Raw genomic sequence first — 56,827 nt, 5'->3', positions numbered from 1 at the left:
GGCGTTGACCAGCAGGGTGGAGCGGTTGAAGCCGGCGCACAGGGTGCGTGAGATCGGCCCGCGTATGCGGTCGTTCGGGGCGTCGAGGTTCCTGTGACAGCCGAAGACCGAGGAGGCGTCCGGCTTCTGGAAGCCGGTGACCACCGCCCCGGCGCTGTCGGTGAAGTTCATGACGCCGCCGGAGACCCGGCCGTAGTACTTGATGCCGGGCCGGTCGGCGAACGGGGTCACCGTCAGGGTGGAGGTGGAGTACTTCCGCCAGACGCGGTTGATGTAGTCGTCCATGACGGTGGCGGGCAGCGCGCCGGTCTCGAGCCCGTACAGGGGCGACAGGGCGCGCAGCACGGTCCCGTCGGGGCGGGTCTGGATCAGGTTGGCCCAGCCACCGGGCTGTCCCCTGAGGGCGTTGAAGAAGCCGTGGTATCCGCCGGGCTTGAGCCGCCCGGTGCTCACGGTGCTCCCGTCGGCTCGCTGCACTCCCACCGCGTAGGGGGCGGAGAACATGTCGACCTGGGTGCTGTTGATCCACAGGCCCGAGTCGTTGAGGGTGTACTCCGACCAGTTGAACAGGATGTTCCGGTTGGGGTCGGTCGGGTTCTGCACGGCGGGTTGGACCAGGCCCCCGGTGGTGAGCTTGAAGACCAGTTTCTGACCGTAGGAGAAGTACACGCGGCCGGAGAACTTCGGCATGCGGATGGTGGCCGACTGCCCTGCCGCCGGGCCCGGGATCGAGGCGTCGGGGGCGGGAGTCGGGGGGTTGCCGCCCACCGGCCAGGGGTGGAAGGTGCCGCCCGCGTCGGCCCAGCCCTGCCGTCCGGACGAGAGTTCGGTGCCGAGGTTGTAGATGTACAGCTGCTCGCCACGGGCCGAGTTGTTGGTGATCTTCAGAGGGATGGTCGCCGGGACGGCGGCGTGGGCCGGCGCACCCGCTCCGGTCGCCAGCAGTGAGCCGGCGAGGATCGTGGCGAGGGACAGCCCCGCAGCCGTGACCCGGCGTCTGAGAGTTCGGAACACGCTCTGCCTCCGTTCGACAGTTGGCCGATTCGGTGTTCTGAGAGCGCTCTCAGCGTTCCGCGTTGGTCCGTACCTGTCAATGCCTGCGGACGCACTCGGTCATGTCGGGGAGCCGTCACGCAGAGAGGCGCGCAGGCAGGAGAGGACGACGACGAAGGGCCAGAGCGACTGGATGGTCGTCACCGCGCGCTCGGCCACGCCGACCACGCCGTGGGAATGCAGCTCGACCAGGAACCAGGCCGCCCCGGCCGCCATCACTGCGGCCGCCCCCAAGGAGGAAAGCAGGGCCCACGGCACGGCGGCACCGGCCCTGGCGGCCAGGACGGGCCAGGCCGCGAGCACGGCGAAGCCCACGGCGGCCACGGAACCGTGACTCAGGGAGCCTCCGCTGCTCGGCGCCGGAACCACCGCCACCACCAGCGCCGACACTCCCCCGGCCGCCAGCGCCATCCGTCCCGGGGCCGCGGCCGGACGCAGCCCCCACGCCGTCAGCAGGTGGCAGAAGCCCAACGCGACGAACGCCGCCGCCATCACCCAGGAACCCGAGTCTCCGGGAGCCGCCAGGACGCTGATCGTCTGGGCGGCGGGGTCGTACGGGGATCCCTGCAGCGACGCCGCCACCAGCCAGCCCATGATCAGGACGACCGGCGCACACCCCGACGACACCAGTGCCCACGTTGGTACGGATCGCATCAGGGCACCGTAAAACGGTGCATCCGCGTCACCGAGTGCCTCCGTGGAGTGCGCCCCGCGTGGCGTAGCCACACCGTCCGCCGGGCCGGGAGAAGCGCAGGATGGAACCGTGCGGTCGGCGGTGAAAGGTGATCGGCATGGAGCTCACTCTCGTGGTGCTGATCATCATCGTGGGCCTGACGTTCGACTTCACCAACGGCTTCCACGACGCCGCGAACGCGATCGCCACCTCGATCTCCACCAGGGCCCTGACCCCGCGCGTGGCACTGGCCATGGCCGCGGTGATGAACTTCTGCGGCGCCTTCCTCGGGACCGAGGTCGCGCAGACCGTCGGCAGCGGCATCATCGGAGCGCCCCAGGCGATCTCGGGGCTGCTGCTGGTCCTGTGCGCGCTCCTCGGCGCCATCGGGTGGAACGTGTTCACGTGGTGGCGGGGGCTGCCCACCTCGTCCTCGCACGCCCTGATCGGCGGGCTGGTCGGCGCCGCGCTCGCCGCGTCCGCCACGGTGTACTGGTCGGGCATCGTGGACAAGGTCATCCTGCCGATGCTGCTGTCCCCGCTGGTCGGCGTGGTGCTCGGGTACCTGCTGCACATCGGCATCCTCTGGCTGTTCCGCCGATCGACACCACGGCGCCTCACACGGCGGTTCCGTCTCGCGCAGACCGTCTCCGCCGCCGCCATGGGGCTGGGGCACGGCTTGCAGGACGCACAGAAGACCATGGGGGTCATCGTGCTGGCGCTGGTCACGGCCGGCTGGCAGGACGACTTCTCCGTGCCGGTGTGGGTGATCGCGGTCGTGGCGGCCGCCATGGCGGCCGGGACGTACACGGGCGGGCGCCGCATCATCACCACCCTGGGGCGGCGCATCGTGCATCTCGATCCGCCGCGCGGGTTCGCCGCCGAGACCGCGGCCGCGGCCGTCCTCTACACGACCGCGTTCCTGTTGAAGGCGCCGATCTCGACCACCCAGACGATCACCGCGGCCATCCTGGGTGCCGGTGCCACCAAGCGCTTCTCCGCCGTACGCTGGCAGGTGGTCGGTTCGATCGGTACCGCCTGGGTCCTCACGTTTCCCGGTGCGGGGATCCCGGCCGCGGCGCTCTATCTCCTCCTGCACGCCGTCACCGGTCTGTGATCACAGCCGGAGGCCGTTCATGACCGCTCTTCCTGACCGTCGGGCGTCCGTGGAGTCGCCCGCCGGGGGTCCCGGACGGTCTTCCGATGCCCGGCTGCTTCGCCCATCCGCACCCCGCCGACGGGGCCTGCCTCTGTCATCGACCACCCGGGCCAGAGCCGCGAGCGCGGGATGCGTCCCGGCCGGACTCCCGGTGAGACGGCCCGAGGCCTGCGGGGCGGCGGCCTCCATCACGCGAGGCGGGGCGGGACGCGCGGTGAGGGCTGCCGGAGGTCGTGAAGTCGTCACATGGACCATTGCCTGAGTATCATCCTATGGACGTAAATCAGGTGATTCGCCTTCTCGGGTCGTCACCTACCGTGGCCATCCTCGCCGGAGTGATCAATGTCCCGCACCGGCACGACGGACGACGGCGACGAGCTGCTGACCCGGCTCGGGGCCCTGACGGCACAGGCGCGTGCGCAGGCCGAGATGCAGCGATCCCGGGTCGAACTGGCGATCGCCCTGCAGCGCGGCATGCTGCCGCGGGATCTGCCCCTCGCACGCGGGCTGCACCTGGCCGTGCGGTACACACCCGCCTGTCAGGGCCTCAACGTGGGCGGTGACTGGTACGACGCCTTCGCCTTGGGCGACGGCCGGGTCGGTCTGTCCATCGGCGACGTCCAGGGTCACAACATCGAGGCCGCGGCCTTCATGGGGCAGGTACGGGCCGGGCTGCGGGCGCTCGCCTCGGTCACCAGCGATCCGGGCGAGGTGCTGAAGCGGACCAACGATCTGCTGCTGTCCTTGGGCGCCGACCTGTTCGCCACCTGCACCTTCATGCGGCTCGACCCGTGTGCGGGGGTGCTGGAGAGCGCGCGGGCCGGGCATCTGCCCCGCGTCTGGGCCACGCCGGACGGGAAGTCCGGCATCACCGAGGACGAGGGCGGGCCGCCCCTGGGGGTACAGGTGGGGACCCCGTATCCGGTGACCCGGTACGAGCTCACGGCGGGCGGTGTGTTCGTGCTGCTCACGGACGGCGTCGTGGAGGGGCCGTCGATGCGGCTGGAGGAGGGACTCGACCAGGTGACGCGGCTCGCGGGCATCGCGGCGGTGGCGGGTATGGACGTCGACGCGCTCGCGGCAGCCGTGATCAAGGGTGCCGAGCGCGTGGGGCACGACGACGACGCAGCCGTCCTCGTGGTCGGACTCGACGGCCCGGACGCTCAGCCATAGGGCCGCACGACACCCGCTCCCGCCTCGCAGAGGCGGCGGCCCCGGTGTCTCATGGCTGCTGTGGTGGGTAGCCATGATCTGCGTACGCCGGTCGTCATCGCTCTGCAGACGCTGGCCGTCGCCGCCTGCTACTACGCCTCCGGGCGGCTGGGACTGCTGCGGGAACTGGTCGTCGAGGGGGCGGTCGTCACCCCCATCTGGCCCCCCACCGGCGTCTCGGTCGCCTGTCTGCTCCTCCTCGGGCTGCGCTGCTGGCCCGGAATCGCCCTGGGCGCCTTCCTCATCATCCTGTCCCTCACCTCCCCGACGCCCTCGGCTCTCGCCGTCCTGGCGGGCAACACGGCCGCCCCCGTCGTCGGGTACCTGCTGTTGCGCCGCGCCGGATTCCGCACCGACCTCGCGCGACTGCGGGACGGTCTCGCGCTGGTGTTCCTAGGTGCCTTCGCCGCCATGCTGATCAGTTCCACCACCGGCGCCGGGATCCTGATCGCCACGGGCAAGATCGAGTGGTCGGGCTTCTGGGCGGTATGGCTGGCCTGGTGGGTGGGTGACGCGATGGGCGTACTGATCGTCACACCCGTCCTGCTCCTGCTGTCCCGCGTGCGCCTGCCGCTTTCCCTGGCCCGCTGGAAGGAGGCCACGGGACTCGCGGTCATCGCCTGCTGCCTCGTGCCGCTGGCCGCGCAGAGCCCGGTCAGTCTGCTGTTCCTCGTCTACCCCCTGCTGATCTGGGCGGCGCTGCGGTTCCAACTGGCCGGCAGCTTGTTGTGCGCCCTGTTCGCCTCGGTCCTGACCACGGTGGCGGCGACCGACCGGGTCGGGCCGTTCGAACGGCTCAGCCGGGTCGAGGTGATGATGAAGCTGCAGGCCTTCAACGGGGCGATGGCGCTCACCGCCCTGATCCTGTCGGCCGTGATCACCGAGCAGATCTACACGCGGCGTTCCGTGGAGCGCGCCTGCCAGGAACTGGTCGAGGTCCTGGAGCACCTCACCGCGGGCGAGGTCGCGGACGGCCGGGCCTCTGCGGAGGACGGCGGGCACGGGCGACGGCAGGAGGAGTGACGGACCGGGCGTCGAGGGCGGTCACCCGAACGTAGGGTGGGCGCCATGGCCGAGGTGGAGGTGCTGCAACTGCTGGTGTCACCCGCGCACCGGCTGGCCGGGCGGCCGTCCGACGGGCCGTCCCCCGGTCCGTCCGACGAGCGCGTCACCCGGGTGGAGGTGCGCCGTGAGCTGGGACTGGTCGGCGACCGGTACTACGCACGACCCGCCCACCGGAACGCGGCGGTGACCATCATGGCCGCGGAGAACCTCCCCGCGGGCGCCGACCTGCGGCACACCCGCCGGAACATCCTGCTCAAGGGCGTCGACATCGACGCCTGCGTCGGTGCGACGATCTCGCTCGACTGCGGCAGAGGACCGGTGCTGTTCGCCGTGAAGCGTCCCGCCCGGCCCTGCGCGTGGATGGACGCGACCATCGGCCCCGGCGCACAGCGCGCCCTGCGCGGCCGGGGCGGTGTACGGTGCACGCCCCTGAGCGACGGAGTGCTCACGCTCGGCCCGGCCACGTTCCGGGTCGTGGCCGGGGCCGACGCCACACCGTGAGGGCGCCCCGGAGCGGTCAGCCGCCCGTCGGGGGTGTCCGGATGGCGGCGATGTCGAGTTGCAGACGCACCTTCTCGCTCACCATCGCACCACCCTCGGCCAGCCTGCTGTTGTACGTCAGGCCCCAGTCCGAGCGGTTGATGGTCGTGGTGCCGTCGAAGCCGACCCGGTCATAGCCGAAGGGGTCGGTGACACTTCCGATATAGGTCATGTCGAGTACGACGGGCCGCGTGACGCCTTTGATGGTCAGTTCGCCCGACATGCTGAACAGGTCGGCGTCCGTCTGCTCCACCGCCGTGCTGGTGAAGCGCATACGCGGATAGGTCACGGCGTCGAGGAAGTCACGGCCGACCAGGTGCGCGTCGCGTTGTTCCACCCCGGTGTCGACACTGGAGGTGAACAGCGTGATGTCGGCCCGTGACCGTGTGGGGTCGTACGCGTCGAAGTACAGCCGGCTCTCGTACTCCAGGAAACAACCGCGCACGGTGGTCACCATGGCATGCCGGACGGAGAAGCCGATCCTGCTGTGCGCGGGGTCGACGACCCATTCACCGGACAGATTCGTCAGGTTGGGGTCCGGCAGCACGGCGGTGGGGGATGCCGATGCGCCGACGGAGCGCTGTGGGGGGAGCGGTGCCTGCCGGCGGGACGGCACAACGCGGTTGAACAGGTTCATGATTCATCTAGGTACTTGACTTTGGTTATAGCCGCAAGTCCCCCTCCGATGTGCGGCAGTTGATAACGAGCCCCTGACCCCCTTTTGCCGCCGCTTTGCACAGAACCCACACATGACGGTCGCGGCGCATCACCGAAACGACCATCCGAAACTCCAGGAATTTTCATTTCGGGCATATCGGCGAATCGGTATTACGTCACCTCTATCGCGAGGTCGTTGTCGACGGTGTAGTAGGGGCGCAGGCTGGATCCGTCCGTCTCGAGCGCCGGATAGACATGTACGTGCTTGCGGTCCGCCACGTCGTCGAGCAACCGGCCGACCCTGATCGGCGCCGCCTCGGAGGTGGGCCGGACGAAGACGTCCCAGATCCGGGCCGCTCCCCCGCCGTCGTCCGTCAGCTCCCCGGGGTCGGCGGTGAAGGAGAAGCCCCGGCCATCGCCGTCGATCCGGGTGCGGAGGGTCCGTACGGTGTCGGTGCCCCGCAGACGCAGGCGCACGGTGGCGTCCTCGTGGAGATCGGCACCGTGCAGGCGGGCCGTGACCGTCACGGCCCGGTCCGTGACGTCGATCGTGCGGGTCTCCGCGTGGGTGGTGCGCCGCCACACCCTGAGCGCGAGGAAGCCGTCCTTCGTGGCGTACGGGATCCTCACCGCGACCGGCGAGGGGCGGTCGCGCAGGTGCCCGTCGACGAGGGCGCGCAGGTCCCGCAGGCCGGGACGCAGCCGTCGGCGTTCGGCTCCCGGTTCGGGCAGGAGGTACACGTCCCAGCGGCCTTCGTCGAGGGCCGGGTGCGGTTCCAGTACGGCGTGCGGACGGCCGTCGGCCCGGTCGGGTTCCAGGTCGAGGACGTGACGCGTCGTCTCGGGCCGCCCCTTCTTGGGCCGCAGCCGCAGAAGCAGCCGGGGGTGCGCGGCCGGGGTCGGCGGCAGACGGAAGGTGATCCGGCCGTCCGTGTCGATCGCGCAGTCGGCGCGCAGCTGCGCCTCGGGGGTGTCGGGCGCCGGGCTCTCCGGCGCACGCGAGGTCGCGCCCTGAGGTGGCACAGCGCCTTCGCTCGGCGTCTCCTGCATCGCACCCTCGCGCCGCGCGTCCGCTGTCACGCCATGCGAGCCCGTACGCGACGCAGTACCTGCGCTCGGCGATCCCGGCATGGCGCCCTCGCGCCGCGCGTCCGTCGTCGCGCCGTCGGGCGGCGTACGCGACGCAGCGCCCTCGCGCGGCGATGCCGACATCGCGCCCTCGCGCGGGGTGCCCGGCACGGTGTGCTCGTGCGGGCGGGTCGTCCCGTCTTCCGGTGTGTTCATCGGCGTCCCTTCCGTATCGAGCGCAGTACAGCGGCTGCAGTCGCGTGGGCGGCGTCACGGGCGGCATGGCCCCGGCCGGCCAGGGCGCTCTGGGTGCGGTGGCCCCGCGGGGCGGCCGTCCGGCCGGTGGTCCTGGCCACGGCGGCGGTCTCCAGCAGGTGTTCGGCCTGGGCGACGACGGGGCCCGGAGCGAAGCGGCGCGCGTTGTCCAGGGCGGCCCGGCTCATGCGGCGGCGGCGCTCATCATCGCCCACCAGTTCGAGCAGGGCCGCGGCGAGTGCGTCGCGGTCCCCGACCGGTACGAGCCGGCCGTCGGTTCCGTCCTGGATGATCTCGCCGGGGCCGTAGGGACAGTCGGTGCTGACGACGGGCAGTCCGCAGCGCATGGCCTCGACGATGGTCATGCCGAACGGCTCGAAGTTGGACGCGGCCGCGCCGATCGAGCCCTTGGCCCACTCGGCCTCCATGGGGGTGGCGGCGCCCATCAGGAACACGTTGTTCCACAGCCGGAGGCGCTCGATGAGCTCGCGGAGCCTCGGCTGCTCCTCGCCCTTGCCGTAGATGCGCAGCTGCCAGTCCGGGTGCGCGGCGGCGACCCGGGCGAACGCCTCGATGAGGAGGTCGTAGCGCTTGACGGGGACCAGGCGGCCCGCGGCGATCACCACCTTGGCGGTGCTGTCGGCGGGCGGCAGGACGGGGTCGGGGACGCTGTTCGGGAGGGCTTCCACATGGACGCCGGGCAGCCACATCGTGCGGCGGTAGGCGGCGGCGTCCGCTTCCGTGACGGTGGTGATCACGTCGAGGCGGCGGTAGGCGCGGCGCAGGGCGGTGCGCAGCCGCGGGGAGTGGTTGTCGAGCGTGAGGTGCTCCTGGCCGACGCGCAGGACGTGCGGTGGAGCCTGACGGGCGATGTGCACGTTGAGCCCCGGGCGGGTGCCGATGACGACGTCGGCGTCGAGGGCTTCGAGGCACTCGCCGATGCGCCGATCGGTCAGCTCGCTGTACTGGCGGTGGCGGTACTCGGCGGCCGGGAACACCTTGGCCGGTCTGTGGTGCCGCGGATCGTCCGCCTCCTTGCGCAGGTCGACCAGTGGCCGCAGCCGCACCCGGGGATCGAGGACGAGGTTCGGGTGTTCGCGGTGCCGTAGCGCGGAGACGATCTCCACGTCGTGCCGCTCGGCCAGGGCCCCGGCCAGGTTGAACGTGGTGGTGATCGTGCCTCCGATTCCATAGGCGTTGTGAATCAGGAAAGAGATCTTCATGGTGGCCTAGACCGTGTCAACGCCGGTTTCGTTGTTCGTCGTTACCACTCTGTGGCCGCGCCCGGCGACCGGGCCGGGGCGGTCAATTCCGGAATGATCTCGGACATAAGTGGTCTGGGCCATACCGCTTTGCCCTCGATGTGTGGATAGCTTGATGTGTTTGCCCGCGCATCGTCGCGTCTTCGGGTGCACCCTCATATCGATCCTCAGGAGACCCATGCGCCCCCGCACACCCTCCCTCCCGCGTTTCGCTTCCCTCCCGCCTGTCGCCCTCGTCGGCGGCGCGCTGGCCGTGGGGGCCGGTGGTCTGTATCTCGCCGGGCTGCTCCTCACGGGTGGGGAGATCGACGCGGGGACGACCGTGCGCGGTGTGGAGATCGGAGGGCTCAGCCGCCCGGAGGCGGTGCGGAAGCTGGAACGGGAGCTGGGCGCGGCCGGCGCGCAGGACCTCCCCGTGACGGTCGGCGACCGCGCGGGCACGGTCGACCCGCAGGACGCGGGCCTCTCCTACGACGTCCGGGAGACCGTCGACCGGGCGGCGCGCACCGGTGCCGATCCGGTCGACGTGTTCGGCGGTCTCTTCCGCTCGGGCGGCGACATCGAGCCGGTCGTCCGCTTCGACGAGGGCAAGGCCCGGGAGGCCCTCGGAGAGCTGGCGAAGGACCTCGACCAGACGGTCCGGGACGGCGGCGTCGCCTTCGACGACGGGCGCGTGAAGACCGTCGCGCCGCGGACGGGATACGCGCTGGACGTGAACGCCTCGGTCGAGCCGCTGCGCGACTCCTTCCTGGGGGGCACCCGAGCGCCCACTCCCCTGCCCACCCGTGAGACCCGGCCGAGGGTCACGGCCGACGAGGTGCGGCGGGCGGTGCGCACCTTCGCGGAGCCGGCCATGTCGGGCCCCGTGACGCTCACCGCGGCAGGCAGACGGTTCACGGTCGGCCAGGACGCACTGGGCGAGCATCTGACCATGCGGCCGGACGCGGGTGGTGAACTGATACCGGAGCTCGACGCGAAGGGGCTGCGCTCCGAGCCTTCCGTGGCGGGACCTCTGGACGAGATCACCACGACCGCCGAGAACGCGACACTGCGGCCGGAGGGCGACAAGGCCGTGGTGACCGAGGACGCCACGGTGGGCCGGTCGGTCACCGACAAGGCGCTGGGCAAGGCGGTGCTGCCGCTGCTCGGCAGGTCGGGCGCGACCCGCAGCGGCGAGGTGGAGGTGCGCCGGACTCAGCCGGAGGTGACCCGCGAGAACGCCGCGGAGCTGGGGCTGACGGAGAAGATGTCCTCGTTCACCGTCCGCTTCGAACCGGCCGAGTACCGCACGAAGAACATCGGCCGCGCCGTCGAGCTCATCGACGGCTCCGTCGTCGGGCCCGACGAGACCTGGAGTTTCAACCGGACCGTCGGGGAGCGCACCGAGGCCAACGGCTTCATGGACGGCATCATCATCCTCGACGACAAGTTCACCAAGGCGGCCGGCGGCGGCGTCTCCTCCGTGGCGACGACCGTGTACAACGCGCTGTTCTTCGCCGGCGTCAAGCCCGTGGAGCACGGAGCGCACTCCTTCTACATCGAGCGCTACCCGGAGGGCCGCGAGGCGACGGTCGCCTGGGGCAGCCTGGACCTGCGGTTCACCAACGACTCCGGCAAGGCCCTCTACATCCAGGCCGAGTCCACGGACACCTCCGTGACCGTCTCCTTCCTCGGCACCCGCACGTACGACGAGATCAAGTCGGAGACGGGCCCGCGGACCGAGGTGAAGAAGCCGCGGAAGAAGGTCGTCGACGACGAGGAATGCGTGCCCCAGACACCGCTGGAGGGGTTCGACGTCACCGTGGAGCGGGTCTTCTACAACGACGGCCGTGAAGTGAAGCGGGAGCCGTACCGCACGCACTACACACCGCGTGACGAGATCGTCTGCGAGTGATCCGCCCTTCGTCCGCCGCCCTCCGCAACTCTGCTTCGTGAAGCAGGCGTTGACCCGGACCGGGAGCGCCAGCACAATGAGCGCGCACCGCGTGAGAGCGCTCTCAAAGGAGATCCATGACTGGCAGACAAGGCCCGGCGCTCAGCCGGCGTTCGCTCATCGGTGCCGGACTCGGCATCAGTGCCGCGGGGCTCACCGCCGCCGGCCCGGGGCCGGCCTTCGCGGCCGGCTCTCCCCGCCCGCGCCCCGCATCGGGCCCGGCCCGGGGGCACGCCTTTCTCGCCGCCGCCATGGACGCCTACCCCGACCACGGGGGCATCCGCCTGACGCAGAGCTACGCCGACCAGGCCGGCCTGTTCAGCACCGCGTTCACCTACGACAACGCCCTCGCGATCCTGGCCCACCTCGCGGCCCGGGCCGCCGTCGGCCTGAACAGGGCCAAGGCGCTGGGCGACGCGCTGCTCTACGCCCAGGACCACGACCCGGCCCACGACGACGGCAGGCTCCGGCAGGCCTACAACGTCGGGCCGTACACCTTCTACGACGGCTCGCCGCAGCCCGACGGCTTCGTGCGGGCGGACGGCACCGTCAATGTCGGCACGCAGTTCGGCTTCACCGGCACGGCCGTCGGCGACATGGCCTGGGCGGGTATCGCGCTCAGCGCCCTGGCCCGTCGTACCGGAGCACGCCGCTTCCTCACCGGCGCCGTGCGGATCGGTGAGTGGATCGAGCGGACCGGCCGGACCGACGAGCCCCTCGGCGGCTACAAGTTCGGTGTCGACGGGGCGGATCAGAAGTTGCCGTTCACCTCGACGGAGCACAACACCGATCTGATCTGTCTCTTCGGCCGGCTCGCCAGGCTCACCGGCGAGCGGGTGTGGTGGGAGCGGCGTGCGCGGGCCGAGGCCTTCGTGCAGCGGATGTGGGAGCCGTCCGGGGGCTTCTTCTACACCGGCACCAACGACGGCGTGACGGTCAACAGGTCCCCGATCCCCGAGGACACCCAGACCTGGACGTACCTCGCACTGGGCTCGCGCGCCCGCGGCCATGCCCGCTCACTGGACTGGGCCGCGGCCGAGCTGGCCGTACGCGACCACTCCGGGCGCCCGAACAGCACGGTGCCCGTGGGGCAGTCGTACGAGGGGGTCACCTTCAGTTCGGCGAGTCTGCTCGCTGACGAGGACGCGCCGATCGCGTCCGGCCAGCCCAAGCCCGACCGCAACGGTGTCTGGTTCGAGGGGACGGCTCATCTCGCCCTCGCCCTGCGGGAGCGCGGGGCCCGAGGTGACGAGGCACGTGCCCGGTGTCTGCTCGCCTCGACCGAGCGGGCGCAGGAACTGCTGGGCGGCGGTCAGACCGTGGGGGGCAAGGCGCTTCCCGAGCAGTCCGGCGTGGTGTCGGCGAGCAGTCCGCTGGATACCGGTTTCGGTTTCGGCTACTACCCCTACCGGCACACCGGGGCGACCGCGTGGTACCTGATGGCGGCGGCTCGGTTCAATCCGCTGCGGGCGTGACGGACGGCCCGGTCCGCTGTCGCGTGCAGCGGACCGGGCGGGCTCTCAGGCCAGGCGGTGGACGGTCTGGGTCGTCAGTTCGTAGCGGGCGCCGACGATCGCCAGTCGGCCGGCGTCGGCCTTCGCGGCGAGTTCGGGCTCCGCGGCCAGCCGGGAGCGCACGAGCCGGACGTTGGCGCTCACGGTCGCGTCGATCCGGGCGTCGCCTTCCCGACGGTGGTCTATGGCCGGGCGTATCCGGTCGACGAGGTACTGCATGTGGGCGGGCAGACGCTGACCGGTCTGCTCCGCCTCGACAGCGGCTCGCACCGCGCCGCACGACTGGTGACCGAGGACGACGACCAGCGGGATGCCGAGTTCCAGGACGCCGTAGGCGACGCTGCCGAGCACGGCCTCGTCCAGGACCTCCCCTGCGGTGCGCACGGTCATCAGATCCCCCAGGCCCTGGTCGAAGACCAGCTCCGGGGGCACGCGTGAGTCGATACAGCCCAGCACGACCGCGAAGGGGTGCTGACCGGTGGCCAACTCCCGTCGTAGCGCGGGGTTCTCGTGTGGGTGACGTTCCCGGAAGGCGCGCCAGCGGCGGTTGCCCGCGGCCAGTTCGTTCCAGGCTTCGTCGGGAGTGCCGGGCCGTACGTGTGTTTCCCGGCCCGGGGCGGCGGCGGCCGGTCCGGCGGCGCCCAGGCCCGCACCGAGGGCCGCGACCCCGGTCAGGGCGGTGCGCAGAAGGGTGCGGCGGCCGGTGCCGCCGGTGGTGGGCCGTGGACCGGCGAAGGGGTGCGGTGCACGGCCGGCGCCTCTGGGGGCAGCGGAATCTGTGTTCACGGCACGAACGTATGCCCGGATCGCGGCACGCTCCGCGGTCCTTGCCGTTTCATGGTGAGAGTTGGGTGAGTGATGTTCTTACCTTGAACTGCTTTTGACGTCCCCTCAGGCAACCGGCGGAACGCCCGGGCCTCCCGGCCCGGGCGTTCTCCTCATGCGGAGGTGATCAGACCAGGTCGAACCGGTCCAGGTTCATGACCTTGACCCACGCTGCGACGAAGTCGTTCACGAACTTCTCCTTGGCGTCGTCGCTCGCGTAGACCTCGGCGAGCGCGCGCAGCTCGGAGTTCGAGCCGAAGACCAGGTCGGCGCGCGAGCCGGCCCACTTGACCTCGCCCGTGGCGGCGTCGCGGCCCTCGAACGTGGTCTGGTCCTCGGAGGTCGACTTCCAGGTGATGCCCAGGTCGAGCAGGTTGACGAAGAAGTCGTTCGTCAGCGAGCCGGGCGTCGTGGTGAGCGCACCGAGCTGGGTCTGCCGGTGGTTGGCGCCCAGCACCCGCAGGCCGCCGACCAGGACGGTCATCTCGGGGGCGCTCAGGGTGAGCAGGTTCGCCTTGTCGAGCAGCAGGTGCTCGGCCGGCAGGCGGTTGCCCTTGCCGAGGTAGTTGCGGAATCCGTCGGCGGTCGGCTCGAGCGCCTCGAACGACTCGGCGTCGGTGTGCTCCTGCGTCGCGTCCACACGGCCCGCGGCGAAGGGGACCTCCACCTGGAAACCGGCTTCCTTGGCGGCCTTCTCGACGGCGGCGGAGCCACCGAGGACGATCAGGTCGGCCAGGGAGACCTTCTTGGCGCCGGAGCCGGCGTTGAAGTCCTGCTGGATGCCCTCCAGGACGCGCAGGACCTGGGCCAGCTCGTCGGGCTCGTTGACCTCCCAGCCGCGCTGCGGCTCGAGGCGGATCCGGGCGCCGTTGGCACCGCCGCGCTTGTCGCTGCCGCGGAAGGTGGAGGCGGAGGCCCACGCGGTGGACACCAGCTGGGAGACGCTCAGACCCGACTCCAGGAGCTTGGTCTTGAGGACCTTGATGTCCTCGGCGTCGATCGGCTCGCCCTCGGCCTCGGGCAGCGGGTCCTGCCAGAGCAGGGTCTCCTGCGGGACCTCCGGGCCGAGGTACAGCGACTTCGGGCCCATGTCACGGTGGGTCAGCTTGAACCAGGCGCGGGCGAAGGCGTCCGCGAACTGGTCGGGGTTCTCGTAGAACCGGCGGGAGATGGGCTCGTAGATCGGGTCGAAGCGCAGCGCCAGGTCGGTGGTGAGCATCTTCGGGCGGTGCTTCTTCGACGGGTCGTGCGCGTCGGGCACGATCTCCGGGGCGTCCTTGGCCACCCACTGGTTGGCGCCGGCCGGGCTCTGCTCCAGCTCGTACTCGAACTCGAAGAGGTTCTTGAAGAAGCCGTTGCTCCACTGGGTGGGCGTGCTGGTCCAGGTGACTTCGAGGCCGGAGGTGATGGCGTCGCCGCCCTTGCCGGTGCCGTACGTGCTGCGCCAGCCCAGACCCTGCTCCTCCATGGAGGCGGCCTCGGGGTCGGCGCCGACGTGGTCGGCGGGGCCCGCGCCGTGGGTCTTGCCGAAGGTGTGGCCGCCGGCGATCAGGGCGACGGTCTCCTCGTCGTTCATCGCCATGCGGCGGAACGTCTCACGGATGTCGCGGGCCGCGGCGATCGGGTCCGGGTTGCCGTTCGGACCCTCGGGGTTGACGTAGATGAGGCCCATCTGGACGGCGCCGAGCGGGTTCTCCAGCTCGCGGTCGCCGGTGTAGCGCTGGTCGTCGAGCCAGGTGGTCTCGGGGCCCCAGTAGACGTCCTCCTCGGACTCCCACACGTCCTCGCGGCCGCCGGCGAACCCGAAGGTCTCGAAGCCCATCTGCTCCAGGGCGACGTTGCCGGTGAGGATCATGAGGTCGGCCCAGGAGATGCTCTGGCCGTACTTCTTCTTCACGGGCCACAGCAGACGGCGGGCCTTGTCGAGGTTGCCGTTGTCCGGCCAGCTGTTGAGCGGGGCGAAGCGCTGCTGACCGGCACCGGCGCCGCCGCGGCCGTCGCTGATGCGGTAGGTGCCGGCGCTGTGCCAGGCCATACGGACCATCAGGGGGCCGTAGTGGTCGAAGTCGGCCGGCCACCAGTCCTGCGAGGTGGTGAGCACCTCGGCGATGTCGCGTTTCACGGCCGCGAGGTCGAGGGCCTGGAACGCCTCGGCGTAGTCGAAGCCCTCACCGAGGGGGTTGGCCACCTCGGGGTTCTTGGCGAGGATCTTCAGGTTGAGGCGCTCGGGCCACCACTGGCGGTTGCCGCCCCCCTGGGTCGGGTGCAGAGCGCGGCCGTGGGCCACGGGGCAACCGCCTCCCGTCTCCTGCAACTTCGGGTCGGTGACGATCGCGTCGTGGTTCTCAGTCATGGAAATCCTTCCGGACGGGGCGGATCACGGTGCTCGGGTGGATCACGTGCTCAGGAACTGCGGGCGGTGGAGCAGGTGGGGCACAGGCCCCAGTAGATGACCTCGGCCTCGTCGACGGCGAAGCCGCGGTCGTCGGACGCGGTCAGACAGGGGGCGTGGCCGACCGCGCAGTCGACGTCGGCGACGGCTCCGCACGACCGGCACACGAGGTGGTGGTGGTTGTCGCCGACGCGCCCCTCGTAGAGGGCCGGACTGGCGGGCGGGTCGAGGCGACGTATGAGTCCCGCCGCGGTGAGTGCGTGCAGCCCCTCGTAGACGGCTTGGACGGAGATGTGGCCCACGCGGCCGCGCACCTCGGAGGCGATGGCCTCTGCGCCGAGGTGGTCACCGTCCCGCACGGCCTCCAGCAGCGCGACGCGGGCGGCCGTCACCCTCAGGCCGGCACCGCGCAGCTCATCGGCGGTGGTCGGGTTCCCGGATGCGGTCATGCGGTCAACCTAGCCACACAAACACGATCGGTTCAAGAAAACGAACGATTCAATTTTGGTGTCGTGCGGGTGAGGCGTTGCGGGACGGCCCACTTGACCTCTGTGAGCTCGGTCACAGGTCCATGATCGCGCTTCGGTGGGCACCGGGCGTCGCACACCGCCGTACCGGTCCGGGATCAGGCGTCCGATGAGGTCAGGCGTTCCAGCCGGGAGACGGCCGTGGCGGCCTTGCGGCCGACCTCGCGGACCCGGCGGTCGGCCGTGCGCACCCTCTCCCGGGCCGTTCGCTCGGCGAAACGGGCCTGCTGGTGCTCGTTCCTGGCGTGTTCCAGCTCCCCGGTCAGTTCCTCCACGCGCCGCTGGAGATCCTCCATTCGCTGTTGCGCCTCCGCCGCCTCCCGGCCCGCGGTCGCCGCCTCGTCCCGCAGCCTGCCCAGCTCGCGCTCGGCGGCTTCGACGTCCTCGCGCGCCTGGGCGAGGAGGCGCCGTTGCCGCCCACCGGCCTTCTTGCCCGGGCGAGAGGGGGCGGGTGCGGGGCGCTTCGGCTGGGCGCCCTCGGCTGCCGCGGGGAAGCCGACGGCCGCGCTCAGCGGCTTGGCCAGACGGCCGCTCGCCCAGACCGCCGCGGCCTCCGGGTCGGCCAGGACGGCGTGCAGGGTGTTCTCGACCTCGCGCTGCACGCTCTCGCCGATGGGATGTCCGGCCTCCTTGGCGAGCTGCCGGGCCCGCGCGGACAGGGCGCGGATGAGCGCGTGCTGCCGTCGGCTCAGCTCGCGCAGCTGCACGCCGTCCAGGTCCTGGTGGGCCTGGCGCAGCCCCTCCCCCAGGCGCAGCAGGGGCTCGACCTCCCCGGGGCTGCCACGGACCAGCAGGTTACTGACCCAGGCGGCGAGGCTGGGCTTGCGCAACGCGCGGATCCGCTCGGCGAGTTCCCGGTCACCGGCGGTGCGGGCGGAGGCCATGGCGGAGGCTCGGGCGGCGGTGAACTCCTCCGGGCGCAGGGCGTACAGCTCGTCGGCGACGGAGTCGTAGTCCATGAACACCCCTTTCGCGCGGAAGATCCGCTTTCGATCCTCTCAGGCCCTGCCCCGGGAGTCGCGCGGAGAGGCCGCGGAACGCGTCGGAGGCACCCCGTTCAAGATCAGGAGATCGACGGTTTAACATATGAGCGCCGCCTAGCTCGAAAGATGGACTCGTGACTGTCAACGACGACTCGTTCACCAACTGGAAGAACCGCGAGGAGATCGCGGAGTCGATGATCCCGATCATCGGGAAGCTGCACCGGGAGCGGGACGTGACGGTCCTGCTGCACAGCCGCTCCCTGGTGAACAAGTCGGTGGTCAGCATCCTCAAGACCCACCGGTTCGCCCGGCAGATCGCCGGCGCGGAGCTCTCGGTCACCGAGACGCTGCCGTTCCTGAAGACGCTCGCCGAGCTGGACCTCGGGCCGTCCCAGATCGACATCGGCATGCTCGCCGCGACGTACCGCGAGGACGACCGTGGCCTGTCGGTCGCGGAGTTCACCGCCGAGGCCGTCGCCGGTGCCACGGGCGCCAACAAGATCGAGCGCCGCGAGGGCCGGGACGTCGTCCTCTACGGTTTCGGCCGTATCGGCCGGCTGGTCGCCCGGCTGCTCATCGAGAAGTCCGGCTCGGGCAACGGCCTGCGGCTGCGGGCCATCGTCGTGCGCGGCGGTGGGGAGCAGGACATCGTCAAGCGCGCCTCGCTGCTGCGCCGTGACTCCATCCACGGCCAGTTCCAGGGCACGATCACCGTCGACGAGGCGACCAGCACGATCGTCGCCAACGGCAACGCGATCAAGGTGATCTACGCGAACGACCCGTCCGAGGTCGACTACACGGCGTACGGCATCAAGGACGCCATCCTCATCGACAACACCGGCAAGTGGCGCGACCGCGAGGGCCTGTCCCAGCACCTGCGCCCCGGTGTCGACAAGGTCGTGCTGACCGCGCCCGGCAAGGGCGACGTCCCCAACATCGTGCACGGCGTCAACCACGACACGATCAAGCCGGACGAGCAGATCCTGTCCTGCGCGTCCTGCACCACCAACGCGATCGTGCCGCCGCTGAAGGCGATGGACGACGAGTTCGGGGTCCAGCGCGGCCACGTGGAGACCGTCCACTCGTTCACCAACGACCAGAACCTGCTGGACAATTACCACAAGGCCGACCGCCGCGGCCGGTCCGCGCCGCTCAACATGGTCATCACCGAGACCGGAGCCGCCTCCGCCGTCGCCAAGGCGCTGCCCGAGCTCAAGGCGCCGATCACCGGCAGCTCGATCCGCGTCCCGGTCCCGGACGTCTCGATCGCGATCCTCAGCCTGCGGCTCGGCCGTGAGACGACCCGCGAGGAGGTCCTGGACCACCTTCGCGACGTCTCCCTGACCTCGCCGCTCAAGCGCCAGATCGACTTCACCACGGCTCCCGACGCGGTCTCCAGCGACTTCATCGGCTCGCGCCACGCCTCGATCGTCGACGCCGGCGCCACCAAGGTCGACGGCGACAACGCGATCCTCTACCTGTGGTACGACAACGAGTTCGGCTACTCGTGCCAGGTCATCCGCGTCGTGCAGCACGTCTCCGGCGTGGAGTACCCGACGTACCCGGCCCCGGCGGTCTGACCCCGGAAGACGAAAGCGCGGGGCGTGCGGGCCCCGCGCTTTCGTGTGTCACCGGCGGGTCAGCTCGATCCGGTACTCCCGTGACCGTGAACCGTCTTCGCTCGTCACCGAGATGGTGCGGACCGTCCCGCCGCCGGGCGCGTCCTTGCCGACCGTCACCTTCGCGTAGGGGTCACGCGGCGTGGCGGTGATCTCGGCCCGGCCGGGACGGCCGACCGCCACCCGGTAGCTCGTCCGGTCCGGGTCGAAGCCGCTCACAGACGCGCCGTCCACCTCGATCGACGCCGCCGCGGCGTCGGCGGAAGCGCCCGGCGCCTTGGCGTGCACCTCGATCTCCCCGAGCGTGATGTAGCCGCCCGGGCGGGCCGTCATGACCACGCGCACGCCCGTCGCCGGGCCGGTCGCCCGCACCGGGACGTCGACCACGGGTGTGCCCTCGGTGCCGACGGACACCTGGTCGCTCGCGTCGGACCAGGTGCCGTCGGCGCCGCGCACCTGCACCGTGAGGGACTCAGCGAAGCTGACGTTGGTGCCGTCGCGGTGGAAGTGGGTGACGACCCGGGTCAGGTCGCGTGCCTCCGGCAGGGTGAAGGTGATGGTGTCGGAGGGGTTTTTCGTGCCGGACCGCCAGTTCGACCAGGCCTTCTCGGACGTGGTGCCGTTGCGCAGGCCGTCGGCGGAGTACCCGTTCTCGGTGTAGGTCGCGCCGACCGTCACGCCCTCCTCGCGCGCGGAGTCGGTCTCCCGGGGCGCGGTGACCTGGACACGTACGCTCGCCGGGGCCGTGGCCCCGCCGGGGACCCGGGCGGTGCCGCGCAGGGTCACCACGCCGGTGTCGTCGTACGCGCCCTCGGCGGCGGGGTCCCAGGTGACCGGGAGGTCGGCGGTTCCGCCGTGCCGTCCCACGCCGGTGACCGTGTCGGGCAGGCCCGGCCGCCCTCCGGTCCAGGTCTTGGCGCGGGCCGGGAGGGTGGACGCGATGGTGTCCACGGTGACCACCACCTCGGCCGGCAGGGTGCGGCCGAGAGCGTCGGTGGCCCTGCCCTTCACCCGTACCGTTCCCGGGGTGCGCCAGCGTGACGAGGAGGGCAGCATCCACGCCACCGGCAGCGCGCCCCTGGCGCCGTCGCGGAAGACGGGCCTCACGGTCCCGGGCAGTTCGGGGGCGCGCCCGGGAACGGTGAACGCCGTGGCCGGCTGGGTGCGGAGCACCGTCTCGTCGGTCACGCCCCAGCGCTGGTTGGCGCTGGAGGTCGGGAGGAAGGCCGAGACCCGGGCGCCGTCAGCCGTCGACTGGCCGACGACATCGAGAAGCCGGCCGGTCTCGGCGTTGACGAAGGTCCAACTGCCGTCTCCCGTGGTGGACATGATCCACTGCGCCGCCGGGGTGTCCTCCCCCGGTTCGAGTACGGCTTCGTTGTCGCGTACGGCGAGGCGCCTGCCGTCGGCGGCGTTGACGAGGGCGTAGCGTTCACGGTTGCCGTTGCCGCGCGTCAGCGGCTTCACGGACCAGAGCTGGGACGTGGCGGCCGGGTCGGTTGTGCGCACGACGACCCCGTCGCCCTCGGCGGACGGTGCCAGCGACTTGCCGCTCTGGGCGCCCTGGAGACGGTAGACGTGGCCGGGCTGGACGAGCGCGGCGTCCTTCGCGGTTCCGGACACACCGTCGACGAGGAGGGTGGTCACGGACTTGGCGGGGACGGTCACGGTGGCGGAGCCGTCCTGGACCCGCACGGGCGTGCCGCGGACGAGCGCTCCGTCGTCGCTGGTCACCACGGGCGTCACGGTGGCGCCGCGGGCGACCCGCCGGAACTTCGAGAGGTCCAGGCTCACCGCGCGCGGGGTCGTGCCGTTGTTGACGTGCACCACTGTCGCTCCGCGGCCGGACTTGCGTACGGCGGCGACGCTGGAGGGATCGTCGGAGGTGACGAAGTGGTCGCCGGGGCGGATGTGGTGGGTGAAGTTGCGCAGGGTGTGGAACTTGGTGTTGGTCTTGATCGGGCAGGTCCGCAGGGTGTCCTGGGCGGTGCAGTCGAACGGGATGTGGATGCTGCCCCAGTTCTTGCCGGCCTGCGCCTGGGGGATGGAGTCCTCGATCGGCTGCCACAACACCCAGGCGGACGGCTCCAGTTCACGGATGTCCTCGACGACTCGGGTGGCGATGCCGAGCCCTGGTTCCATACCGGTGAAGTCGGTGCCGGTCCCCCAGGTGCCCTCGACCTCGCTCATCCACAACCGCCGGTCCGCGGCCTTGGCGCTGTCACGGGCGCCCGTACGCATGCCGGTGCCGTAGGTGTGCACGTTGAGCTGGTCGACGGCGGCCCGGGCGGAGCTGTCGTAGGCGTTCCAGTTGCGGACGAAGGTGCTGGGGTTGGTCTCGTCCATCGCGGAGATCTTGGCGCGGGTCCTCGCCTTGTCCAGTGCGCGTCGCAGCGCGAGGACGACCTTCTGCTGGAGTTCCGGGCCTGCGTGGGCGCCCTCCTGGCGGCCGCCGGTGGGCTGTCCGTCGGGGCCGATTCGGGTGCCCCAGTAGTTGGTGTTGGGCTCGTTGAGCGGGGCGATGGTGTCGAAGTCGATGCGGTGCTTCTTCTCCAGGTGTTCGGTCACCTTGACCAGGTAGGCGGCGAAGTCGTCGACGCGGTCCGCCCGTATCTGGTCGGTGTTGGCGTCGAAGCCTCCGGAGACGTAGCCGCTGACGGTCTGGAACCAGGGCGGTGAGTTGCTGAACGCCTCCCAGCGGGTCACCTTGTTCTTGACGCGGTCCACCCACCAGCGTTGACCCGCGTCGGCGGACCAGTCCCAGTGCGCCGGATCGTCCGGGTTCCACCAGTCGGTGTCCTCCCTGGTGGTGCCCTCGGGTGCCTTCCAGAAGCCGTCCATCGTGGCGCCGGTCTTCATGTAGTCCTTGCGGACGTCGGGGGCGTTGCCGCCGCCGATGTTGTAGCGCGCGATGTTGAGGCGGAGGCCGTCCTCGCCGAACAGCATGTCGGCGAGCTTCTGCCGAATGGGTTCGGGGTAGCGGCCGGTGATGTTGGCGAACCAGACGAGGCTCGTCCCCCACCCCTCGAACTCCTGCTGCCGGTAGGACGGGTCGATCCGAACGGTGACCGCGCTCGCGGGCGGGTCCGCGGCAGCGGCGGTGGGAGGCACCGTCACGAGGCCCGCGCCGAGAGCCAGGGGGACGGTGACCGCCAGTGCCGTGCGGGTGAGGCGATGCCTGCTGGACATGGATTCCCTTCGGGAGCGAACAGAACCGAGCAGAACCAATCGAGCTTCCCGAATGTTTTAGGACGGCAATCAACACGTCAAGAGGGGGAAACGCATGGGGAACCCGCCAGCGGACGATGCCGGGCGGTCCCGGCGAGCGTTCGTGGGACCAACGGAGAAAAACACGGCGGTGCCGCGTCCCGATCGGGACGCGGCACCGCCGCGCGACGTCAGTGCTCGGTCTTCAGTGCTTGAAGACGTCCTTCGTCTTCTCCTTGGCCTGGCGGGCGTCGCCCTTCGACTGCTCCGCCTTGCCCTCGGCCGTCAGGCGCTCGTTGCCCACCGCACGGCCGACCGTCTCCTTGGCCTTGCCCTTGGCCTGCTCGGCCTTGGCCTTGCCCTTCTGCTCTTCAGCCACGGTTCGTTCACATCCAAGTCGTGTCCGACTACGGGGTCGTCACACGAGTGACCGTGAAACGGCAGCTCAAACGTCGCACGCGGTCGCTCGCTCCGTGAGAGCCTTTGCTCTGATCATGATCAACGTGACGAGCCCGGAGGACGGGGCAAGACCATCAACCGGCCGGGACTGCCCGGGGACCTTCCGCCGGCCGAAGTGCTGTGGGCCCGCTGGGCGCTCATCGCCGTACTGGAGGCCACCGCGCAGGGCGAGCGGGAGGTTCGCCACCGCACCGGGACCTGGGTGGACGGCGAAGGGCTCCATCTGGACGACTCCGGCTGCACGTGGTGGGGCTTCTCGCCGCGCGGCGAGGGCCGGTACGTGCTCTCCGGCGAGGACGAGTCGAGCGGCGTCAAGTGGCACGAGCCGCCGGTTGACCTGCTCGCCGGTGCCCCCGGGTGGCTTCCCCACGACCGGCTGAAGGACCTGCTGAGCGGATACGAACTGGGCTGCGTCTACTGGTACGAGAACGGAGCGTGGGCCCGCGCCGCGTACCCCGGCACCCTGGACGACGACGGGCTCGACTGCGGCACGAGCCGCTTCACCGACCGGACCGACGTGCTGCACACGATCGCCGACGAGGAGCACGGTGCCACGTCGGCCGGCGACGCGGAGGACCTGCTGGCTCACGCGGAGAACTACCGGCTGACGCCGGAGCTGCTGATGTCCCTCACCGCCGACCCCGACTGGCGGCAGCGGGACCGGCCGGCCATGACCAGGGCGCTGGAGCGCGCGGGCCTGAACCGGGCGTGAGCGGTGTCAGTGACAGCACGCCTCGGCCGCCCGGGGGCCGGACGTGGTGTCCAGACGGCAGAAGCAGGACGCCTCGATCGGTACGTCGGCCAGTGCGGTCGCGAGCTTGAGCTGGTGGGCCACGAGGGCCGCTTCGCCGGTCTTGCCCGTCCGCAGTAGGCACTCGTGCAGTCCGTGCAGGGCCCAGACGTTGCCGGGGTGCTGCAGGGGCCGGGGCAGGGTGTCGTCCAGACCGAGGTCGGCACGGTAGACCGCCTCGGCCTCCGCCACGCGGCCCTGTTCCAGCAGCAGCGCGCCGTAGGCGTGACGGGTGGGCTGCATCCAGCCCCAGGGCTCGTCGTAGGGGAGGTTGTCGTCCAGCTCGATGGAGCGCTCCAGGGCGGCGAAGGCGAGGTCGTACCTGCCCTTGCGGTATTCGAGCTCGCCGTCCAGCATGGCGGACGCGATGGCGAGGATGTCCCGGCAGGTGTTGTTGAACAGCATGCGCGTCTCGGGCACGCGGTTCGTCGCCGCGCGGAAGAGCTCGCGTTCGGCCTCCGCCCGGCCGACCTCACCGGTGGCGGAGAGGGCGACGCCCCGGGCGTAGTGCCGCATGGCGACGGTCGCCGCATAGAGCTCCGGGTCGGCGGGGGCGGGCAGTTCGAGGATCTCGCTCCAGCGGCCGAAACGGATCAGGACGTGGACGCGCATGGCCAGGAACGCCTCGAGCCAGTCGGCCATGGGGGGACTCTGGACACGGAGCAGTTCCTCCGGGATGGCGGCTTCCAGCCGGGCGGCGGTGTCGAGGGCGACCTGCGCCTGGCCGAGGAACATGGCGCCGTAGATCTTGAAGTGGAGGTTGTGCGCCCGGTAGAGGGTGTAGAAGTTCATCGCGCCGGCCTGCCGGTGGTATTTCTCGTCGGCGGCGATGGCCTCGCTGTTGGCCGCGACGACCTGACGGTAGTCGCCGCACAGGACGTCCAGGTGTGAGGGCATGTGGAGCAGGTGCCCGGCGTCGGGCACGAGGCCGCGCAGGCGGTCGGCGACGGTGAGGGCCCGCTCCGGCGTCGGGGACATCTCCATCAGATGGATGTACAGGTGCAGGATCCCGGGATGCCGTACGCCGGCGTCGGTGGCGAGGACGCCTTCCAGCACGGCCCTGGCCTCGGTGGTCCGCGCGCCCTCGGCCGGCTGCCCGGTCCTGAGATCCCACAGCTGCCACGGGGTGAGGTTCATCGCGGCGTCGGCATGGAGGGTGGCGACGTCCGGGTCGTCCGGGGCCAGCTCGTAGACCGCGCGCATCGCGTCCGCGTAGGGCTCGTTCCAGACCGAGCAGTCCTCGACGGCCTCCGACTGCGGATAGCGGGCGCGCAGCGCGCCGATGAGGGCTCGTTCGACCGGGGTGGCGCGGGCGGCCTTCTCATGGGCCCGCTCCACGGCACCGTGGGTGCGTTCGACGGTCCGCGCCAGTTCCTCGCCTTCGAAGAATTCCCAGGGCTTGTTGTAGTTCGGTCCGAGCGCGTAGGCGATGCCCCAATACGCCATGGCGCATTCCGGATCTGCCTCGACCGCCTTTTCGAAGCAGGCGACGGCTTCCTCGTGATGGAAGGCGTACGTCCACACCAGGCCGCGATCGAACCAGAGTTGAGCGTCGGCGGAGGACGTGGTGACGGGACGGCCGTGCGTACCGAGATCGTAATAGTCGCCCATGGGTTTCTCCTGGGAAAGCGGCCGGGGCCGTGAGAATGGCGGTTGCGGACACGTCCTCTCATTCCGATCAATTCTCGTATGTCCAGATTAGCGGTCCGGGCTCACGGTGACGTGCGGCAGCCGTGGCACACCGGCGCGCACGGTCACCGACCGCGGCGGTTTCCCCTGCCTGCGGTGACGGTACGGAGCCCGGCTCCGCCGCGCACACCATCCCGTGGAACGACGCGGGCCTCGTGGTGCGAGCCTGCGGCACCAGCGGGCCGGGCGGCGCCATCGAGTGCGCCGCCCGGTTCTGATCCGCCGACCGTCGGGCCGGCCCGCTCCGCCTGGTGAACGAGCCCCGCGGTGGGCATCGAGCCCGCCACGGGCGGTCTACCACGGGGACCATCGCGGATCATGACTCAAAGTATGTGAACAGTTGCAAAAGGAACATCGGGCGGCGCGAGGGCGATCATCTTGTCGTTCGATCGTGGGCACCTTCGCCGGTGGGCTGGCACCGGCCAACTCCCGCTCCCTAGGATGTAGTTCCTGTCCAGCCAGTCGTTGGCACGGCACCTTGCAGGGGGAACGATGCCCGAGAAGCAACTGTCCACCGAGATCGACGCGAACGTGCCGACGGCAGCGCGCATGTACGACCACTATCTGGGCGGCAAGGACAACTACGCGGCCGACCGCGCCGCGTGCGAGGAGCTCGACAAGGTCGTTCCCAGCACACGCCGCCTGGCACTGAACAACCGGCGCTTCCTCCAGCGGGTCGTGAGGACCCTCTCCGAGGACTACGGCATCCGGCAGTACCTGGACCACGGCTCCGGCCTGCCGACGCAGGACAACGTGCACCAGGTCGCCCAGCGCATCGACCCCACGACCCACGTGGTCTACGTCGACAACGACCCCATGGTGCTGGTCCACGGCCGTGCCCTGCTGGAGCAGGACGAGCGGACGACCGTCATCCACGCGGACCTGCGCGAGACCGACCAGATCTTCGGTCACGTCGACACCAAGCGACTGATCGACTTCGCCGAACCCGTGTGTGTGCTCTTCAACTCGGTGTTCCACTGCATCCCGGACAGCGACACCGACGGGCCGCTCGCGGTGGCCCGCCGGGTGCGCGAACGGCTCGCACCCGGCAGCTTCATGGTCATGTGCCAGTTGGTCAGCGAGGACCCCGAGGTCCGCGCATTCGTCACGAACTTCATGGACCAGGCGACACAGGGCAACTGGGGCCGCGTACGGGAAGCGAAGGACGTGGAGTCGTATTTCGAGGGTCTGGAGATCCTGGAGCCGGGGCTCGTGGAGGTGTCGACCTGGCGGCCGGACACCGAGGTGGCGCCTCGCCAGCTCAGCCACGAGTGGATCGAGTTCGGCGGTGTCGGGCGGATTCCCCTGGAGAAGTGACCGAAGTGGTGCCTCGTGCGGGAGGGATGTCGTCCCGCACGAGGCATCCGCGCGTCAGGGGTAGCGCTGCTCCATCGTCTGCCGCAGCAGCTCCAGCGAGTCACGGGGCTTGAGCGCCTCGTCCGCGAGCCGGTCCAGCGCGATCCGGTACTCCTCGGTCTCGTCCCGGTCCTCGAGGAAGTTCGCGCTCTTGATGTGCTCCAGGTAGACCACGTCGGGCAGATCGAGGCCGCCGAAGCGCAGATAGGTGATCGGGATGGCCGGCGCCGAGGCGTTGGTGACGCTCAACGGCACGATCTGCAAGGTCACGTTGGATCGTTCGGCCATCTCGACGAGGTGCGTGAGCTGTTCCCGCATCACATCGGTGCTGCCCAGGACGCGCAGCAGCACGGACTCGTCGAGGATCGCCCACAGCTGCGGGGCGTCGGCCCGCGACAGCAGACGGGCCCGGTGCCTGCGCAGTTCCACACGCCGCTCCACCTCGCCCGCCGGCGCGTTCGGCAGGCCACGCTCCACCACGGCCCTGGTGTAGGCGGGTGTCTGCAACAGGCCGGGTACGTACTGGATCTCGAAGGTACGGATGGTGGCGGCGGCCTCCTGCAGCCCGACGAGCCGGTCGAACCACTCGGGCATCAGCCGCTTGTCGTACCGCTGCCACCAGCCCGGCTCTCCGGCACGCTGCAACAGCTTGAGCAGCACCGAGGCTTCGTACGCGTCGGTGCCGTACAGCTCCAGCAGCGCGCGGACGTCGCTCTCCGTGGGCGGGCGGCGGCCCTTGCCCGCCTCGATGCGGGACAACTTGGCCGCACTGAATCCCACAGCGCGCGCCGCCTGGTCCTGGGCGAATCCGGCGTCCTCACGGAAACCGGCGAGCTGTACACCGACCAGCATCTTCAGGAGAGTCGGCGCCGGCTCGGGCCTGTCCAGGTAGGGTTCCAGACGGGAGATGCGATGCGACGCGGCGGACATCCTGACTCCCAGCAGACCGGCACAAGGGCGACTTACACTATCGCACTTCACCGGGCCTTCACGCATCAGCCCGCAGCACCCCCGCAGAAGTGGGGAGTTGGGCTCCGCTTCTCCCCTTGGGCATCACACGACAGGCGAGACGGCACCGCTCCTCAGAGCAGGTGGTCGAACTCGCCGTCCTTCGCGCCGGCCAGGAAGGCGGCCACCTCCGCCGGGGTGTAGACGAGGGCGGGCCCGTCGGGGTCACGGGAGTTGCGCATGGCGATCCCGCCGTCGACGAGGGGGGCGACTTCGACGCAGTTGCCCTCGGCGTTGCTGTGCCGGCTCTTGATCCAGCAGGCCTCCAACGAGCTTGCCTGCACTCCGTTCCGCACTGGTGGCACCGCAGTCTCCTTGCTGTTCTCGTTCCCCGCCGCGCACGGTGTGCCCGGCCTTCGGCGAGCGCGGCCGCGTCCCTTCGACCGCACTCGTCCCGGCTTGCGTACCCACAACGGCTTGATTCTCACGCAATTTCTCGTGCAATTGCACGCGAGCGCCTTCAGCGTGGATAATAGCTGCGGCGTCAACCCCCGGGCCGACGCCCCGTCCTGACGTCGCATCGGGGAGATGCCGTGTCATCACCTGCGCAGCACGTGCTCCGGCCGCCGAGTGGGGCTGCGGCACACGCTGGCACACCCGGGACGGCCCACGCCTTCCCTGCCGGACCGCCCACGGTCACGCCGAGCGGGAGCCCACCCTCCCTGCCGAAGACGCTGCCGCAGTTCTCGGGTGTCCTGTCCGCCTCGGCCGCCCTGCGGGTCGAGTGCAGCCGGGAGGGCTTCGCACAAGCGCGGGCCTTCACCCGGGACACCCTGTGCGGCTGGTCGCTCGACCACCGCTGCGACGACACGACCCTCGTCATCACCGAGCTCGCCGCCAACGCCGCGACCCACGCGGCACCGGCGGCCTCGGGGACTTCGGGTGTGCCGGAGATCCGGCTCGGTTTCCTCCTGGACCCCGCGCACCTGCTCGTCACGGTCTCCGACCCCGACGACACCCCGCCCGTGTACGCGCCGACCGGCTCGTCCCTGGAGGAGCACGGCCGGGGCCTGTGCATCGTCGACGCCCTGGCCGAGGAGTGGGGCTGGGCCCCCAGCCCTCCGGCGGGCAAGACGGTCTGGGCCAGGTTGTCGACCCGGCCGTGCACGCCCCGTCCACCCATCTGACACGACTGCCGCGGAAAGGCCCCTCGCCATGCGCAGCGCTTCGACGGAACACCCGAGCAGCGAGCGCCCACAGCGCCCCGACACCCCGTCCGGGGTGGCCCGGAACACGCCGCTCACGGCACTGGACCGCGTGCCGTGGGGCGAGATCCAGGACTCCACCGGCTCGGCGGCGGCCATCCCCCTCCTGCTCAACGGTATCGCCGGGGGTGACGCCGAAGCCGCCCGCTCCGCCCTCGACGACCTGAGAAAGCGGATCTGCCAGTTCGGTTTCGTCGTGGAGCAGGCGACCGCGGCCACCGTCCCCTTCCTGTGGGAGCTGGCGAAGCTGCCGCAGGTGACCTGCCGGGCCCAGATCATCCGGCTGCTCAAGAGCATCGCCGACGCCCGGCAGTGGGAGAGCACCGCCGCCGTCTACCCGAAGCTGCTGAACCACCGGGAGAACCCGGTGGTGTGGGAGCGCGCCGCGCGCCAGGCGGTGCGGGCCCGGCGCGGTGAGCTCGGCGGGCTGATGTCGGACGAGGACGGCGAGATCGCCCGGGCCACGAGCGAGCTGGCCCGCTCGCTGGGCGCCTGAGGCCGTCGTACGCCCGGTTTCCGGTGGACGGGAGACCGTATACGCCGGGAGACGTGACGAAACGGTGAGGACCCCCTGTCACCATGGGTGACGCCCCTCGCCTCCCTGGGCCCGGCAGTGTAGACATGGCACATGGTCCGACTCTTGGGTCGATCCGGGACTCGATCGCCCCTGCGGCCCGGCGCTGCGCCGTCCGCACGGCAGCGGCAGGAGGCGAACCCGTCGCGGTGGCGTTCGGCGGCGGGACTGCGGTCGGTGCTGGGCGGACGCAGTGTCGCCGGGCAGGTGTTCCTGCTGGTCGTGGTGATCGTGCTGCTGCTGGTGATGGCGGCCGTGGTGGCGTTGGTGCTGCAAGTGCGGCACGACACGACGCAGGAGGCCCGCAACCGGTCGCTGGCCGTGGCGGAGACCTTCGCCAACGCGCCGGGGACGGTCCAGGCGCTGCAGAGCCCCGATCCCACCGCCGTGCTCCAGCCGCGAGCCGAGGCCGCCCGTGAGCGGTCGAACGTCGACTTCATCGTCGTCATGAGCACCGACGGGACCCGCTACACCCACCCCAAGACGGACCGGATCGGCAAGAAGTTCGTCGGGACCATCGCGCCGGCGCTGGCCGGGCAGTCGTTCACCGAGGAGATCGAGGGCACCATCGGCCCGCTCGTCCAGGCCGTGGTGCCGGTGAAGGACGCGGACGGCCGGGTCGTGGGCCTGGTCTCGGCCGGGATCACGACGCAGAACGTCGGCGGCACCGCGGACCGCCAGCTGCCACTCGTGCTCGCCGCCGCCGCGGTGGCGCTCGCCCTGGCGACGGCGGGTGCCGCGCTGGTGAGCCGTCGGCTGCTGCGCCAGACCCGTGGGCTCGGGCCGCACGAGATGACCCGGATGTACGAGCATCACGACGCCGTGCTGCACGCCGTACGGGAGGGCGTGCTCATCGTCGACGACGGGGGCATCCTGCTGCTGGCGAACGACGAGGCGCACCGGCTGCTGGGGCTGCCCCCCGACGCCGAGGGCCGGCACGTCCTCAGTCTGGGTCTCGACCCGGGCACCGCCGACCTGCTGGCCTCCGGCCGCGTCGCCACGGACGAGGTGCACCGCGTCGGCGACCGGCTCCTCGCCGTCAACCAGCGCACCACGGACCGAGCGGGCGTCCCGCCCGGCAGCGTCGCCACCCTGCGCGACTCGACCGAGCTGAGGGCCCTGTCCGGGCGGGCCGAGGCCGCGCGGGAACGGCTCAACATGCTGTACGACGCCGGAGTGGGCATCGGGACGAGCCTGGACGTGACCCGCACGGCGGAAGAGCTCACCGAGCTCGCCGTACCCCGGTTCGCCGACTTCGTCGCCGTCGACCTGTTCGACGCGGTGCTGGGCGGCGGGCAGCCGAACGCGGTGGGCGCGCTCAGCCGCACGGCGGTGAGCGGGATCCGCAAGGACGCGCCGCTCTACCCGGTCGGCGAGCGGATCAGGTTCGTCGAGTCCTCCCCGCAGGGACGCAGCCTCGCCACCGGCGGCCCCGTCCTGGAGCCCCGGCTGGGCGAGGCCCCGGGCTGGCAGGCTCAGGACCTGGAGCGCTCCACACAGATCGTCGAGTACGGCATCCACTCCCTGATCACCGTGCCACTGCGGGCCGGCGCCCTGGTGCTCGGCGTGGTCAGCTTCTGGCGCTGCGAGAAGCAGGAGCCCTTCGACGCGGACGAGCTGGCCCTGGCCGAGGAGCTGGTGGCGCGGGCCGCCGTCTCCATCGACAACGCGCGCCGCTACACACGCGAGCACAGCATGGCGGTGACCCTCCAGCGCAGCCTGCTCCCCCGCAGCCTGCCCGAGCAGGGCGCTCTGGAGATCGCCTACCGCTATCTGCCCGCGCAGGCCGGGGTGGGCGGGGACTGGTTCGATGTGCTGCCGCTGTCGGGGGCCAGGGTCGCGCTCGTGGTCGGGGACGTGGTCGGCCACGGGCTGCACGCCGCGGCGACGATGGGCCGACTGCGCACCGCGGTGCACAACTTCTCCGCCCTCGATCTGCCGCCCGAGGAACTCATCGCCCTGCTGGACGAGTTGGTCGGCCGGATCGACCAGGACGAGACGGAGGAGGACGGCAGCGCCCCGGTCATCGGCGCCACCTGTCTGTACGCCGTCTACGACCCGGTCTCCCGGCGCTGCACCGTCGCGCGGGCCGGGCATCCCCCGCCGGCGCTGATCCACCCGGACGGCAGTGTGGAGTTCCCCGAGGTGCCCGCCGGTCCCCCGCTCGGGCTCGGCGGTCTGCCGTTCGAGACGGCCGAGCTGGAGCTGGCGGAGGGCAGCCGGCTCGTCCTCTACACCGACGGGCTGGTGGAGGACCGGGAGCGGGACATCGACGTCGGTCTGGACATGCTGCGCGAGGCGCTGAGCCGGGCCGGCCAGTCCCCGGAGGACACCTGCCGGGTCGTGCTCGACTCGCGGCTGACCGCCCGCTCCAGCGACGACATCGCGCTGATCGTCGCGCGCACCCGGGCTCTCGCCTCCGACCGGGTCGCCGAGTGGCCGGTGCCGGCCGATCCGGCGGCCGTGGGCGAGGTGCGGGCGGCGGTCAGCAGGCAGCTGACCGAGTGGGGCCTGGACGAACTGACGTTCAGCACGGAACTGATCCTGAGCGAGCTGGTCACCAACGCGCTCCGGTACGGCGGCGGCCCCATGCGCGTCCGGGTGCTGCGCGACCGCAACCTGATCTGCGAGGTGTTCGACGGCAGCAGCACCTCGCCGCACCTGCGGTACGCCACCATGACGGACGAGGGCGGACGCGGTCTGTTCCTCGTGGCGCAGCTGTCCGAGCGCTGGGGGACGCGTTATCTGCCCGGGGGCAAGGTGATCTGGGCTGAGCAGCCCCTGCCATAAGCATCACCAGGGACCACCCATAAAGTAGCCTTATGAGCTCATAGGCCGGACCCCCGTACCGACTTAGGCTTGCCTTAGTTTAGGCTTCCCGTCGAGATCGCTTGTCGCCACTCGAAGGGAACCTGACCATGCCCCGCCCCCTGCGGGTAGCCATCGTCGGATCCGGCCCCGCCGGGATCTACGCCGCCGACGCCCTGCTCAAGTCCGAGGTGGCCGCCGAACCCGGCGTGTCCATCGACATCTTCGAGCGCATGCCGGCTCCGTTCGGACTGATCCGTTACGGCGTCGCCCCCGACCACCCGCGGATCAAGGGCATCATCACCGCCCTGCACCAGGTGCTCGACAAACCGCAGATCCGGCTCTTCGGCAACGTCGACTACGGCACGGACATCGGCCTGGACGACCTGCGGGCGTTCTACGACGGGGTGATCTTCGCCACCGGCGCGATGGCCGACCGGGCGCTCTCCCTGCCGGGCATCGATCTCGACGGATCGTACGGCGCCGCGGACTTCGTGTCCTGGTACGACGGCCACCCGGACGTGCCCCGCACCTGGCCGCTGGAGGCGGAGAAGGTCGCCGTGCTCGGCGTCGGCAACGTCGCACTCGACGTCGCGCGCGTCCTGGCCAAGACGGCGGACGAGCTGCTGCCCACCGAGATCCCGGCCAACGTCCACGAGGGTCTGAAGGCCAACCGGGCCAAGGAGATCCACGTGTTCGGCCGCCGCGGCCCGGCGCAGGCCAAGTTCAGCCCGATGGAGCTGCGGGAACTCGACCACTCCCCCACCATCGAGGTCATCGTCGACCCCGAGGACATCGACTACGACGAGGGCTCGATCGCCACGCGGCGCGGCAACAAGCAGGCCGACATGGTGGCGAAGACCCTGGAGAACTGGGCGATCCGCGACACCGGCGACCGGCCGCACAAGCTCTTCCTGCACTTCTTCGAGTCGCCGGTCGAGATCCTCGGCGAGGACGGCAGGGTCGTGGGCCTGCGCACCGAGCGCACGGAGCTGGACGGCACCGGCAACGTCAAGGGCACCGGCACGTTCCACACCTGGGACGTGGGCGCGGTGTACCGCGCGGTGGGTTACCTGTCCGACAAGCTCCCCAAGCTCCCTTGGGACATCGATTCCGGCACCGTCCCGGACGAGGGCGGCCGGGTCATGCAGGAGTCGGGCGAGCACCTGCAGTCCACGTATGTCACCGGCTGGATCCGGCGCGGCCCCATCGGCCTCATCGGGCACACCAAGGGCGACGCCAACGAGACCGTGGCGAACCTGCTGGCCGACTACGCGGACGGCCGGCTGCAGACGCCCGCCGCCCCCACCCCCGAGGCCGTGGACGCGTTCCTCGCCGAGCGCGACATCCGCTTCACCACCTGGGACGGCTGGTACAGGCTGGACGCCGCGGAGAAGGCCCTGGGCGAGCCCGAGGGCCGCGAGCGCGTGAAGATCGTCGAGCGGGAGGACATGCTGCGGGCCAGCGGCGCCTGACGTCATACACCCCGCGGGGCGGGTTCGGTGGCAAGGTCACCGAACCCGCCCCGCTGCGTACTTGAAGCGTGTACGATCCGGATGCTTCACCGAACCATCACATCGCCTTCACCTGAAGGTCATGCAGGGGGGACGAACGTCCATGCGTATACGCCTTGTCGCCACCACGGCCGCCGCTGCCGGGGCCCTCACCGCCCTGTCGGCGGTTCCGGCCCAGGCCGCCGAGTACAACTCCGCGCTGAAGATCCGGGGCATCCAGTACGACGCTCCCGGCAGGGACTCCAACCGCTGCTCGGGCGGGAACACCGCCGAGGAGTACCTGACCATCAAGAACTACTCACGTTCGACGACGGTGAACCTCAAGGGGTACGTCGTGAAGGACGCCGCGGGCAACAAGTTCACCTTCACCGCGACACACACCCTCCAGCCGGGTGACTACGTCAAGCTGCGCGGCGGCAACGGGTCCGACTCGGACGCCAGGAACGTCGTCTACCGCGACAACTGCAACTTCATGTGGAACAACGACAAGGACACGATCTACGTGTACAAGCCGTCCGGCAGCCGTGCCGACGTGCACTCGTACACCAGAAGCGGCTCCGACCCGGACCGCAACGGGTACATCACGTTCCACGGCTGAGCCTTTTGCCGGACCGGCAACAGGCTTGGCGCGCGGCGCGGCGGGCGCTGGAGGATCGGTGGACCGCACACCCCTCCGGATCGCGGGAGGATCCATGCCGCAGACGTCCGCCGCCGACCGCGCGCATCGCCTGGTGACCACACCGGCCGGCCGCACCCACCTCGTGGAGCAGGGGGCCGGGCCGCTCGTGCTCCTGCTGCACGGATTCCCCGAGTCCTGGTACTCCTGGCGCCACCAGCTCCCGGCTCTGGCCGCGGCCGGCTACCGCGCGGTCGCCGTGGACGTACGCGGATACGGACGCTCGTCCCGGCCGCCGGAGACGGACGCGTACCGGATGCTCCAACTGGTGGAGGACAACGTCGCCGTGGTGGAAGCCCTGGGCGAGCCGTCCGCCGTGCTCGTCGGGCACGACTGGGGTGCGACCATCGCGGCGACCTCCGCGCTGGTCCGGCCGGACGTCTTCCGCGCGGTGGGCCTGCTGAGCGTGCCGTACACCCCGCCCGGCGGGCCGAGACCGAGTGAGGTCTTCGCGCGCATGGGCGGTGACGAGGAGTTCTACGTCTCCTACTTCCAGGAGCCCGGCCGGGCCGAGGCGGAGATCGAGCCCGACGTGCGCGGCTGGCTCGCCGGTTTCTACGCGGCCCTGTCGGCGGACACGCTGCCCGGGGCCGACCCTCATTTCGTGGCCCGCGGCGGTCGGCTGCGCGACCGGTTTCCCGTCGGCCGGCTGCCGGACTGGCTGAGCGAGGCCGACCTGGACGTCTATGCCGCGGAGTTCGAACGCACCGGATTGACCGGCGCCCTGAACCGCTACCGGAACATGGATCGCGACTGGGAGGACCTGGCGGACTTCGCCGGCGCCCCGCTCACCCAGCCGTCGCTGTTCATCGGGGGCCGTCTGGACGCGGCCACGACCTGGCTGGCCGACGCGATCGCGGCGTACCCGACCACACTGCCCGGTCTGAGGGCCTCGCACCTGCTGGAGGACTGCGGTCACTTCGTCCAGCAGGAGCGCCCGGCCGACACCAACCGGCTCCTGGTCGAGTGGCTCTCCGGCCTTCCCGCCACATGACGTGGTCGCCCTCCGGTTCGGCGCTCAGCAGCTCCGTGCCCCGCTCGGCCATCACGTCCCGCGGGCCGGTCGACGAGGTCGTCCGCCGCCCCGAACGCCGACAGCATCTCCAGGGTGTGGGGCTGGATCGCCGGGGCGCGTGACTCCAGGGCGCGATCCACAGAGTGATGGTCCGCGAATCCGGAACGGCGTTTTACAGGCGCGCAGTTGAGTCGCGAGGGAGAGTCCGTCGGCCCGCGCCCACCACCAGCACGTCGAGCGAGGCCGGCATGGCACCGACCGTGGACGCGGCCGGCTGCGCGCAGGTCGTGGCCGCGCGACATGGAGGGGCCCTCCGCGACGTGTCCGTGGCGGAGGGCTCCCGTCCGGTGGTGCCGGTTGGGACCTTCCGGGTTCAGACCTCCAGGTCGGCTTCGATGCGGCGCAATTGGTGGCGGGCCATCGCGAGATTGGCCCGGCTCCCGTCGAGCACGAGGTAGAGGAAGAGGCCGCTGCCCCCGCGTCCCTTCAGCAGGCGGATGAGGTGGTACTGGGTGTTCAGGGTGATCAGGATGTCCTCGATCTCCTCCTTCAGCCCCAGGTGCTCCATCGTGCGCAGCTTGGACCGCACGACGTCGGTGTTGCCCGCGGCGGCGACTTCGAGGTTGAAGTCCTTGCTGCCACCGAGGGTGCCGAGGGCCATGCCGCTGGTGTAGTCGACGAGTGCGACGGCGGTCGCTCCGTCGATGGAGCTCAGGCATTCCTTCAGCGCGGTCTCCGTGTTGGCCATGCGCTCGGTTCCTTTCCTTCGGTTTTCTACTTCGGTGGGTCAAGCGGTTCGGATGGCTCAGATGCCGGTCTGCGGGCCCGGTTGGTGTGGGGGCCGCTGCGGGGTGCGCACCGGGAGGGTGCCGATGGGGCGGTCCGCGCCCGGGGCCACGGTGGCGAGGTGCTCCTCGGGCGCGGGCCGGTCGGCGTGGCGGCCGGTGCCGGGCACCACGCGTGTGGCCACGAGGTCGGCGATCCGGGCGCCGCTGCGCCGGCCTTCGAGGTGGAGGCGGCCGACGTTGACGCGGTCCTCGGCGAGGAGGGTGAGGACGGCGGTCGTTCCGGCGGCGTAGGTCGCCACGTAGCCTCCGGAGCCCCGCACCAGCAGTTCGCGGAAGTCCCCGCGGGCGGCGGCGTCGGTCATGCGGTAGGCGACGCCCAGGGCGGCGGCGGTGAGCGCCGCGAGTCCCTCCGGTTCGGTGTCCGGCACGTCGTGGGCGAGGACGAGTCCGTCGACGGTGGCCGCGAGGGAGCCCGTCAGCCGGGGGACGCGGGTGCGGAGCCGACGCAGTTCGTTCAGGACGTCGGTCTCGACGGCCATGAGCAGTCTCCTTTCGGCACGCTGTCTTCGCGCGCGGATCACAGTGCCTCCAAGGCGTGCAGGAGCCGTCGCAGCAGTGCGGTGTCGGGCTCGTCCGGTGCCGCGGGACGAGGGGTGGGGCCCGACTCGGCGGACGCGGGGGCGGGGGCGGGGGCGGGGGCGGACGCTGGGGTGGGGACGGGGGCTGCGGCCGGGGAAGGGGTGGGGGCCAGGGGGGCCACGGGGGTCACCAGCCCGGCCGCGGCGAGGCGGCGGAGTTCCACGAGGGTGTGGAACGTGCGGCAGGCGAGGGCGGTGGCGATCTGGGCGGCGGTGCGGACACCGTCGACCTGGGCGAGCGTCCGGCCGCGGCGGAGCGGCAGGTCGGCGGTGTCCGGCCCGGGCACCCGGGCGAGAGGCGCCCGGTCGACGGCGGGCTCGGGCCATATGCGGTGCAGCAGTTCGCGACGTCGTCTGGACTCCCGCAGGACGGTGGCCACCGGTACGGAACGGACCGCCCCGAGCCAGTGTGCGGCTCCGGGGCGGAACCGCAGCGCGGGTCCGTCATGGGCGAGGACGAAGTACGCCGCGTCGAACAGGGCGCCCAGGTGGCACAGTTCCAGCGCGCCGGCGGCGAGGTGGCCGCTGTCCACCAGCTGCCGTCCGACGCGGCAGCGGCGGCCGGCCCGGTCGATGGCCTCCCACCAGCCGTCCGGGGCGAGCGCACCGCTGTGGGTGAGCAGGTCGCCGAGGTCGGGTGTGACGGCGGATTCGACGTGGACGACGTGTCCCGCCGCGAGGTAGACGATCCCCGACTCGGTGGACAGGGCTCCGGTGGCGCCCTGCGCGGCGAGGGTGCCGAGCGTGGCCGAGGCCGGTTCGCCCGAGCGCGCCGTCAGGGTCGACGGGGTCATCCGAGCACCAGCCGGTCCGTCATCTCGGCCAGCCGGATGCGGGCCAGGGCCAGGTTCCCCTCGCGGCGGTCGAGCCACAGGTGCACGAACACGGTGCTGTCGAACGTCGTGGTGACGAACCTGAGCAGGTGGTACGAGTCGGCGTTGGTGATGATCAGGTCCTGGACGGGGGGTTCCTTGCCGGACGGACCGCCCGGGTCGTCATCCGGCGGTGCACCCGGCTCCCCACCGGTCAGCGCGAGGGCGCCGCTCTCGGTGGCGAGGCGGGCGAGTTCCGCGGTCTCCGCAGCCGTCGCCTCCACATCGCCACCGGGTGCGTCACCCACCGCACCCAGCGCGAGACCACTGATCCAGTCGACCACCGACGCCCCTCGAGCACCTGGCAGCCGCATGGCCTCCAGCAGACTCTCGTCGATTCCGGGCACGCCGAACCCCCTCCCCCTGCACGGCCGTTCCCGCGAACGTGAGCACGACACTACGGAATGTGCTTGGCGCAGGTGAACGCTTTGGCATTTTCCAAAGGAATGTGCAGGGAAGCAGACGGAGGTGAGCTAGTACGGTCGCGTGGCGGGCAGGATGCGTCGCGAACACCCCGCACCGCACAGGTCGTTGTGCCGTTCACCGGCCCAAGGGCGGGAGACAGTCGGCCCTTCCACGCCCACGGTCGTAGCTTCTCGAGGTCGCGGACGGCCCGGCTCCGGGCGACGCGCCCGCCGGCCTCGGTCACCGAGCCGAGCAACCGGTAGGCCACAGTGCCCAGTTGCCGTCGCTAGTCGGCTGTCTCACCCGTCCTGGCCCCGCAGACCTTGTCGAGCTACCGCCGCGAGAGAGGGAGGACCCTCGGTCCTCCCTCCCGGGCGCTCACTGGAGATCAGGGGCGCCGACGGTCCTCGGACTCGTCGTCGGTTCCCTCGGTTTCCATGCGCTCCTTGCGGACCTCGCCGGTGACGGTCTCCTCATCGGTGACCTCTTCGGTGGTCAGACGCACCCGCTCCTTCGGTACCGCCCTGGTCTCCACCACGGGCTCCTCCTCGTACAGGGTGACGTCGTGCTCGGCCTCGGTGATGTCCGAGCCGGACATGGCACTGTCCCGGTTGGCGTCGGTGATCGGCTCGCGCTCCACGCGGACCTCTTCATGACGTACGGGGACGGTGTACTGCTGCTCCTCGGTGACGACGTACTTGCGCAGCCGCGCCCGGCCGGCCTCGCGGCGTTCGACACCGATGTGCAGTTCCTCCTCGGACCGCGTCATGGCGTTCTCGCCGGTGTCGGCGGTGCCGGCGGCCTGGCCGATGTCGGCGGTGCCGGTGGTCTCGCCGGTGCCGGAACGCGTGTCCTGCCAGGCGGCATCCCAGTCGATGCCGTAGTGCTCGTACAGGCGCTGTTCCTCCTGCTCGGACAGGTGGCCGCCGGCATCGACGTCGACGTTGGGCGCGTCCTTGACCTGGTCCTTGGCGAACGGTACCTCGAGGTGGTCCTCGATGACGTCCGCGTCATGGATGGGCACGAAGGACTCCTTGGTGCCGAACATGCCGGTCCGCACGCTGACCCACTCGGGCTCGCCGGTGACGTCGTCGAAGAAGACGTGCCTGGCGTCGCCGATCTTGTCGCCCCTGGCATCATGGACCGGGTGGTCCAGCACGGTGGGGATCTGCTCTCGGGTAATCATGCTTCTCCTGACTCTTCTGTCACGCCTCCCGGTGGCACATGGCCGACCGGCTGGTACGTCAGCCGTCGACTCCGCCGTGTCCGGCCCCTGCGATCGGCTCCGGAGACGGTGGGTCGAGGTGGGCCGCGCTGGTGCCCGCCTACGGCTGACCAGGCGGGCCGCGGGTGGTCTACGGTCCAGTGCCGCGGGTCTGCCCGCGTGCTTCCTCGGCCGTGCCCTGTGCGGACTGACGGGCCTGGTCGGTGACCTGCCCGGCTTGGTCCCTCGCCTGTTCCTTGGTGGTGCGGGCGGCTTCGGAGGCGGTGTCCTTGACCTCCTGGACGGCCTGGCGGCCCGCTTCGGTGGCGTCCTCCTTCAGATGCTGCGCGGACTCCAGCGCGGCCTGTTTCACCGGCTCGACGGCCTGCCCGGCCCGCTCAGCCGCCTTCTCCTCTGCCTGCGAGGTGGGCAGCAGCGAGGCGGTCAGCAGTCCCGCGCCGAAGGCGATCAGACCGGCCGCCAGCGGGTTGCCCTGCGTCTGCCGCATCGCCTGCTCCGGGGCCTGCCGTGCCGCCTGACCCGCCTGCTCGGCCGTCTGGCGAGCGGAGTCCGCGACCTGGCCCGTGGTGTCCTGCACCGACTGGGTTGCCCGCTTGGTGCGGTCGGAGGTCTGCCCGGTGATCTCCGAGGCGCTGCCCATCACCCGTTCCCGGGCTCCGTGCAGTGCGCCGCGGACGCGCCGGGTGCGGCGCCGGACGATCCGGCGGGGGCGAGCGCGGTCGGCCAACCGGGAGACGTCCTCGGACAGTCTCTCCCGCGTGTTCTCGATGTCGGCCCTTATCTGGTCGGGTGCCGTGCCCATTGCATGTCCTCCTTCAGCGTCTGCATGGTCCGCTCCGGCTTCGGTGACACCGTGCGCATCTGCGTCCGGCCCCGGCGGTAGAGGATCAGTCCGATCACCGCCCACACCGCGGTGACGATCAGCGCGGCCCATCCCAGGTCCATGACGTTGCCCAGGCCGAACATCGCCGCCAGGCTCAGGAACAGGGCCACCATGTAGCCCGCGAAACCTGCGCCGCCGAACATCCCGGCGGCCTTGCCCGCCTTGGTGGCCTCCTCCCGGATCTCGGCCTTGGCCAGTTCCGCCTCCTGGCGCAGCAGTTGCTGCACGTCCGACGTCACCGTCGACAGCAGTTCCCCCACCGAGGCGTCGTCCTGCCCGCGGTGCTCGGCGGCGTACCGCCGCGAAGCGTGTGGCGTGAGCGATGCCATCTCACGCCTCCCCGTAACCCGGCAGTTCCGGCGGCGCCGCGTCCTCGGGCAGGCTCTGCCGGCCGGGGGGCTGCGACGCAGTGGACGATCCGCCGGATCCGTCCGCCTTGCTGCCGGCCTTCGCCAGCCGGCCGACGGCGAACCCGGCCAGCACCGCCCCGCCCAGAAAGGCGCCCGGACGCCGGCGGGCGAAGTCCTGCACGTCGCCGGCCAAACCTCCCACGCCTCGTTCCTCCAGGTAGTCGGCGGCTCGGTGACCGCGGTCGGCCACCTGGACCACGAGGCTCTTGGCGGGTGAGTCCTTGTCGGCGCCCTTGGCGAGACCGGACAGCTCGTCCGCCCACTCCCGTATCACCTGCGCTCCGCGTCGCGCCTGGCTCTCGGCCTCCTCTGCGACCCGTGACCGCAGGTCACCGGCCATCGCGTCGGCCTGCGCCCTGGCCTCACCGGTGACGGCTCTCACCTGCTCGGCGGCCGTGCCGACGACCTCACTCGCCCCTTCCCTGGCCTGATCGGCCGTGGCCGACGCCTCCTGCTTCGCCGTCTGACCGGCCTGCTGAGCGCGCCCGCTGCTCATGTTCGCCATCTCGCTCATGGGTCCTCTCCCTCAGGCACCGCCCGTGGATCTGCTCTCGTCGGAACCCGGACCGCCCACGGCGTCGGCATACGTCGCCCACCACCGCGCTTCGGCGCGTCCGGCCGGGTGCCGGGGCTGGTCGCCGGCTCCTCGTGCTCCGGCGTCCGTCCCTCGCGCACTCTCCTCGGTTAACCACGCCCGTCAGGACAAAACGGAAGCAAGAGGATTTTTCGGACCATCGGGCCGAACGGGCTTCCGCGGGTCGTCACCTTCTCTTCGGCGGACTCCCGCGACCGTCGCTCGATCGCATCACTCTGCGCGCCCGGAGGCCGCCCCTTCGCGCCGCTCGCCCAGTGGCGTCCCGTCCCGGCGACGCGGGATGCGGGACCCGGTGGCGCCGTCGGCCTGGCCAATGACCCGAGGTCGACCTCCCCGAACGCGAAGGCCGCCGAGATCCCACACGCCACAGGTGTTTCAAGCCTCCGCGATTCGGCCAACCCCGCGCTCCCGTGATCGGCCCCAGCAATGAGCCGCCCCGGTCGATCCCTTGTGCGGCAAGGGTCCCCGCACGTCCGGAATCGAGCGCGTTCGATTCGGGCGCCACATCGTTAGGCCGTGCACCGCCGAGCCGTCCGGGCACGGCACGGACCTCCGGGAGGAACCGGGTGACGACGACCGACACCTCGACCGCCGACGAGAACACTCCGCCCCCTCCCCCGCCCGCGACTCTCACCTTCGGCGGGAAGTACGGCAAGAACCCGCTGGCCGACGCCGGTTTCGCTGCGATGTGCCGCCGCCTTCCCTCGGTGCTCGGGCACACCGCGCGGATGGCATGGGCCGTCGACAAGACCGGAGTCGTCCTGCTCCTCGCGTGCCAGCTCCTCACCGGCCTCGCGGCGGCCGTCGTCCTCGCGTTCACCGCGCAGGCCATGACGCACGTCCTCGGCGGTGGCGCTGTTCCCGAACGGCTGCACGGTGCGCTGCCCGCCCTCGTCGTGGTGACGGCAGCCGCGGCCGTGGGCCGGGTCAGCGGTGCCCTCGCCTCTTACGCCGACGGCCGCATCACTCCCCTGCTGACGACCGAGGCGGACATCGCCCTGGTCGCCGCGGTGTGCCGGGTGGAGAGCTCCGCCTACGGCGAGGACGGTTTCGCCGACCGGCAGGAAGCCGCCGAAGTCGGGGTCACCCGCACCCGGTTGATGGTTCAGGACGCCCAGCGGTTCCTGTCCGCCCTGATCCGCATGATCGCCGCGAGCGGAGTCATCACCGCACTGCACCCGCTGATGCTGCCCGTGCTGCTCCTGGCCGTCCTGCCGGCCGGCGCCGGAGCCGTCCTGTCCGCGCGCGTCGACTACGAGACCCACTACCTCAACGTCGGTGACCGCAACGTGCGTTCGATGATGCGCTGGTGGGCCACCTACTCCCGGTTCGGCGACGAGGTCCGCGCCAACGGCATGACCGGCTATCTCCTCTACTGGTACCGGGCGCTGTCCGACCGCATCGATCGGCGCACCCTCACCGCCGCCCCGCGTCAGCTGCGCATCGTGCTGGCCACCAGCGCCCTGGGCGGAGTGTTCCTGCTGTGCACCTGGGCCACCCTCGCCTGGCTGGCCGCCGGTGGCCGGGTCGCCCTGCCCGTCGCCGCCACAGCCGTCGTCGCCGTGCAGACCACCCTGGCCGCGCTCGGCCAATTCGTCATCCACGGCGCCGCGATGTTCCACACCTCGCTCTATCTGGCCGACATGCGGGCCTTCCTCGACCTGGCCGCCGAACGCGCCCCGCGGCGCGGTGAGTCGGCCATCCCCGAACGCGTCGACGAGATCCGCCTCGACGAGGTCGTCCACCGGTACCCGGGCAAGGACGAACCCGCCGTCGCCGGAGTGTCGCTCACCCTCCGCCGGGGAGAGATCCTGGCGATCGTCGGCGAGAACGGCTCGGGCAAGTCCACCCTCGCCAAGCTGATCACCGGAATCCTCCTGGCCGACAAGGGACGCGTCCTGTGGGACGGCGTCGACCTCGCTCAAGCCGACCCCGACGCCGTGTGGAAGCGAACCGCGCTGGTGCCGCAGAACTTCGCCTGCTGGCCCCTGCGCGCCCGCGAGAACATCACTCTCGGGCAGCCGAAGACGTTCGACGACGGTCCCGTGTGGGACGTGGTCGACGCCGTCGGCATGCGCGAGGCGATCGAGAAACTGCCCCGCCGGCTCGACACGCTCCTCGCGAAGGAGCTGTGGGGCGGCGCCGAGCTCTCCGGCGGCCAGTGGCAGCGCCTGGTGTGCGCACGCGCCCTGTACCGCCGGACACCGCTCCTCATCCTGGACGAGCCGACCTCCCAGATGGACGCCCGTGGCGAGCACGCCATCTTCCTGGAGATCAAGCGGATCGCCGCCGAGCGCGTGACGATCGTCGTCACCCACCAACTGGAGAACACCCGCCTCGCCGACCGCGTCCTCGTCATGGACAAGGGCCGGGTCGTCGAGCAGGGGACCTACGAGGACCTCGTCCACGCCGGCGGACTGTTCGCCGAACTCGTGGCGCTGGCCAAGGACCGCTGACCCGCGCCCTTTGCGCGTGTCCTTCCGCACAGGCACCATCGCAGCAGAGGCGGACACGACCACCCGTGCCCCCGTACGAGTCCGAGCCGAGGGAAGGGGTCGCACCGTGGAGCAGCCGGCCGTCCCCTTCCCTCCCTCGCCGTGGCGCCTCACCGGCGACATGGTCGTCTCGCTGTGGCGCGTCCCCGCAGCCGAACTGCCGCCTTGGTCCCTCCCCTCCGGGGTCCGCCCGTGGATCGTGCGGCGCCGCGCCACGCTGGTCACCTTCTGGGTCGACTACCGGCCCGGCGGTGTCCTCGCCTACCGCGAGTTCCTCATCGCCCTGGCCGTACGTCACGGGCACCGCGTCGCCGCCAGCACCGTGGCCGCCTGGGTCGACGACGAACGGTCCCTGGCCGGGGGACGGGCGCTGTGGGGCATCCCGAAGGAGCTGGGCGCGATCACGCTCCACGCGGACAGCAGGAACGCCCGGGCGGAACTGACCGCCACCGGCGTTCCGCCTGTCCGCTTCACCTACGGCGACGTACTGCGGCTGCCGGTCCGGCTGCCCGCCCGGGGCCGTCTGATCCAGCAGTTGTCCGACGGCACGGTGTGCCGCGTCCCCATGCGGATCAGCGGGCGACCGGGGCTGGGTCGCGGCCGCGTCACGGCTGAGTCCGAGGCTCCCTTGTCCGTCCTCGCCCGGCACCGGCCGTTGCTGTCCGTTGCCCTGCGCGACTTCCGCAGCGCGGTGGGCAGCTGAGCGCACAGCGGGGGCCCTCGGCCGATGCCGTCGTGGACGGGACCCGGAACGTCCCGCGCGCGGCGGACCCCAGGACCGCCGCCAGGGTGAGCGCGGACGCGCCGACACGTCGGCTTCTCGGACCCCGCGACCCCCCGATCCGCGTGGCCGCCCGGTCCGACCCGACTTCGTCACCCCCCGGGGGTGTCTCGAAGGTGGCGGTCGGCGCGCGTCTCAGGGCAGCACGCGGTAGGTGACGTGCGTGACCCGGCTCGCCGCCCGCGACGTGACCTGCTCCAGCCGCAGAGGCGGGACGCCTTCGAACAGCCGCGTGCCGGCGCCGAGCGTCAGCGGCGCGATGTGCAGCCGCAGCTCGCCGATGAGGCCGGCGGCGAGGTACTGGTTGACGGTGGTCGCGCCGCCGAGGACGGTGACATCGCCGTCGCCGGCCGCCGCGCATGCCTGGGCGAGGGCCGAGGCGATGCCGTCGGTGACGAAGTGGTACGTGGTGCCGCCGTCCATCCGCTGCGGCTCACGGGCGTGGTGGGTCAGCACGAACACCGGCGCGTGGAAGGGCGGATCGCCACCCCACCAGCCGTTCCACGGCCGGTCCCACGCGCCGCGCACCGGGCCGAACATGTTGCGCCCCATGATGAACGCCCCGGCTGTGTTCAGCCGGTCGATCTCGGTCCGGTTCTCGTCGGGTGTGTCGAACATCCAGGAGTGCAGCCCGGCACCCGATCCGTCACCGCCGTCGTCTCCGAAGGGCCGTTCCTCGGTCTGGTCGAGACCGGCCGCGTACCCGTCGGCCGAGATCGTGATGTCACAGGTCACTCTGCCTGACGACTCGATCATGCCGATCTCCTCCTCGTGGCGTTCGGCATTCGAGGCTACGCGCCCCGCGGGCTCTGCCGTCGGCACGCGGATGCGAAAGTGTGAGCGTCCGCACGGACGCAACGGAAGGAATCCTCCGGCATGGCCGTCATCCACGACACGACCCTTGAGCCGAGCAAGCTGGACCTGCTCACTTCCTGGCTTCCTTCCCGGCCGTGGTACCGCGGTGGGGCGGCCGAACCGGAGCTGACGAAGGCCGGCGGCTTCCGGCTCGACGATCCGCGGGGCGAGGTGGGGATCGAGTTCATCGTGGCCACCGACACCGGCGGCCCTCGGCCGACCACATACCTGGTGCCGCTCACCTATCGCGGCGCCCCGCTCGAAGGGGCGGAGCAAGCCCTCGTGGGCACGATGGAGCACGGCGTGCTGGGGAGGCGCTGGGCCTACGACGGTTGCCGGGACGCCGTGCTGATCGGCCAGTTGGCGGCCCTGATCGAGGGCCGGGCGCAGGCCCAGGACCAGAACCTCAGCGACGTCCCCGACCGCGAGGTCGTCGTCACCGGGACCGGTGACGGCTCCCTCCCCACGGACTTCATCGCCGCCGACGACCAGGAGGGCACCACGCTGACCACACCGCAGGGCACGGCCCTCCGCGTGCACCGGGTCCTGCGGCCCGCCCCGGCCGGTTCGACGCCCCCCGCGCAGGGTGCGATCGGCCAGGTCAGCGGCTCCTGGCAGATGCCGGACGGCACTCGCGCCCGAGGGGTGTTCGCCGTCCTGCGCGGCGCCGGGCGGGCGTAGCGCCCTCCTCCGTCAGGACGTACGTGAGTATCAGGACGTACGTGAGCGGAACGTCCTGCGGTAGGCGTCCGGGGGCACGCCGACCGTGCGGTTGAAGTGACGGCGCAGTGTCGTGGCGGTCCCCATGCCGGTGGCCGTCGCGATGCTGTCGACGCTGTCGTCGCTCTTCTCCAGTAGTTCCTGGGCGTGCCGGATGCGCTGGGTCAGCAGCCACTGCAGAGGGGTCGTGCCGGTCACCGCTCTGAAGTGGCGGCCCAGGTGGCGGGAGCTCATGCCCGCCCGGCGGGCCAGGTCCTGAACGGTCAGCGGCTGGTCGAGCCGTTCGATGGCCCACGGAAGCAGGACGGCGAGCGGGTGGTCGTCCTGGTCGGGCACCGGGGCGGTGACGAACTGGGCCTGGCCGCCGGCCCGGTGCGGCGGTACGACCAGCCGGCGCGCGACGGCGTTGGCGACCGACGAGCCCAGGTCGAGGCGCACCAGGTGCAGGCACAGGTCCAGCGCGGCGGCCTTGCCGGCGGAGGTGAGCACGCTGCCGTTGTCCACGTAGAGCACGTCCGGCTCGACCTCCACCCCGGGGTGTCGGTCGGCCAGGGCCTCGGTGTGCGCCCAGTGCGTGGTGGCGCGCCGCCCGTCGAGAAGCCCTGCCGCGGCCAGGACGAACGCGCCCGTGCACAGGGAGGCCACCCGTGCGCCTGCCTCGTGTGCCTCGCGCACCGCGTCGACCAGGGGGGCGGGCGGGTCCTCGTCGATGTCGGCCCAGCCGGGGACGATCACGGTGTCGGCGTGCCGGAGCCGGTCGAGTCCGGCGTCGGGCTCCAGCCGGAACCGGCCGACCCGCACGGCGGCCGGTCCGCAGACGGCGAGGTCGTACCAGGGGACCGTCACCCCGGCCGGGGCGGAGGCGAACACCTCGCATGCCAGGGACAGTTCGAAGTGCAGCATCCCGTCGGTGACGGCCAGCGCAACAGTGGTCATGTCCGTAATTGTATGGGCCGTGTCGTTCCAGACACTCACGGCGAGGTGCTCAGCGCCGTCAGGATGGGCGCAGTCGGATCATTCGAGCACAGGGGAGAGCTCATGGGATCGGTGCGGACGGTTGCGGTGTTCGGCGCGTACGGGCACACCGGGCGGTTCGTGGTGGCGGAGCTGCGGGCGCGCGGGTTGGTCCCGGTCCTCTCCGGCCGCGACGAGGTCAGGCTCAAGGCGCTGGCGGCGTCGTACCCGGGGATCGAGGCCCGGCCGGCGTCGGCCGACGACCCGGACTCGCTCGACCGGGCCCTGGCGGGGGTGGCGGCGGTGGTCAACTGTGCCGGTCCGTTCGCGACGACCGCCGCCCCCGTGATCGAGGCGGCCCTGCGCGCCGGCATCCCGTATGTCGATGTGGCAGCCGAGATCGAGGCGAACGCGGACACGTTCGCACACTTCGCGGACCGGGCCCGCGCCGCGGGTGCGGTGATCGTCCCGGCGATGGCCTTCTTCGGCGGACTCGGCGACCTGCTGGCGACCGCGGCGATGGACGACTGGGCCACGGCCGACGAGGTGCATGTCGCGTACGCGCTGAGCGGTTGGCAACCCACGCACGGGACGCGCGCCGCGGGCGCGGTCTCCCGGCAGCGGCGCGACGGGGCGCGCGTCGTGCACCGCAACGGTCGGCTGGAGTACCGCCGGGACGCCGCGACGACGTTCCAGTGGCCCTTCCCCGAGCCACTGGGCTCCCGGGCGGTCATCGGGGAGTTCACCATGGCCGACGTCGTCACCATCCCCAGCCACCTGTCCGTCCCCGACGTGCGCACCCACATGACGGCCGAGGCGGCCCGGGACGTGTCGGCCCCGGACACATCGGCACCTACCCCGGTCGACGACCGGGGACGCTCCGCGCAGACCTTCCTCGTCGACGTCGTCGTGCGCTCCGGCGGCGGGGAGCGGCGGGCCGTGGCGCGAGGGCAGGACATCTACGCCGTGACGGCCCCCCTCGTGGTGGAGGCGGTCCACCGCATCCTCACCGGGCAGACCCGGACGGTCGGCGTCGCCTCCGCCGGCGAGATCTTCGACGCGGCCGGCTTCCTCGGCGCGCTGTCCTCGCATCTCTCCGTGGAGCTGCTTCGGTAGCGGGCCGACGATCGCTCGTGCGCAGCGGTGTGCGTCGCCTCCAGGCCGGCTCAGAACGCAAGGGCCGACTGCTCGGCGGGCCGGTCCGGCGCCGCGCCCCGCGTGCGGCGCCTGCGGCGTCCCGCAGCCGCTCCCGAGCCATCGACGCAGACGTACACCCGCTCCCTGCGCCGTCGACAGGCCGTTCAGATGCTCCACCGGCCTGATCCCCGGAGGGCCGGCAGGCAGCGAGCGGGAGGCTCGGCCGCTCCGTGACGTCGTCGACAAAAGCCGCGGATACGTGGTGGACTCCCACCCACCACACCTGTGAAGGCGGCACTTTTCCTGGTAAACACTGGCCAAAGCCGCAGGACAGAAGGGGCCGGTCGGGGCCGCCCTCCGTCACGGATGATCCAGACGACACTGGGGAGGCAGCCGGTGGGAGACGTCGGAATCGGCCGCAGAGCCTTCCTTGCCGCGGTCGGGGGGACGGCGGCCGGCGCAGCCGCGGTGTCGCTCACCGCGTGCGAGAGCCGCACGAGCCGGAGCACCACCGAGAGCAGCAGGACGCTCGTCGTCCGGAACTTCGGCGGCTCCTACGGAGAGGCCAACCGCAAGGCGGTGTACGACCCGTTCACCAGGGAGACCGGCATCCGGATCAAGACGGTGAACCTGGGGCACGCGCAGATGCTCGCCCAGATCAAGGAGGGTCGTCCGCGGTTCGACGTCATGGACATCGACATGTCCAACCTGCTGCTCTTCGCGCGTGAGGGCGCCTCCGAGCAACTGGACTACGGCCGGTTGAAGAACACCAGGAACGCGGGCATCGCCCCCTCCCTGCTCACTCCGCACGGCGTGGGCAAGAACTACTGGGCCAGCGTCCTCGCCTACCGCACCGACACCTTCGACGGGCGCAGGCCCGAGTCGTGGGCGGACTTCTGGAGCCTCGGAACCTTCCCGGGCCGCCGCGCGCTGCAGGGCGAGGTGGACTGGCCGGAGCTGGAGTTCGCCCTGCTCGCCGACGGTGTGCCGCTCGACCGGCTCTACCCCCTCGATGTGGACCGGGCCTTCAAGGTCCTCGACGAGATCAGGGGCTCGGTGCGGACGTTCTGGGAGTACGGGGCGGAGCCGGGTGAGCTGCTGTCCCGCGGCAGCGTCGTGGCCTCCAGCGCCTGGGCGGGCAGGCTCCGCAACCTGCTCGCACGAGGGACCCCGCTGGCGTACGAGTGGAACGGTGCCCGCAGGCAGAGCAACGGTTACGGAATCCCCAAGGGCTCCGCGAACCCGGACGCCGCCTACCGGCTCATCGACTTCGCGTTGCGGCCCGAGGTGCAGGCCCACATGGCGCGGCTCTTCCCCGACGGCCCCGTGGTGCCCGCCGCCTACGGGCACCTCACCGAGTCCACCGCCGTGCATCTGGCGAGCACTCCCGGCCACCTGCTGTCGGGCTTCGACCTGGACATCGCGTGGTGGCTCGAGCACGGGGACTCCGTGACCAGGCGCTGGCAGGACTGGGCTCGCACCCGAACCGACTGAATGCAGCCATATGGCTGAATATGAAGACGCATGGTAAAGAGTCGGTATGCTCCGGTACCTCGGCCGATTCTCGGCTCTCCCCTCCCCCGCCCACGGTGGCGGGCTACAGCGTCGTGCCGCGCGGCACGAGGCTGGGGAGGAGTCCGGGACCCGGCCCGCGAGAGCGCGTTGGAAGGGCCTGCCGAGGGTGCGCAGCGTCGCAGGCCAGGTGTTTCTGCTGCAATCGGTGATCATGGTGCTGTTCGCCGCCGCCGCGGGAGGGGCGCTCGTGGTGCAGGCCCGGGACTCGAGCACGCAGGAGGCCCGGCAGTTGTCGAAGGGCGTCGCCCAGTCCTTCGCACGGGCCCCGGGCACGCTGGACGGCATGAAGTCCGGCCGCCCCACGGCGCTGCTGCAACCGCGCGCGGAGGACACCCGGAAGAACACCGGCGTCGACTATGTGGTGGCCTTCGATCCGCAGGGGTTTCGCTGGACCCATCCCGACCCGGGGCTGATCGGCAAGCACGTCTACGCCGAGCGCGAGGGCGCCGCCGCCGACCGGCCGTTCACCAAGACGTTCGAGGGCAGCCTGGGCCTTGCCGTGGACACGACGGTTCCCGTCTACGACACCAACGGGATCGGCGTCGTCGGCTTCGTGTCGGTCGGTGTCACCGTGGCCAGCGTCGACGACGTGGTGCAGGACCAGTTGCCGCAGCTGCTGGGCTTCGCCGGCGGGGCGCTCGCGGTGGCCGCGGGCGGGACGGCGCTGGTCTCCTGGCGGCTGCGGCGGCAGACGCGCGGGCTGGACCCGTCCGAGATGACCCGGATGTACGAGCACCACGACGCGGTGCTGCACGCGGTGCGGGAGGGCGTACTGATCATCGGGGGCGACGGACGGCTGCTGCTCGCCAACGACGAGGCCCGGCGGCTGCTGGACCTGCCCGACGACGCCGAGGAACGCCGGGTCGGTGATCTCGGTCTGGAGGCGGGCACCGCCGCGCTGCTGGGTTCGGGCCGGCCGGTCACCGACGTGGTGCACCTGGCCGGCGACCGGCTGCTGGCGGTCAACGTGCGGCCGGTCGACCCCGACGACCGCCCTGCGGGCAGCGTGGCCACGCTGCGTGACACGACGGAGCTGCGTGCCCTGGCGGGGCGGGCGGAGGTGGCCCGGGAACGGCTGGGGCTGCTGTACGAGGCAGGGGTGCGGATCGGAACCACTCTGGATGTGGTGCGCACCGCGCAGGAACTGGCCGAGGTGGCGGTCCCCCGGTTCGCCGACGCCGCGACGGTCGATCTGCTCGATCCGATCCTGCGCGGCGCGGTGCCGGCCGGGCCCGGCCCGGGGATGCGCCGGGTGGCGGTGCACGGCGCCGACGGTGTCCGGTCCCTCTACCCGGTGGGTGAACTGATCCGCTTCGTGCCCACATCGCCCGCGGCCGTCGGCGCCGAGCGCGGCCGTGCGGTCCTGGACGTCGACCTGGCCGCTCCGGGCGGCTGGATGAACGCCCAGGACCCCGCTCGCGCCCGGCGTGTGCTGGACCTCGGTTTCCACTCCCTGATCACGGTGCCGCTCCGGGCCCGCGGTGTGGTGCTGGGCATGGCGAGCTTCTGGCGTGCGGGCGGTGTTCCCTTCGGCGCGGAGGATCTCGCCTTCGCCGAGGAACTGGCCGCCCGGGCGGCGGTGGCCGTCGACAACGCCCGCCGCTACACCCGGGAACACACCCTGGCCGAGACGCTTCAGCGCAGCCTGCTGCCCGGCTCCCTGCCCGATCACGCGGCCGTGGAGGTCGCCCACCGCTATCTGCCGGCCCTGGAGGGCGTGGGCGGCGACTGGTTCGACGTCATTCCGCTGCCCGGTGCACGGGTCGCGCTGGTGGTCGGGGACGTGGTGGGGCACGGTCTTCATGCCGCGGCGACGATGGGCCGGCTGCGTACCGCGGTGCACAACTTCTCCGCCCTGGACCTGCCCCCGGACGAGCTCCTGGGACATCTGGACGAGCTGGTCGCGCGGATCGACGACGACCGCGACGGTGACGGGAAGACCGAGCGGGACAGCGAGAGCGTGTCGGGCGCCACCTGTCTCTACGCCATCTACGATCCGGCGTCCGGGATGTGCTCCCTGGCCCGGTCCGGGCATCCGGAGCCGGCGCTGGTGCATCCCGACGGCACCGTGGAATTCCTGCGGGTGCCCGGTTCCCCGCCGCTCGGTCTGGGCGGCGGTCTGCCCTTCGAGACCGCCGAACGCGCCCTCCCCGAGGGTTCCCGGCTGGTCCTCTACACGGACGGTCTGATCGAGGACCGGGAGCGGGGCATCGACAGCGGTCTGGAGGCGCTGCGTGACGCGCTGGCACATTCGGGCCGGGCCCCCGAGGAGACCTGCCGGGACGTCCTGGACGCGGTGCTTCCGGCCCGGTCGAGTGACGACATCGCCCTGCTCGTCGCCCGCACCCGGCTGCTGGATCCGTCCCAGGTGGCCGAGTGGGACGTGCCCGGTGATCCGGCGGTCGTCGCGGGCATCCGGGCGGAGGTCACCGGGCGGCTGAGGACCTGGGGGCTCGAGGAGATGGCGTTCACGACCGAGTTGATCATCAGCGAGTTGGTCACCAACGCCATCCGCTACGGCATCGAACCGATCCGGCTGCGGGTGCTGCACGACGGCGACAGCCTCATCTGCGAAGTCGCCGACGGCAGCAGCACCTCACCCCATCTGCGCCGGGCCGCGACCACCGACGAGGGCGGACGGGGGCTGTTCCTCGTCGCCCAGTTCGCCCGGCGGTGGGGCACCCGCTACATGGCCCGCGGCAAGGTCATCTGGACCGAACAGTCGACCCGGAGCCCGGTCTGCGAGCCAGAGGAGGTGTCGGCCGAAGCCCTGCTGGACCAGTGGGAGGACGCGGCCTGGTGAAGCGTGCGCAGGGGCCGGAATCGCTCCGCGCCACCCGATGCTCCAGCGTCGGTCGGCCCCGTCGTCGCGGTTCCGCACGTCAACGGTTCCTCCCCTCGTCGGCCCGCTGAATGGTCGGGGCGGAACCTTGCGAAGGCAAGCGCTCTACGGGGCCGGCGCCACCGCGCGGGGCGGGCTGCGGAAGCGGATCCGGCGGCTCACGGGGTGCGGAAGCCGCGGAACGTCACGTGCTTGCGGGTCTGGAACCCGAGGCGTTCGTACAGCGCGAGCGCGCCGGTGTTCGCCTCGGCCACGTGCAGGAAGGGCCGTTCACCGCGCGCCACGATCCGTGCGACGAGCGCGCGCAGCAGGCGGACCGCGTGACCTTGCCCGCGTGCCTCGGGGGCGGTGCAGACGGCGCTGATCTCGGTCCATCCGGGAGGCCTCAGCCGCTCCCCCACCATCGCCACGAGTGTGCCGGCGTCGCGGACGCCGAGATAGGTGCCCAGTTCGTGCGTGCGTGGCCAGAAGGGCCCCGGGCGGGTCCGTTCGACGAGGCCGAGCATGTCGGGCACGCTCTCCGCGCCGAGTTCGACGACGCCGGAGCCGAACTCGGCGGGAGAGGGGTCGGGGCCGCTGTCGCCGGTCCAGATCATCTGGCGGCCCTCGAGGACGAAGACCGGCTCCCAGTCCGACGGCGGCAGGAACGGGCAGCTGAACATGTCGGCGAACTCGCCCGGTCCCAGCAGCTTGGCCAGGTCCGTCCATGCTTCGGCGTCCGGCTCGACGGACACCGCGGAGAAGGTCGCGACTCCGGGTATGTAGGTGACGGCGCCGCCGAGCCGGCGGGCGAGGTGTGCGTGGTGCCCGCGGAGCGATTCGCCCACCGGGTCGTCGAGTGCGACGGCGTCGCTGAGCCCCGTCATCGTGCTGCGCCTTCCTGCCCTCGGCCGAGCCGGTCGGCCGGGAGGCCGACACGGCGTCTTTCGGATGCAGGCAGCCATGCTAGTGTGCTGCGCCAGAAATCCGTCGGTAGATCTGTCTCGTCTCGGCGGTCGGGTTCTCGCCGCCGACCAGGGGCGTTGACCGTCCGCAGCTCAGCGGGAACTACCTAGGAACATCCGGCGCGGGACACTAGCTAGTACCGCAGCAGGCAGCGTTCGCCCCGTCGCGACGCCCGGCACGCTCCCCCGTTCTCGGCTTCGCTCGAACGGGAGGGGCCCCCACCGCCGCACCGGGCACAAGCCCAAGTACACCCAGTACGAGGGCTTGCACCCGGCACGCCGAGAGCACGCACCGGACGCCGCTCCTCGACGGGCAAACGTCGCCTGCCGCGGCACTAGTCAGCCCCGCACGAGCGGCTCGCGGCGCTACCTGAGGTACGCGGCGAGCGGGAGGTTCTGCCGTCGGACGTCACCGGCGACGAGTCCGGCGATCCGCTCTGCGCCGTACGTCTCGAAGTGGGTGCGGTCGTTGCAGAAGAAGGCGCCCACGGGACCCGATCCGAAGTCGCCGTTGTGCGGGCAGAAGCGCAGGCTGTTGTAGAGGGAGACGCTCAGCGACTGCAGGTCGACGACCGGCGCCCTGGTGGCGGAGCCGACGGCGAAGGTCTCGTTCACGAAGCCCCGGTTCTTCGTCGCCGTGTTTCCCGAGCAGGTGATCGCGGCGACCGGCGTGAGCAGCACCGGGTGCGCTCCCCGGGCCAGGGCGGCCTGCACCATCGTGGTCATCAACTGCCGGTAGCGCGCGGGGCCGACGTGTCGGGGGCAGGTCGAGGAGGAGTCGTTGATGCCGAACTGGATGAACAGGTAGTCGCCCGCCTGCATCCCGGTGCTCGCGTTCAGCATCGATTGCCAGCGTGCCGAGTAGCCATGGGACGTGAGTCGGCACTCGCCGTCCGAGCCCTTGGTGCTGCTGACGTTCCCCTCGTACATCCAGGTCTGGATGCTGCGGCCGCCCACGGCCTGGTTCCTGACGGTGACATCGGCGTTGAACAGCGCGTCGAACCGGCTGCCCCAGCCGACCGGGCAGCGGGCCGAGCCCGGGTTGGCCATGGTCGAGTCGCCGGCCAGCCACACGGTGACCGGCTGGGCGGCCGCTCGGGCGACGGGGGCAGCGGTGCCGGGGCCGCCGGAGCAGCGCGTCGCGGCACTGCCGGCCGCTGAGGCGGTACTGAGTCCGAGGCTCGACAGGGCGATCACCAGCGCGGTGGTGACGACGGTCCGTAGGTTCTTCATCGGTTTCCTCCCGGGGAAGGGGCCCTTGCGTCGGTCAGCGCAGGTGTGGGCGGCCAGGGGCCGGTTCTGCTCGCGGACGGCCTGGAGCAGGGGTGATTCGCCCGCCCATGCTGGGAGCGTTCACAACCTGTCAGGTGGGCACGAGACGCTCCTCCTCGAAAGGGAAGGTGGCGGTGCGGGAATCGCTATGAACTGCCGTCCAGCAAAACAGAGTTCGCGGGCGGGTCGACCGGTTCGACGACCTTCGACCCCAGGTGCCCGCTGAGGCGCATCCCGCAGTGTCAAGGTCCGCCACCTGGCTGTCAATCCATGAGGCACGAGAAACTCACGGATCCGAACAGGGCCGAACAGTGGACTGGACACAATCCTTGACGAGGGATCAGCCCCGTTCTTACGCTCCCTCCTCATGGGAGCGTTCCCATACCCCCCACGCCCCGGAGGCCACCCGTGTCCGGCTCGCACCCGCGCCCCCGCGCCACTTCACGACCATGGCGATCGCCCCAGCGGCCAGGCGGTCGGCTCGTCGGCGGCATCCTGGCCGCCGCCCTTGCCGTCTCCGCGCTCGTCGCACTCCCGCAGACCGCGCAAGCGGCGAGCGCCAGGCAGGTCGAGAAGCTCGACCGCGGCCTGTCCAGCGTGCACACCGACAGCGGAAACCTGGTGTCATGGCGGTGGCTGGCGACCGATCCGAACGACGTGTCGTTCAACGTCTACCGAGGCGGCACCAGACTCAACTCCTCGCCCGTCACGGCGTCGACGAACTACTTCGACGCGGGCGCCGCCGCCTCGGCCGACTACACGGTGCGTGCCGTCGTCAACGGCACCGAGCAGGCCGCGTCGGCGTCCGCGGTTCAGTTCCGCGCGGGCTACAAGGACGTGCCGATCTCCCCGCCCGCGGGCGGCACCGCTCCGGGCAACTCGGCCTACACCTACGAGGCCAACGACGCCTCCGTCGGCGACCTCGACGGCGACGGCGCCCTGGACCTCGTACTGAAGTGGCAGCCGACCAACGCCAAGGACAACTCCCAGTCCGGCTACACCGGCAACACCATCGTCGACGGCGTCAAGCTCGACGGCACCCGCCTGTGGCGCATCGATCTGGGCCGCAACATCCGCTCCGGCGCGCACTACACGCAGTTCCAGGTGTACGACTACGACGGCGACGGCAAGGCCGAGGTCGCCATGAAGACCGCCGACGGCACCCGCGACGGCACCGGCGCGGTCATCGGCAGCTCCTCCGCCGACCACCGCAACTCCAGCGGCTACGTGCTGTCCGGGCCCGAGTTCCTGACGATGTTCAACGGCCGGACGGGCAAGGCGATGCAGAGCGTCGACTACGTCCCGGGCCGCGGCACCGTCTCCTCCTGGGGCGACAACTACGGCAACCGCGTCGACCGCTTCCTGGCCGGCACCGCATACCTCGACGGCGCGCGCCCTTCACTGATCATGGCGCGGGGCTACTACACCCGATCGGTGATAGCCGCCTGGGACTGGCGGAACGGTGCCTACAACCAGCCCCCGCACCCGAGCTTCTTCATCGGCAACGCCATGCCGACGGCTCCACGCCCCACCGTCTACACCCCCTGACGCCCTGGTTGCGCGGACCCTTGGCTCTCCTGCGAGCGCGGTAGAGCCAAGGGTCCGCGAACGGCCGACGACGAGAGACCGGCGGAGTGCGAGCGTGGCGGGCGAGAGCGGCCGGATCGTCTGGCAGGTCGGCGACGGCAAGGTCACCGACGGTGCGGCCGATCGGGGGATGCCCGCGGCCTTGGAGCGCGTCGCCGACGCCCCGGGCGCGGCCTCGGGGTCGGCGGCCGGGCCGCCCTGCGCTGGGCCGGCCTGATCACCGCCTCCGACGCACTGGAGCCGTACCGCCGGAGTTGGACGTCGTCGTCCACTCCCGGCGGTGGAGTCCGCCGCCCTCACCGCCGTCGACGCGGCGTCCGCGCGGGTCCTGACCGACGGCATGGCGGAATCCGACCTCGTTTTCCTGAGCACCCTGAGGCCTATCACGACGCGTTCACCGCACGTCACCCGCAGATCACCGCCGACGCCGACGGCGCACGCATCCCGCCAGCCCCCTGATGAAGCCCGGGTCCGAGGACCACGCGAGCGCCTCCACGACCGGCCGAACGGCTCGCCCGGCCATGAGCGCGGCCCCCGGCGTTCACGTCGGGGCAATGGTCACCGCGCCGTACGTGCGCCTCAGGGGCGCTGGGAGCCGGAGGCGGGCCCGGTGCTGGCCCGCAGCGAGATGGGGGGTGTCAGCAGGTGGTGCCGAGCGGGGGCACCGGGCTGGTCGAGCCGTTCCACGAGCAGGTCGACGGCGCGCCGGCCCAACTCCTCCGCCGGTACGTCGGCGGCGGTGAGCTGCGGGGTGACCGTCTCCGCCCACCGGCTCGCCACCACTCCGGTGACGGAGAAGTCGCGCGGCACA

The 56,827-nt window shown here is 71.3% G+C and carries 49 protein-coding genes and 1 pseudogene (1 of these 50 cut by a window edge); 23 read left to right on the top strand and 27 right to left on the bottom strand.

The window, feature by feature from the left end; all coding sequences use genetic code 11:
- Together QNO09_RS14830 and QNO09_RS14825 are read right to left on the bottom strand one after the other, a co-directional pair.
- Positions 1 to 1,014: the 5' portion of a glycoside hydrolase family 64 protein gene (locus QNO09_RS14830; protein ID WP_283970636.1), read on the bottom strand. It extends 192 nt beyond the left edge of the window; only the first 1,014 of its 1,206 coding nucleotides appear in the window; it begins with the start codon at positions 1,012 to 1,014; its stop codon lies off the left edge, out of view.
- Between the two features lie 99 nt (positions 1,015 to 1,113).
- Positions 1,114 to 1,707, bottom strand: coding sequence for a DUF998 domain-containing protein (locus QNO09_RS14825; RefSeq protein WP_283970635.1), 594 nt, complete (start codon positions 1,705 to 1,707; stop codon positions 1,114 to 1,116).
- 137 nt (positions 1,708 to 1,844) lie between these two features.
- Between QNO09_RS14825 and QNO09_RS14820 the strand changes: the two genes are divergently transcribed.
- The 4 genes from QNO09_RS14820 (at position 1,845) to QNO09_RS14805 (ending at position 5,663) form a co-directional block, all read left to right on the top strand.
- Positions 1,845 to 2,843, top strand: coding sequence for an inorganic phosphate transporter (locus tag QNO09_RS14820; protein ID WP_283970634.1), 999 nt, complete (start codon positions 1,845 to 1,847; stop codon positions 2,841 to 2,843).
- A gap of 384 nt (positions 2,844 to 3,227) precedes the next feature.
- Positions 3,228 to 4,058, top strand: a complete 831-nt coding sequence (locus tag QNO09_RS14815; RefSeq protein WP_283970633.1) for a PP2C family protein-serine/threonine phosphatase — start codon at positions 3,228 to 3,230, stop codon at positions 4,056 to 4,058.
- Positions 4,059 to 4,118: 60 nt separating this feature from the next.
- Positions 4,119 to 5,120, top strand: coding sequence for an MASE1 domain-containing protein (locus QNO09_RS14810; protein ID WP_502962298.1), 1,002 nt, complete (start codon positions 4,119 to 4,121; stop codon positions 5,118 to 5,120).
- 45 nt (positions 5,121 to 5,165) lie between these two features.
- Entirely contained in the window at positions 5,166 to 5,663 is a 498-nt protein-coding gene (locus tag QNO09_RS14805) for a molybdenum cofactor biosysynthesis protein (protein ID WP_283970631.1), read from the top strand.
- 16 nt (positions 5,664 to 5,679) lie between these two features.
- Here the strand turns inward: QNO09_RS14805 and QNO09_RS14800 are convergent, their stop codons facing one another.
- The 3 genes from QNO09_RS14800 to QNO09_RS14790 all read right to left on the bottom strand — a co-directional run bounded on the left by QNO09_RS14800 (position 5,680) and on the right by QNO09_RS14790 (position 8,905).
- Positions 5,680 to 6,339 carry a YceI family protein gene (locus QNO09_RS14800; RefSeq protein WP_283970630.1) on the bottom strand — a complete coding sequence of 220 codons (660 nt, stop codon included), beginning with the start codon at positions 6,337 to 6,339 and terminating at the stop codon, positions 5,680 to 5,682.
- A 191-nt stretch (positions 6,340 to 6,530) separates the two neighbouring features.
- A complete protein-coding gene (locus tag QNO09_RS14795) occupies positions 6,531 to 7,643 on the bottom strand; it encodes a transferase (RefSeq protein ID WP_349636969.1) in 1,113 nt (370 codons plus the stop codon).
- Positions 7,640 to 8,905: a glycosyltransferase family 4 protein gene (locus QNO09_RS14790; RefSeq protein WP_283970629.1), complete on the bottom strand. Its 1,266-nt coding sequence runs from the start codon at positions 8,903 to 8,905 to the stop codon at positions 7,640 to 7,642. Before QNO09_RS14790 ends, QNO09_RS14795 begins: the two co-directional genes overlap by 4 nt.
- A 217-nt stretch (positions 8,906 to 9,122) precedes the next feature.
- On the opposite strand from QNO09_RS14790, the gene QNO09_RS14785 reads away from it, so the two are divergent.
- Together QNO09_RS14785 and QNO09_RS14780 are read left to right on the top strand one after the other, a co-directional pair.
- On the top strand, positions 9,123 to 10,838 hold the full coding sequence (locus QNO09_RS14785; protein ID WP_283970628.1) for a VanW family protein: 1,716 nt from the start codon (positions 9,123 to 9,125) through the stop codon (positions 10,836 to 10,838).
- A gap of 116 nt (positions 10,839 to 10,954) precedes the next feature.
- Entirely contained in the window at positions 10,955 to 12,352 is a 1,398-nt protein-coding gene (locus QNO09_RS14780) for a Tat pathway signal sequence domain protein (protein WP_283970627.1), read from the top strand.
- A 45-nt stretch (positions 12,353 to 12,397) separates the two neighbouring features.
- Here QNO09_RS14780 and QNO09_RS14775 read toward each other — a convergent pair whose 3' ends face one another.
- The 4 genes from QNO09_RS14775 to QNO09_RS14760 all read right to left on the bottom strand — a co-directional run bounded on the left by QNO09_RS14775 (position 12,398) and on the right by QNO09_RS14760 (position 17,094).
- Entirely contained in the window at positions 12,398 to 13,177 is a 780-nt protein-coding gene (locus tag QNO09_RS14775; protein ID WP_451520488.1) for a carbonic anhydrase, read from the bottom strand.
- Between the two features lie 166 nt (positions 13,178 to 13,343).
- On the bottom strand, positions 13,344 to 15,569 hold the full coding sequence (katG, locus tag QNO09_RS14770) for a catalase/peroxidase HPI (protein WP_283970626.1): 2,226 nt from the start codon (positions 15,567 to 15,569) through the stop codon (positions 13,344 to 13,346).
- 50 nt (positions 15,570 to 15,619) lie between these two features.
- Positions 15,620 to 16,057 carry a Fur family transcriptional regulator gene (locus QNO09_RS14765; protein ID WP_283970625.1) on the bottom strand — a complete coding sequence of 146 codons (438 nt, stop codon included), beginning with the start codon at positions 16,055 to 16,057 and terminating at the stop codon, positions 15,620 to 15,622.
- A 176-nt stretch (positions 16,058 to 16,233) separates the two neighbouring features.
- On the bottom strand, positions 16,234 to 17,094 hold the full coding sequence (locus tag QNO09_RS14760) for a hypothetical protein (protein WP_283970624.1): 861 nt from the start codon (positions 17,092 to 17,094) through the stop codon (positions 16,234 to 16,236).
- A gap of 158 nt (positions 17,095 to 17,252) precedes the next feature.
- On the opposite strand from QNO09_RS14760, the gene QNO09_RS14755 reads away from it, so the two are divergent.
- Positions 17,253 to 18,698: a glyceraldehyde-3-phosphate dehydrogenase gene (locus tag QNO09_RS14755; protein ID WP_283970623.1), complete on the top strand. Its 1,446-nt coding sequence runs from the start codon at positions 17,253 to 17,255 to the stop codon at positions 18,696 to 18,698.
- 48 nt (positions 18,699 to 18,746) lie between these two features.
- Here QNO09_RS14755 and QNO09_RS14750 read toward each other — a convergent pair whose 3' ends face one another.
- Positions 18,747 to 21,926 carry an RICIN domain-containing protein gene (locus tag QNO09_RS14750; protein ID WP_283970622.1) on the bottom strand — a complete coding sequence of 1,060 codons (3,180 nt, stop codon included), beginning with the start codon at positions 21,924 to 21,926 and terminating at the stop codon, positions 18,747 to 18,749.
- 223 nt (positions 21,927 to 22,149) lie between these two features.
- Positions 22,150 to 22,323, bottom strand: a complete 174-nt coding sequence (locus QNO09_RS14745; protein ID WP_283970621.1) for a CsbD family protein — start codon at positions 22,321 to 22,323, stop codon at positions 22,150 to 22,152.
- 195 nt (positions 22,324 to 22,518) lie between these two features.
- Here QNO09_RS14745 and QNO09_RS14740 point away from each other — a divergent pair, with 195 nt between their 5' ends.
- Positions 22,519 to 23,115 (top strand): hypothetical protein, encoded by a 597-nt coding sequence (locus QNO09_RS14740; RefSeq protein WP_283970620.1) that lies wholly within the window; start codon positions 22,519 to 22,521, stop codon positions 23,113 to 23,115.
- Positions 23,116 to 23,121: 6 nt separating this feature from the next.
- Here QNO09_RS14740 and QNO09_RS14735 read toward each other — a convergent pair whose 3' ends face one another.
- The gene (locus QNO09_RS14735; protein WP_283970619.1) at positions 23,122 to 24,804 is read right to left on the bottom strand and encodes a tetratricopeptide repeat protein; all 1,683 of its coding nucleotides are present in this window, start codon (positions 24,802 to 24,804) and stop codon (positions 23,122 to 23,124) included.
- A 570-nt stretch (positions 24,805 to 25,374) separates the two neighbouring features.
- Between QNO09_RS14735 and QNO09_RS14730 the strand changes: the two genes are divergently transcribed.
- On the top strand, positions 25,375 to 26,199 hold the full coding sequence (locus tag QNO09_RS14730) for an SAM-dependent methyltransferase (RefSeq protein ID WP_283970618.1): 825 nt from the start codon (positions 25,375 to 25,377) through the stop codon (positions 26,197 to 26,199).
- A 54-nt stretch (positions 26,200 to 26,253) separates the two neighbouring features.
- Here the strand turns inward: QNO09_RS14730 and QNO09_RS14725 are convergent, their stop codons facing one another.
- Together QNO09_RS14725 and QNO09_RS14720 are read right to left on the bottom strand one after the other, a co-directional pair.
- The gene (locus QNO09_RS14725) at positions 26,254 to 27,168 is read right to left on the bottom strand and encodes a helix-turn-helix domain-containing protein (RefSeq protein WP_283970617.1); all 915 of its coding nucleotides are present in this window, start codon (positions 27,166 to 27,168) and stop codon (positions 26,254 to 26,256) included.
- Between the two features lie 152 nt (positions 27,169 to 27,320).
- Entirely contained in the window at positions 27,321 to 27,551 is a 231-nt protein-coding gene (locus QNO09_RS14720) for a DUF397 domain-containing protein (protein WP_283970616.1), read from the bottom strand.
- Between the two features lie 228 nt (positions 27,552 to 27,779).
- On the opposite strand from QNO09_RS14720, the gene QNO09_RS14715 reads away from it, so the two are divergent.
- The 6 genes from QNO09_RS14715 to QNO09_RS14690 all read left to right on the top strand — a co-directional run bounded on the left by QNO09_RS14715 (position 27,780) and on the right by QNO09_RS14690 (position 35,017).
- Positions 27,780 to 28,373: an ATP-binding protein gene (locus QNO09_RS14715; protein ID WP_283970615.1), complete on the top strand. Its 594-nt coding sequence runs from the start codon at positions 27,780 to 27,782 to the stop codon at positions 28,371 to 28,373.
- A 28-nt stretch (positions 28,374 to 28,401) separates the two neighbouring features.
- Complete coding sequence (locus QNO09_RS14710) at positions 28,402 to 28,947, top strand: hypothetical protein (protein ID WP_283970614.1); 546 nt, start codon at positions 28,402 to 28,404, stop codon at positions 28,945 to 28,947.
- Positions 28,948 to 29,079: 132 nt separating this feature from the next.
- Positions 29,080 to 31,815 (top strand): SpoIIE family protein phosphatase, encoded by a 2,736-nt coding sequence (locus tag QNO09_RS14705; RefSeq protein WP_283970613.1) that lies wholly within the window; start codon positions 29,080 to 29,082, stop codon positions 31,813 to 31,815.
- A 128-nt stretch (positions 31,816 to 31,943) separates the two neighbouring features.
- Positions 31,944 to 33,308: an FAD-dependent oxidoreductase gene (locus tag QNO09_RS14700; RefSeq protein WP_283970612.1), complete on the top strand. Its 1,365-nt coding sequence runs from the start codon at positions 31,944 to 31,946 to the stop codon at positions 33,306 to 33,308.
- 142 nt (positions 33,309 to 33,450) lie between these two features.
- The gene (locus QNO09_RS14695; protein ID WP_283970611.1) at positions 33,451 to 33,945 is read left to right on the top strand and encodes a lamin tail domain-containing protein; all 495 of its coding nucleotides are present in this window, start codon (positions 33,451 to 33,453) and stop codon (positions 33,943 to 33,945) included.
- Between the two features lie 94 nt (positions 33,946 to 34,039).
- Complete coding sequence (locus QNO09_RS14690; protein WP_283970610.1) at positions 34,040 to 35,017, top strand: alpha/beta hydrolase; 978 nt, start codon at positions 34,040 to 34,042, stop codon at positions 35,015 to 35,017.
- Positions 35,018 to 35,411: 394 nt separating this feature from the next.
- Here the strand turns inward: QNO09_RS14690 and QNO09_RS14685 are convergent, their stop codons facing one another.
- The 8 genes from QNO09_RS14685 to QNO09_RS14650 form a co-directional block, all read right to left on the bottom strand.
- Positions 35,412 to 35,786, bottom strand: a complete 375-nt coding sequence (locus QNO09_RS14685; protein WP_030847269.1) for a roadblock/LC7 domain-containing protein — start codon at positions 35,784 to 35,786, stop codon at positions 35,412 to 35,414.
- 57 nt (positions 35,787 to 35,843) lie between these two features.
- Entirely contained in the window at positions 35,844 to 36,365 is a 522-nt protein-coding gene (locus QNO09_RS14680) for a roadblock/LC7 domain-containing protein (RefSeq protein ID WP_283970609.1), read from the bottom strand.
- Between the two features lie 38 nt (positions 36,366 to 36,403).
- Complete coding sequence (locus QNO09_RS14675; protein WP_283970608.1) at positions 36,404 to 37,258, bottom strand: hypothetical protein; 855 nt, start codon at positions 37,256 to 37,258, stop codon at positions 36,404 to 36,406.
- Positions 37,255 to 37,683, bottom strand: coding sequence for a hypothetical protein (locus QNO09_RS14670; RefSeq protein ID WP_283970607.1), 429 nt, complete (start codon positions 37,681 to 37,683; stop codon positions 37,255 to 37,257). The genes QNO09_RS14675 and QNO09_RS14670 overlap by 4 nt, the downstream gene beginning before the upstream one ends.
- Positions 37,684 to 38,129: 446 nt before the next feature.
- Entirely contained in the window at positions 38,130 to 38,927 is a 798-nt protein-coding gene (locus QNO09_RS14665; protein WP_283970606.1) for a DUF2382 domain-containing protein, read from the bottom strand.
- Between the two features lie 169 nt (positions 38,928 to 39,096).
- Entirely contained in the window at positions 39,097 to 39,768 is a 672-nt protein-coding gene (locus QNO09_RS14660; RefSeq protein ID WP_283970605.1) for a DUF3618 domain-containing protein, read from the bottom strand.
- Positions 39,744 to 40,178, bottom strand: coding sequence for a phage holin family protein (locus QNO09_RS14655; RefSeq protein WP_283970604.1), 435 nt, complete (start codon positions 40,176 to 40,178; stop codon positions 39,744 to 39,746). The genes QNO09_RS14660 and QNO09_RS14655 overlap by 25 nt, the downstream gene beginning before the upstream one ends.
- Before the next feature lies 1 nt (position 40,179).
- The gene (locus tag QNO09_RS14650; RefSeq protein WP_283970603.1) at positions 40,180 to 40,773 is read right to left on the bottom strand and encodes a hypothetical protein; all 594 of its coding nucleotides are present in this window, start codon (positions 40,771 to 40,773) and stop codon (positions 40,180 to 40,182) included.
- A gap of 647 nt (positions 40,774 to 41,420) precedes the next feature.
- Here QNO09_RS14650 and QNO09_RS14645 point away from each other — a divergent pair.
- On the top strand, positions 41,421 to 43,310 hold the full coding sequence (locus QNO09_RS14645) for an ATP-binding cassette domain-containing protein (RefSeq protein WP_283970602.1): 1,890 nt from the start codon (positions 41,421 to 41,423) through the stop codon (positions 43,308 to 43,310).
- A 106-nt stretch (positions 43,311 to 43,416) separates the two neighbouring features.
- A complete protein-coding gene (locus QNO09_RS14640) occupies positions 43,417 to 44,052 on the top strand; it encodes an acetoacetate decarboxylase family protein (RefSeq protein ID WP_283970601.1) in 636 nt (211 codons plus the stop codon).
- A gap of 213 nt (positions 44,053 to 44,265) precedes the next feature.
- Here the strand turns inward: QNO09_RS14640 and QNO09_RS14635 are convergent, their stop codons facing one another.
- Positions 44,266 to 44,886: a dihydrofolate reductase family protein gene (locus QNO09_RS14635; protein ID WP_283970600.1), complete on the bottom strand. Its 621-nt coding sequence runs from the start codon at positions 44,884 to 44,886 to the stop codon at positions 44,266 to 44,268.
- Positions 44,887 to 45,006: 120 nt separating this feature from the next.
- Here QNO09_RS14635 and QNO09_RS14630 point away from each other — a divergent pair, with 120 nt between their 5' ends.
- Positions 45,007 to 45,666 carry a maltokinase N-terminal cap-like domain-containing protein gene (locus tag QNO09_RS14630; RefSeq protein ID WP_283970599.1) on the top strand — a complete coding sequence of 220 codons (660 nt, stop codon included), beginning with the start codon at positions 45,007 to 45,009 and terminating at the stop codon, positions 45,664 to 45,666.
- A 30-nt stretch (positions 45,667 to 45,696) separates the two neighbouring features.
- Here the strand turns inward: QNO09_RS14630 and QNO09_RS14625 are convergent, their stop codons facing one another.
- Complete coding sequence (locus QNO09_RS14625; protein WP_283970598.1) at positions 45,697 to 46,641, bottom strand: helix-turn-helix domain-containing protein; 945 nt, start codon at positions 46,639 to 46,641, stop codon at positions 45,697 to 45,699.
- Between the two features lie 102 nt (positions 46,642 to 46,743).
- Here QNO09_RS14625 and QNO09_RS14620 point away from each other — a divergent pair, with 102 nt between their 5' ends.
- The 3 genes from QNO09_RS14620 to QNO09_RS14610 all read left to right on the top strand — a co-directional run bounded on the left by QNO09_RS14620 (position 46,744) and on the right by QNO09_RS14610 (position 52,174).
- Complete coding sequence (locus QNO09_RS14620; protein WP_283970597.1) at positions 46,744 to 47,775, top strand: saccharopine dehydrogenase family protein; 1,032 nt, start codon at positions 46,744 to 46,746, stop codon at positions 47,773 to 47,775.
- A 417-nt stretch (positions 47,776 to 48,192) separates the two neighbouring features.
- On the top strand, positions 48,193 to 49,290 hold the full coding sequence (locus tag QNO09_RS14615) for an ABC transporter substrate-binding protein (RefSeq protein WP_283970596.1): 1,098 nt from the start codon (positions 48,193 to 48,195) through the stop codon (positions 49,288 to 49,290).
- Between the two features lie 232 nt (positions 49,291 to 49,522).
- A complete protein-coding gene (locus QNO09_RS14610; protein ID WP_283970793.1) occupies positions 49,523 to 52,174 on the top strand; it encodes a SpoIIE family protein phosphatase in 2,652 nt (883 codons plus the stop codon).
- A 197-nt stretch (positions 52,175 to 52,371) separates the two neighbouring features.
- On the opposite strand, the gene QNO09_RS14605 is transcribed toward QNO09_RS14610, so the two are convergent.
- Both QNO09_RS14605 and QNO09_RS14600 read right to left on the bottom strand, forming a co-directional pair.
- Complete coding sequence (locus tag QNO09_RS14605) at positions 52,372 to 53,079, bottom strand: GNAT family N-acetyltransferase (RefSeq protein ID WP_283970595.1); 708 nt, start codon at positions 53,077 to 53,079, stop codon at positions 52,372 to 52,374.
- 444 nt (positions 53,080 to 53,523) lie between these two features.
- Positions 53,524 to 54,390, bottom strand: coding sequence for a GDSL-type esterase/lipase family protein (locus tag QNO09_RS14600; RefSeq protein ID WP_283970594.1), 867 nt, complete (start codon positions 54,388 to 54,390; stop codon positions 53,524 to 53,526).
- Positions 54,391 to 54,837: 447 nt separating this feature from the next.
- Between QNO09_RS14600 and QNO09_RS14595 the strand changes: the two are divergent.
- A pseudogene (locus QNO09_RS14595) lies at positions 54,838 to 55,905 on the top strand (rhamnogalacturonan lyase family protein); the annotation flags it as partial.
- Positions 55,906 to 56,071: 166 nt separating this feature from the next.
- Positions 56,072 to 56,233 (top strand): hypothetical protein, encoded by a 162-nt coding sequence (locus QNO09_RS14590; protein WP_283970593.1) that lies wholly within the window; start codon positions 56,072 to 56,074, stop codon positions 56,231 to 56,233.
- A gap of 362 nt (positions 56,234 to 56,595) precedes the next feature.
- Here the strand turns inward: QNO09_RS14590 and QNO09_RS14585 are convergent.
- Positions 56,596 to 56,827: substrate-binding domain-containing protein (locus QNO09_RS14585; RefSeq protein WP_283970592.1), on the bottom strand; the 232-nt coding region annotated here is incomplete at its 5' end.

This window comes from Streptomyces sp. 378, assembly GCF_030124145.1.
Taxonomy (GTDB): domain Bacteria; phylum Actinomycetota; class Actinomycetes; order Streptomycetales; family Streptomycetaceae; genus Streptomyces.
This window is presented reverse-complemented; position numbering and strand designations above follow the sequence as displayed.

Bases quoted from the DNA above. Each gene is read 5' to 3' on its own strand.
- QNO09_RS14635 (WP_283970600.1), bottom strand. From the start codon at position 44,886: ATGATCGAGTCGTCAGGCAGAGTGACCTGTGACATCACGATCTCGGCC.
- QNO09_RS14625 (WP_283970598.1), bottom strand. From the start codon at position 46,641: ATGACCACTGTTGCGCTGGCCGTCACCGACGGGATGCTGCACTTCGAA.
- QNO09_RS14780 (WP_283970627.1), top strand. From the start codon at position 10,955: ATGACTGGCAGACAAGGCCCGGCGCTCAGCCGGCGTTCGCTCATCGGT.
- QNO09_RS14705 (WP_283970613.1), top strand. From the start codon at position 29,080: ATGGTCCGACTCTTGGGTCGATCCGGGACTCGATCGCCCCTGCGGCCC.
- QNO09_RS14655 (WP_283970604.1), bottom strand. From the start codon at position 40,178: ATGGCATCGCTCACGCCACACGCTTCGCGGCGGTACGCCGCCGAGCAC.
- QNO09_RS14680 (WP_283970609.1), bottom strand. From the start codon at position 36,365: ATGGCCGTCGAGACCGACGTCCTGAACGAACTGCGTCGGCTCCGCACC.
- QNO09_RS14820 (WP_283970634.1), top strand. From the start codon at position 1,845: ATGGAGCTCACTCTCGTGGTGCTGATCATCATCGTGGGCCTGACGTTC.
- QNO09_RS14710 (WP_283970614.1), top strand. From the start codon at position 28,402: ATGCGCAGCGCTTCGACGGAACACCCGAGCAGCGAGCGCCCACAGCGC.
- QNO09_RS14665 (WP_283970606.1), bottom strand. From the start codon at position 38,927: ATGATTACCCGAGAGCAGATCCCCACCGTGCTGGACCACCCGGTCCAT.
- QNO09_RS14800 (WP_283970630.1), bottom strand. From the start codon at position 6,339: ATGAACCTGTTCAACCGCGTTGTGCCGTCCCGCCGGCAGGCACCGCTC.
- QNO09_RS14685 (WP_030847269.1), bottom strand. From the start codon at position 35,786: ATGGCCAACACGGAGACCGCGCTGAAGGAATGCCTGAGCTCCATCGAC.
- QNO09_RS14620 (WP_283970597.1), top strand. From the start codon at position 46,744: ATGGGATCGGTGCGGACGGTTGCGGTGTTCGGCGCGTACGGGCACACC.
- QNO09_RS14785 (WP_283970628.1), top strand. From the start codon at position 9,123: ATGCGCCCCCGCACACCCTCCCTCCCGCGTTTCGCTTCCCTCCCGCCT.
- QNO09_RS14650 (WP_283970603.1), bottom strand. From the start codon at position 40,773: ATGAGCGAGATGGCGAACATGAGCAGCGGGCGCGCTCAGCAGGCCGGT.
- QNO09_RS14630 (WP_283970599.1), top strand. From the start codon at position 45,007: ATGGCCGTCATCCACGACACGACCCTTGAGCCGAGCAAGCTGGACCTG.
- QNO09_RS14610 (WP_283970793.1), top strand. From the start codon at position 49,523: ATGGTGCTGTTCGCCGCCGCCGCGGGAGGGGCGCTCGTGGTGCAGGCC.
- QNO09_RS14805 (WP_283970631.1), top strand. From the start codon at position 5,166: ATGGCCGAGGTGGAGGTGCTGCAACTGCTGGTGTCACCCGCGCACCGG.
- QNO09_RS14825 (WP_283970635.1), bottom strand. From the start codon at position 1,707: ATGCGATCCGTACCAACGTGGGCACTGGTGTCGTCGGGGTGTGCGCCG.
- QNO09_RS14815 (WP_283970633.1), top strand. From the start codon at position 3,228: ATGTCCCGCACCGGCACGACGGACGACGGCGACGAGCTGCTGACCCGG.
- QNO09_RS14675 (WP_283970608.1), bottom strand. From the start codon at position 37,258: ATGACCCCGTCGACCCTGACGGCGCGCTCGGGCGAACCGGCCTCGGCC.
- QNO09_RS14660 (WP_283970605.1), bottom strand. From the start codon at position 39,768: ATGGGCACGGCACCCGACCAGATAAGGGCCGACATCGAGAACACGCGG.
- QNO09_RS14735 (WP_283970619.1), bottom strand. From the start codon at position 24,804: ATGGGCGACTATTACGATCTCGGTACGCACGGCCGTCCCGTCACCACG.
- QNO09_RS14690 (WP_283970610.1), top strand. From the start codon at position 34,040: ATGCCGCAGACGTCCGCCGCCGACCGCGCGCATCGCCTGGTGACCACA.
- QNO09_RS14760 (WP_283970624.1), bottom strand. From the start codon at position 17,094: ATGGACTACGACTCCGTCGCCGACGAGCTGTACGCCCTGCGCCCGGAG.
- QNO09_RS14750 (WP_283970622.1), bottom strand. From the start codon at position 21,926: ATGTCCAGCAGGCATCGCCTCACCCGCACGGCACTGGCGGTCACCGTC.
- QNO09_RS14600 (WP_283970594.1), bottom strand. From the start codon at position 54,390: ATGAAGAACCTACGGACCGTCGTCACCACCGCGCTGGTGATCGCCCTG.
- QNO09_RS14795 (WP_349636969.1), bottom strand. From the start codon at position 7,643: ATGAACACACCGGAAGACGGGACGACCCGCCCGCACGAGCACACCGTG.
- katG (WP_283970626.1), bottom strand. From the start codon at position 15,569: ATGACTGAGAACCACGACGCGATCGTCACCGACCCGAAGTTGCAGGAG.
- QNO09_RS14790 (WP_283970629.1), bottom strand. From the start codon at position 8,905: ATGAAGATCTCTTTCCTGATTCACAACGCCTATGGAATCGGAGGCACG.
- QNO09_RS14700 (WP_283970612.1), top strand. From the start codon at position 31,944: ATGCCCCGCCCCCTGCGGGTAGCCATCGTCGGATCCGGCCCCGCCGGG.
- QNO09_RS14730 (WP_283970618.1), top strand. From the start codon at position 25,375: ATGCCCGAGAAGCAACTGTCCACCGAGATCGACGCGAACGTGCCGACG.
- QNO09_RS14605 (WP_283970595.1), bottom strand. From the start codon at position 53,079: ATGACGGGGCTCAGCGACGCCGTCGCACTCGACGACCCGGTGGGCGAA.
- QNO09_RS14695 (WP_283970611.1), top strand. From the start codon at position 33,451: ATGCGTATACGCCTTGTCGCCACCACGGCCGCCGCTGCCGGGGCCCTC.
- QNO09_RS14765 (WP_283970625.1), bottom strand. From the start codon at position 16,057: ATGACCGCATCCGGGAACCCGACCACCGCCGATGAGCTGCGCGGTGCC.
- QNO09_RS14725 (WP_283970617.1), bottom strand. From the start codon at position 27,168: ATGTCCGCCGCGTCGCATCGCATCTCCCGTCTGGAACCCTACCTGGAC.